Origin of the sequence: Acinetobacter genomosp. 15BJ (assembly GCF_000400715.1) — a bacterium.
GTDB lineage: Bacteria > Pseudomonadota > Gammaproteobacteria > Pseudomonadales > Moraxellaceae > Acinetobacter.
Genome location: NZ_KE007347.1, coordinates 1,836,995 through 1,894,665, shown reverse-complemented (window position 1 = coordinate 1,894,665; position 57,671 = coordinate 1,836,995). Strand labels below are relative to the sequence as shown.

Here is a 57,671-nt window from a genome sequence, read left to right as displayed (position 1 = left end):
AGTGCCGAATAGTAGCCGCGAAATGGTACGGTTGATTGAGTTATTGAAAACGCCAGCTTTTGAAGACCCTGCGGGTTTGCTCTCTATGGCGATGGGTAAAGACATTTCAGGTAATCCTGTAATTACTGACCTTGGTAAAGCGCCACATATGTTGGTTGCGGGGACCACAGGTTCTGGTAAGTCGGTTGCAGTGAACTCGATGATTTTATCGATGTTGCTGAAATATACACCAGACCAGTTACGCTTGATTTTGATCGATCCAAAACAGCTTGAACTGGCTAACTATAATGATATTCCACACTTGTTAACGCCTGTTGTGACGGACATGAAAGATGCCGTCAGCGCGCTAAATTGGTGTGTTAATGAAATGGAACGCCGTTATAAGCTGATGTCATTCCTGAAAATTCGTAAACTCAGTGACTATAACCGTAAGGTCGAAGAGGCGATTGCCAATGGTGAAGATTTAATTGATCCAACGTGGAAAGCCAGCGATTCAGTTGTCGGTGAACGTGCACCGCGTTTGACGCCATTACCGTCGATTGTGATTGTTGCCGATGAGTTTGCTGACATGATCATGCAAGTCGGTAAAAAAGCCGAAGAAATGATTACTCGTCTGGCACAGAAATCGCGTGCAGCAGGAATTCATTTACTGCTTGCAACGCAACGCCCATCAGTCGACGTAATTACAGGTTTAATTAAAGCCAATATTCCAACCCGTGTTGCATTACGTGTAAACAGTAAAATTGACTCACGTACTATTTTGGATGCGGGTGGTGCAGAGGACTTACTGGGTCATGGTGATATGTTGTTCCTTGGTCCGGGTAAAATCGAGCCTGAGCGTGTGCATGGCGCCTTTATTAGTGACGATGAAGTGAACCGTATTTGTGATGCTTGGCGTGAACGTGGTGAACCTAATTACGTCGATGAAATCCTCACCCCATTTGATGAAGAGTCAAGCTCACGTGGTTTTGAAGATGGTGATGGTGATCCAAGTCGTGATGCGCTGTACGATCAATGTGTATCGTTCGTTTTAGAGACACGCAAAGCATCGACTTCATCGCTACAGCGTAAATTTAGCTTGGGTTATAACCGTGCCGCTCGTATTATTGATCAAATGGAAGAGAATGGCATCGTAAGTTCAATGGGTGCCAATGGTAAGCGAGATATTCTAGTTTAATCAGAATTATTTGCTAAAAAGCCTCTAGTCATAGAGGCTTTTTTATTTGTAGAAGAATTTGGATTTGATTAGACTCGAGTAAAAAGACCAATCAGGATTAATAGCCAACACAAAGAACCAATTGCAACGATAATGATATGTCCAGCCCCGAGTTTTTCTTGACGAATTGCATTGAGGTCTGTGGATTGGATTTTTGCATAATTAAATGCGACAAAAGCAGGGATTAAGAAAATGAAATCGAATAGGGTAATTAACCAATAAGGATCAGGCAGATAGTAGGCAAATGCCACTATTAGATAGCCAATGAACATCCATATGGATGAGAACGACCGCGTATAGCCATTTTCTTGGGCATAGTCCTGAATCTTGTTAAACAGCGAATATAAGAAGAAGATTGAAAAAATGGCACGTAAGGCAGGCATAATGTTTAAATTATCTTTGATTGCGAAGAATCGCCATGCTTTAAACATCCACCAAATTTGATATAAGCCAAAAGAAGTGATGGATAAAATGATAAATTGTTTCATGCTGATAATTCTCAGATCAGCAAGATGGTGTTTTGTTGGAGGCGATTCAATTAAATGATTGTTCGTGTTTGTCATTGTCTTTCTTGGAAAATAGAATTGTCTTGATCTTATTTTAATTTAATAAATTACAATTGGTTATATCGTGGTTCTTAGATAATGCCACATCATTAAGATCTGATAGCGATAGCTTAGATAAATCATATGGCATTATTGGAGGAAGTAATTAGGCAAATTTTGCCAAGACTTCCAAGAAACCATCTTTTTGGCGTGGGAACTGTGCAATCACATCATGAATGCGTTGACCTTCAGGATTGGTTGCATTGAGATCACGACCATCAGCCAAAAACTGGGTAATTAAGCGTTCATAGTCATTTGGACGCATATGTTTGAATGCATGATAGAGCACATGAAAGTCAGCATTTACGCCAGTTGGAGGAAGTTGGTTAAGGTAGGCAAACACACGCTCATCTGACCATTCTTCATTGAAAGTTGCTGGCTGTGATAATGCCATGACAATCTCCTCAGTCTTATAAAATAATAAAGGCAAAATACTTGTAGTGGCGAAAAGTCATACTTTCCAGATCCACCCGCGTATTCTGCCTTTATTTGCGAAAAATCGCTAATGAAAAAACTTCTATCGATCTTCAGGTAAATTGATATTCATTTCTAACATTTCGATATTTGCTTCTGAACGAACCTGCATTTGAATATGCTGTTCATCCACACCACGAACATAACGACTCACCACCTGCATGATTTCTTTTTTCATTTGGTCGATTTTGTCTTGGCCTAGGCGACGACCTAAACCTTGTTCAGAGGCAACAATTACCTTTAAACGATCTTTGGCAGTTTGTGCACTTGATGGCTTTTCATCACTGCTAAAAAGTTTACTCCAGAATCCTGCCATAATTACGCTCCAAATAGTCTAGCTAACCAACCTTTTGGCTGTACTGCAATGTGTCGATAAGGACGGTCTTCGCCAAGGAAGCGAGCCACTAAGTCATCATAAGCTTGTCCAGCTTTTTCTTCTGTATACAGAATCACTGGTTTACCTTCGTTTGATGCTTGAAGTACGCTCGGACACTCAGGGATGACACCCAAAGTTGGCACACGCAAAATATCTTTCGAAATATCATCGATTGTAAGCATTTCTTGTTTATCAGCACGCTCTGGGTTAAAACGTGTAATACATAAGTGCTTACGGATACGACCTTCGTTTTGTTCAACTTTTTTGGTCTTGCTGTCCAGCATACCAATAATACGATCTGAGTCACGTACGGATGAAATTTCAGGGTTGGTTACAATGATTGCTTCATCAGCATGATACATTGCTAAAATCGCACCACGTTCAATACCCGCAGGAGAGTCGCAGATAATGTAATCAAACTCTTGAGAGAGTTCATCAATGACACGCGCAACACCTTCATCGCTCAAGGCATCTTTATCACGTGTTTGTGATGCAGGGAGAATGTATAAGTTTTCAATCTCTTTATCACGGATAAGTGCTTGCTGTAAGCGTGCTTCATTATTAATCACATTAACGAAATCATAAACTACGCGGCGTTCGCAGCCCATGATCAAATCTAGATTACGTAAACCTACATCGAAATCAATCACAACAGTTTTATGACCACGTAGGGCTAAACCTGTTGCAAAAGATGCGCTTGTTGTAGTTTTACCTACACCACCTTTGCCTGACGTTACGACAACAATTTTGGCCACCGAATCCACTCCTATTTATGGTCATACGCCCCTAAAAGGGCTTATTTGGTGCTTTTAAAACTCAATTAAATAAATTAAAACTGCAAGGCTTCAAATTCAAGTTCTTGCTTGTTATTTAAATAAATATGTACAGGCTTTTTGATCATATCTTTTGGAATATCATCTGCTACACAATAAGTCCCTGCAATAGAGATTAATTCTGCTTCGAGCGAATGGCAGAAAATACGTGCCGCAGTTTGCCCACCTGCGCCTGCAATGACTCTACCACGAGCATTGCCATAAATGTGAATATTTCCAGATGCAATTACTTCTGATCCACTATTCATGCCAGCATTTAAGATAATATCGCCCTGATCTTGTACCAAACATTGGCCTGTACGCAAAATCTCATCATGATAAGAGGTGATATACGCATTCGATGTATTTTTTTGTGGTGTTTGTATTGCAGCATTATCCACTGTTTTTGCAGGGGCATGGTCAACCACCTGTTCTTTGGATGCCTTGATTCGCTGTAAGGGCTGATCGGCAGGGAGAACAGGAAATTGAATCGCACGAGCTTCATCACCCAAAATGCCGTCAATGACGGCCATCGGTTGTAACCCTAAATCAATTAAAAGCTGAATTAAAGCAATCAGCTCTTGTTCAACGGTACTATCAATAATGACGAGTGTTCCGATATAAGAACCTTCATTCAGTGTATCGCTAAGTTGCTGTCGGATTGCATTATGGTCATTTGTGTCGAAAGTCAGTCGACTAAAATTCACCATTCTGCCCGTAATCCGTATATCAGCCATAATTTATCCTTCAGGGCTTTTTAAGCGCTCTATTGTGTTGAAGCGTGTTGTAAATAAAAGCAAATGCTAGAACAAATTACACGAATTCTCTAGCTTGATTGGTAATTTTTCTTGTAATCATTCTGCTTTTTTATCCAATTGATCATATTCTTGCAAAGTTTGCTGCCATTGCTTTACTTTTACTTGTTTTCGAATCGCTTCAAGGCTTTCAAATACCACTGATTCGACCAATTCTTCTAAGTACTGATTATCAATATTTAGCTCGCTGACTTTTTCTGCAATGAATTGATAATTTTCATTCGGTCTTTGAGCTGAACCTGACGTAAAGGGTTCAATTAAGCCTGCACTAATATTTTCACCTAAGCGTTGTCCAATACTTTGTATTTGTTGTTCGATTCGGCCACCTACAATCGGAATCAAGCGTAATAATTGCGTCAGTTCAGGCGTATCTTCAATTGCTTGATTGACAATGACACCTACTTTTTGAGTAATCACGGGTTGTTGTTGCTGTAAAGCAGTTGCTAAAGATTCCTGCAACATTGATGAAAGCGTTACGGTAAACAATTGTCGATGATGATCAACCAGATCATGGATAATTTTTTTATGGCTTGAACTGGTTTCAAGTTCATGTCGGATACCATCAATGACTGTGATGACAACACGATCAGAAAGCTCCTCCATCACGACACGATAGTAAAACAGAGCTTTGACTCGAATCCCATCTGGTACGACCTTATAGCCTAGTTCATGCAGTCGGTAGGCGATAATTCCCGCACGAAATAGTCGTAGGAAACGGAAATGCGGAATAATCGCAATGATTTCGTACCAATGAATAAAGGGAAAGAACCACCAACGTGCATGATGTTTTTGTACGATTGAAAGAAACCAGCGAATAGATAGTTCCGCAATCAAAAAGATGATAAACCAAGCTTCAGTAGTAATCACCCAAGGGTGTAAATACGTTCGATAGAAATCAAGTACATTTGTGAGGTGAATGGTATTAAAAAACCATGCACCAATATTACTCATCAAGAAAAAGTTCATGCCTAAGCAGAACAAATTAAAAACAATAATAAACACCATGAAAATGTCATAGACAAGGAACAGCTTGAAGAACTTGCTGCTCGGATTGACATAGCTATATTTAGAGTTTTTTCCTGAGTCCTGCTGGGTCATGTTTCTACTCAATCCCTAATGAGATTATTGATGATACTTGGATTTCATTTGTGTAATTAACTGATCTTTTTCAGTCCAGATTTGATCGACCCATTTTTGGAAACGTTCACGATAGACAGGATCATCCTCATAATTACCGCCGAGTACCCAGTCTGGAATTTCTATTTTACGTAAATCGACGGCAATACGTGATACATCTCCCAACCAGAATTCGCCATAACCGGGTGCACCATCAGGATACACAATAGTCATATCGACTAATGCATCAATTTGATCACCAAGAATACTGAGCGCCAAGGCCAAACCACCCGCTTTGGGTTTGAGGAGATTTTGAAAAGGGGATTGTTGTGCAGCATGTTTTTCAGCAGTAAAGCGAGTACCTTCTAAATAATTTAATAATGTAAAAGGTTGACTAAGCAACTGTTCACAAGCTTTACGTGCTTCAAGCATATCTCGTGATTTTAGCTCTGGATTTTTGGCAATTTGTTCTTTGCTATGACGTTTCATCATCGGGAAACCCAATATTTTGAAGGCTTGCCCCACAAAAGGAATAAAAATAAGTTCCCACTTGGTAAAAAAACGGGTGAGTGGCATACGGGTTAAACCGAAATACTGATTTACTGTGGTATCGACCCAACTTTGATGATTACACATCATCAAGTATCGCCCCTGCAAATTAAGATCAAGTTGCTCATCAATACTGATGTCCCATTCTAAATTTGGCAGAACATGGTCAATTAACCAGTTATTTACCCCTAACCAACTGTTGGTAATTTGAATATTTGTTTCATCTACTTTTGCAGATTGTTTAAATAATTTGGTGAGACCTAGAGCAAGTACTGGCGGACCATGAAAGAAGGTGCTGCCTGTAATCACAGAACTAACGGTTAATCCTTTACTGACTTTTTGCAATAGGGATGCTTTTTTATTAGCGGTAGCCATAAATCGAACCTTGAGTGCATATGTTTGAAAAAAGAGATGTTCCAACTATAAACAACAGATGTTGAAATACAACTGTATATTTTGAGTTATTGACATTTTTTATATATTCAAAAAGGGACATCTGTTTTTTTATAGATAAAATGTGCAGACTATCTTGTCAAGGTTACTTATAAATTGCATGATTTAATTTTGTGATATGGGTCTCATTGTTGTTTTATTATGCGATGGATATAACAATGAAGAAATTGTGTTGCTTCGATCAAGTAAAATGCATCAAAATATTACAAAACTATAAATAAAGTGTTTATTATTAACAAAAAATCAATGGTCTAGCGCCATTTTCTCATTCATCATTTGTGCAGACAACAAAATACATAGACAGGAGCAACGCAATGCGTGCATTAGTAATTTCAACACTCGTAGGGGCTGGATTAGTACTTTCTGGTTGCCAAACAACAGGTAATAACATTGGCGGCGTTGAGTATGACAAATCTGCTTTAGGTGCATTAATTGGTGCAGCTGCGGGTTATGGTGTATCTAAGGGTAACGCAAACTCAAGTAAGCAAAATAACCGTGCTGCGGCAATTGGTGCAATTCTCGGTGGTGCTGGTGGTTTATACCTCGACAACAAAGAGAAAAAATTACGTGAGCAAATGGCGGGTACTGGTGTAGAAGTCGGCCGTAACCCAGATGGTTCTGTACAATTGATCATGCCTGGTAGCATTACGTTTGATACCAACAAATCAAACATCAAACCTAACTTCTACGGTACTTTGAATAAAGTAGCGCAAACTTTAGGTGAAGATAACAAGAGTGCGATCCTTGTAACAGGTTATACAGATAACACAGGTAATGACTCAATCAATATCCCATTGTCTCAAGCACGTGCTCAATCAGTTAAAAACTATTTAGCTGGTCAAGGTATTGCTGGTAGCCGTATTGATGCGCAAGGTTTAGGTTCAGCTAACCCAATCGCTTCAAACACAACTGCTTCTGGTAAAGAGCAAAACCGCCGTGTTGAAATCAGCATTTATGCAAAACAGTAATTCTTACTGATTTAAAGAAACCACCTTCGGGTGGTTTTTTTATTGCATATAAATATAGACGACAAGCTATGGCGTACTATTTGTGTAAGACATCATAATTTATACATATCCCTAGATTTACTATTGGGATTATAAAACAGAGATGTCTATAATTGTGCTCGAAAAATCAAGCTCGGAAACGAGAGAGGTATAACCGATGTCATCTGCCAGTCAACTTAATGACAAGCAACTTGAGGCCATGAAATATGTTCAGGGGCCATTGTTGGTACTTGCAGGTGCAGGTTCAGGTAAAACCTCTGTAATTACCCGAAAAGTTGCCTTTTTAGTGCAGCAATGTGGTATTCCTGCCTATCGTATTACTGCAATGACTTTTACCAATAAAGCGGCACGTGAAATGAAAGAGCGTGTTGGAAAGCTGCTGTCACGTGAAGAAGCGAAAGGGCTATCGGTTTCGACTTTCCATACTTTCGGTTTAAATTTACTCCGTTTAGAATTAAAACATTTACCGCTTAAAAACAATTTCTCGATTTTAGATGCCGATGACTGCAAACGAATCTTGATGGATTTGATGCAGCGTGACAATTTATCAGGTGCTGAGAGCAAAGAGCTGTTAGCCAAGGTGATGAAGAAAATTTCAGATTGGAAAAATGATCTGATCGTCCCTGAACAAGCACACTCAACTTGTGAAACCGTTGAAGATGTCCAGTTTGCACATCTGTATCAGCTCTACGAGCGTAACTTACGTGCCTATAACGCCGTAGACTTTGATGACTTGATCGTGATGCCAACACGTTTGCTTCAGGAAAATGCTGAAGTCCGTGACAAATGGCAGAACCGCGTTCGTTATTTATTGGTGGATGAATATCAAGACACCAACACTGCGCAATATACCCTTGTTAAGCTTTTAGTTGGGGTGATGGGGCAGTTTACCGCTGTAGGTGACGATGACCAATCCATTTACGCTTGGCGTGGTGCAAAGCCTGAAAACATGGCGTTGCTGAAAGATGATTTCCATAATCTCAAAGTGATTAAGCTGGAGCAGAACTATCGTTCAACCAGTCGTATCCTAAAAGCGGCCAATGCTGTGATTGAAAATAATCCGCATATTTTTGATAAGAAATTGTGGAGTGATAAGGGTCACGGCGAAACCATTCGTGTCATCACCTGTTTGAATGACGATGATGAAGCGGAACGTGTGGTGAAAGATCTGATCACACATAAGCTGATGAATGGTAAAAACTGGAAAGATTATGCGGTGCTGTATCGTGGTAACTTTCAAGCCCGTGTGATTGAAACCCAACTGCGTCAGATGCAAATTCCGTATAAGTTGTCAGGCGGACAGTCTTTCTTCGCGCGTGCCGAAATTAAGGATGTGATGAGCTATTTACGTCTCATCATTAACCCTGAAGATGACAGTGCCTTCTTACGTATTATCAATACGCCAAAGCGTGCCATTGGGCCTGTTACTTTAGAAAAATTGGGTTTATTTGCACAAGAAAATACCTTGTCTTTGCTTACTGCGTCATCAGACCAACGTTTAAGCATGGTGTTACCGAAAAAAGCTGCGACTCAATTACATGAGTTTGCTGATTTTATTGCGACATTTACGCGAGAGCTCTTAGATGATGATGCACCAATGCCGAAAGTGCGTCAGATGATCAATGAAGCAGGTTATATCGATTATATTCGAGAACAGGCTGCGACCCCTGCACAAGAGAAGACCAAACTCGACAGTATTGAAAGCTTGTATAGCAGTATTCAAAATCTATTGAATCGTACTGATGATGTGGATGAGAAAAATATCGAAAGCGTGATTCGTAAACTAGTGCTGTTGGATATGCTCGAACAGCAACAGGAAGAAGAAGATACCGATAAAGTGAATTTATTAACCTTGCATGCGGCAAAAGGTTTGGAGTTCCCTTATGTGTATATGATTGGCTTGGAAGAAGAGCTATTACCACATAAGAACTCGATTGCATCGGAAACGGTCGAAGAAGAACGCCGTTTAATGTATGTAGGTATTACTCGCGCCCGTCAAGGTTTAACACTGACCCTTGCTGAGCAGCGTAAAAATGGTGGACAAATGCGTCAAATGACGCCAAGCCGTTTCTTGGACGAGATGCCACAAGATGATTTGGAATGGCATGGTCGTAAAAAGAAACTGGCGCCAAATGTTGATCCAAAAGAACAGGCTCAGCAGTACCTTGCGAATTTGAAAGCATTGTTGAAAAGATAGTTTTGTGAAGCAATATATTTTTATCGCTTTTCTATCATTGCTGTTTTTTAGTCAAACTGTAGCAGCAGAAGAAACATATTTTACTGCAAAAGGTTTTGAAGATGGAAAGGATTTAGTATTTCGTGGTAAATATGCAGAAGGTGTTGTTAAGTCGGATTATCCATATTTATTAAGGATTTATTGGTCATATTTTGATGTAAATAATAGTGGAATGCCTGATGCTTCAACCATGGATTCACAATTTGAGTTCGAAGAAGATATTTCAAAATTAGATACCAATGGTTTAGGTCATCTAGTTTTAGTTGCAACTGGAAATTCTAGAAAAGAATGGGTTTTGTATGTAAAAAATCCGATTGTCTGGCAAAAGAAACTCAACCAAGTTTTAAAGGATAAGCAAACTTATCCACTAAAAATAGTTGAGACTTATCAACCAGATTGGGATTTATATTCAGATTTTATGAAAAATTTGAAAGATTAGCTGATTACATATCTTTTAGTCTTCAGAAGTCGTAATTTTATATTTGAAAGGTTAGGTTTATGAAAGTCCAAGTTAAAGTATTAGATGCACGTTTAGGTCAAGAGTGGGCTTTGCCTTCTTACGCAACGACTGGTTCAGCAGGTTTAGATTTACGCGCATGCTTAGATGAAGCGATTGATATCGCTGCGGGTGAAACAGTTTTAGTGAAAACAGGTTTGGCGATTTATATCGAAGATCCAAACTTTGCAGGTTTAATTCTACCGCGTTCAGGTTTAGGCCATAAACATGGTATTGTGTTAGGTAACTTAGTGGGTTTGATTGATTCTGATTACCAAGGCGAGCTCATGGTATCGGTTTGGAATCGTGGACAAAACAGCTTCCGTTTAGAACCAGGTGAGCGTTTAGCACAATATGTATTGGTTCCAGTGGTACAAGCAGAGTTCGAACAAGTGAGCGAATTCGTTGCGACTGAGCGTGGCGCAGGTGGTTTTGGTCATACTGGAAAACAATAAGCTTTTTCAGTAGTTATAACTTTAAATGCAATGTTTTGCTGAAAAACGTTGCATTTTTCATATTGATTGTTGCCTTGATATATATTACAAAGCAGCTGACTAATTATTTTAATTTTTCTGAATAAGGGTTAATTAATTTCTTAATAGTTTCTGCTTTTTTTATGGATCAAATGATTATAAAAATAGGGGCTTACAGTGAATATACAACATACATTTCCGCTGAATATTTTCCGTGCTTATGATATTCGTGGAAAGCTAAGTAATTTAACGCCAAATATTATTAGCCTAATTGCTTATGCTTTAGTTTCGCAATATAAAAATGCTGAACAGACACACGTGGTGATTGGTTATGATGCACGTTTAACCAGTCCGACTTATGCCAATATCATCCAAAATATATTCGAAAAACAAGGTTTACAAGTCACTAATATTGGTTGTTGTTCATCACCGATGATGTATTACATTGCCCGTGATTTTGGCGGCAATGGTATTATGGTGACAGCAAGCCATAATCCGAAATCGGATAATGGGATTAAATGGATTTTAAAAGGTGAGCCACCGACACCAGAAACCATTCAACAGGTGGGGCAGTATGCACAGACTTCTTTGAGCAATATTGAGGATTTCTTGCATTCAGAAAATACTGCACACCAAATTGTTGCTCAGTATTGTTTGCAGTATCAGCATTCATTGATTAGTGACATACAGTTAGCGCGACCATTAAAAATCGTTCTAGATGGACTACATGGTTCTGCAGGGCGTTGTGCAAAACTGGTTTTAGAAAAACTAGGCTGCGATGTGATTGCTTTACGCTGTGAAGCCAATGGACATTTTCCTGATCATGCGCCAGATCCATCTCATGCTGAGCATTTGAAGCAATTACAAGTCGCTATTGTTGCCGAGAAAGCCGATCTCGGTATTGCGCTGGATGGTGATGGGGATCGTGTCGTTTTACTCGACGAGAATGCACATATTATTAGTCCTGATCGCTTATTGTCTTTATTTGCGCAGATGTGCTTACAGCAGCATCCACATAAAGAAATCGTCTTTGATGTGAAGTGCTCACGTATGGTAGCGGACACCGTGCAGGGGCTGGAAGGTCAAGCGAAAATGATTCGTACGGGTAGTAGCTTCTTACGTGCTTATTTATCGCAATCAAAAGGCACGGCTGTTTTTGGCGGTGAATATGCGGGTCACTATGTCTTTAATGATGGACGTGGTTTTGGCTATGACGATGGTTTATACGCAGCTTTGCGTGTGATGGAATATTTAACCCAATCCAATGCAACAAGTCTGTCTGAGTTATTGGCAGCTTACCCTGAACGTTATTGCACAGAAGACACATATATCAGTACCCATGATGCCAATCCTAAGCAAGTTTTAAATGATATTGAAATTTTAAGTCATCGTTTAGGCGCCCGTTTAAGCAAAATTGATGGTGTAAGACTTGATTTTGACGATGGATTTGGCATTATTCGAGCATCAAATACTGGTGAATATTTTACCGTCCGTTTTGATGCTGATAATCAGAACCGATTAATTGAAATTCGTCAAAAGTTTGTTTCTATGTTGCAAAACCAATATCCAAAGATTGCACAAGAACTCGCACAGGCCTAAAAGGAGAGACGCATGCCACACGAGCATATCGGCATTGATAAAGCAAAAATTTTGATCGAAGCTTTGCCGTATATCCAACGTTTTGCAGGAAAAACGTTGGTTGTAAAATATGGTGGTAATGCGATGACTGATCCTGAATTGGAAAGTTCATTTGCCCGTGACATTGTGTTGTTAAAGACCGTTGGTTTAAACCCGATTGTGGTACATGGCGGTGGTCCACAAGTAGATTCATTATTAAAACGTCTTGGACAAGAGTCTGATCGTATTGATGGCATGCGCGTAACCGATCAAGCAACCATGGAAGTGGTTGAAATGGTGTTGGGGGGAAGTGTCAATAAATCGATCGTGAATCTAATCAATAAGCATGGCGGTCGTGCCATTGGTTTAACTGGTAAAGATGGTAATTTACTGCGTGCACGTAAATTATTGATGGAAAAGCAGGAAGCTGACGGCTCTATTTCGCAAATTGATTTGGGCATGGTCGGTGAAGTGACTGGTGTCAAAACCGATGTACTGGAAATGTTTACCCAAAGTGATTTCATTCCAGTAATTGCACCATTGGGTGTGGATGAAGAAGGCAATACCTATAACATCAATGCGGATCTTGTGGCGGGTAAAGTTGCAGAAGCACTTGGTGCTGAAAAGCTGATTTTACTGACCAATATCACAGGTGTATTGGACGAAAATAAAAACCTATTGACTGGTCTAAGCACACAAGAAGTTGATCGCTTGATCGAAACAGGCGTGATTTATGGCGGTATGATTCCGAAGGTCGGTTGTGCGCTTGATGCGGTTAAAGGTGGTGTTGTAAGTGCGCATATTGTTGATGGTCGTGTACCGCATGCAAGTTTATTAGAGATCTTCACCGATCATGGTGTCGGTACACTCATTACCAATCGTGCCAAACATTAATTCATCCTATTGATTTAAAAAGAGACCTCAAGCAGGTCTCTTTTTTGTCATGACCTGTTCATGTTTTAGTCATCGCAATGTCATTTAAGCAATTTAAGGTAGATCTAGTCATAAGGAGCTTTCATTATGCTAGAAAAATTAAATCAATATCGCCAGACATTGACTTTACCCTTACGCCACAAGCCAGCTCAAAATCAATTCCGTTTTGAATGGGTGGATAATTTAAAAGAATTACAAGAAGTACAACGCTTTAGAGCAACGCAATTTAGCCATCAGTTTGGTATGCGTTTTGAAGATGGTTTAGATCAAGATCTCTATGATTTTGGTTGTGAACATGCAGTGTTACGTGAAAAATGGACAGGTGAAATTGTCGCTTATACCCGTCTTAAATTATTCCAAGGTTATGAAATCGGGCAAAGTTATAGTGCTCAAGAGTTTGAAGTTGTCCCGCATTTATCTCATTTACCAAGTATCTTAGAAATTGGACGTACTTGTGTGCATCCTAAATTTCGCTCGGGTAAAGCACTATCAATGTTATGGTTGAACTTGACCCCTAAAGTACTGTGGTCAATGCGTGCTAAGTACTTAATGGGCTGTGTCAGTATCCATTTGGATGATAACTTAGCACGTGCCTATTATACGCACCGTCAGATCCAACAGTTGGGTGATCATCAAACTATCGATATCCGCTCAAAACGTAGCTTTGAACCAGAACGTCCTGACTATAGTTTTCCACAAGATGAACGTATGCCAAAACTGTTTCAGACCTATTTGGGAATGCAATCGAAACTATCAAAACAAGCATTTTATGATGAAGATTTTAAATGCTTGGATTATTTCGTTTTCCTTGAAGTGAATAAGATTGCGACCTCTTTCGTGATGAACAAAATGGTGCAACGGTAGTAAGGTTTTGTTGATACTACAACCATGCATTACGTTATCGGCTAAAACAACATAATCAATGCATGAAATACCTACTATGATGGCTCTTATCAAGTTTCATACTGACTGTTTAGGGTTGTTTTAGTCATAACCCTATGGGACAGGGAAATTTTTTGCCGCTACGTCGTTATGTCTTGTTCATTTAGAGTCACTAAATTTTACAAGCCCTGCCTCGTATCAGCTAAAAATATCCTCTGTCGCAAGCATCTGTGTAATATCAACAGAACCTCTTATCATTCTTAATCTAATAGTGAGCACATATTGAGATTTACAAGGCATCTCTCCCTCATGCACAATAGGCGTAGATGTTAGATAGTTAAAAGATATGTGCCAGCTATTAGGAATGAATTGCGCCACCCCGACAGATATTACTTTTTCTTTTCGTGGGTTTTCACAACGCGCAGGGGTGACCTCTGATCATTGTGATGGTTTTGGGATCGCTTTTTTTGAAGATAAAGCTTGCCGCTTATTTGTGGATAATCAATCTGCGGTTGAATCTCCTATTGCTGATTTAATCCGTAATTATCCAATCAAGTCTCGCAACGTCATTGCACATATCCGTAAAGCGACACAAGGTAAAATCAACCTCGAAAATTCACATCCCTTTTTGCGTGAGCTATGGGGGAGACATTGGATTTTTGCGCACAATGGCGATTTACATGATTTCAAACCTGAGTTAAGTGGCCGTTTCGAGCCGGTAGGTAATACCGATAGTGAACTTGCATTTTGTTATTTATTAGATCAATTCGTTGAAGCCTTTGGCTATATCGAACCTAGCCTAGAAGAAATCTTTGCACTGTTACAGCAGATTGCCCCGCAGATTGCAGAGCATGGTACATTTAATTTCTGTCTTTCTAATGGTAAAGCCTTATTTAGCTATGCGACCACTAAGTTGCATTGGCTCGTGCGTGAATATCCATTTCAGCCTGCACATTTAATTGATCTTGATGTAGAAGTCGATTTTAGTCAGGTCACCACACCAGAAGATCGCGTTGCAGTGATCACGACAGAGCCGTTAACACATAATGAAGCATGGACAGCATATCAAGCAGGGGAAATGATTTTATTTCAGCACGGTAAACCGATTCTGCATGCCTTAACACGAGTTGAGCGCTTAATCCGCGAAGCAGAAAATCCAGCTTTAAAACGCGTGACCAAAGCAGACCAGTATTGAAGTTGTTAAATGGATAAAAATGAATTCACCATTAGAGCTGTTTTTTGAAACTTATTTAAATGTGAGCTGTGGCGATAGTCAGGAGTTTTCAAACGTTATTGGCAAGTTCTAAGCTGATTGCTGGAATACATTTATCTACACTCGCTGAATTTAAACGAAATTATGGGCGGAATAAGGATTTATCTGATTTAAATTTAATAGCAAAATCTCAAAACAATAAATAAGACTATTTTGCTTGGATTTTTTTAATTTTAAAATTATTTTCTATAAAAATTAGATAGATATTTTTTCTTTTTGGTTAAAAAATACTTGAGTGTTTTGATCGGTTAAAATATTTAAATAAATATAAAACAAGGGTTTAATTTGTTTTCTTTATCAATAGTTAAAATCTGACAAAAATGCTGTGTTTTTATTTGATTGCTTTGCCGATATTATATCCTTATTCAATAAATCAAATATGGTTTGGGGTTCGATATGGGTATGAAATGGTCTGTCGAATATAATACAGGAATCGAGGTGATCGATGATCAGCATCGTCGTATTCTAGATTATATTAATGAAATTGATGAATTAAATGAGGGTGATGATCGGGAAAAATTAAAAGGTATTTTGGATAATATCATTGATTATACTCAATCCCATTTTACCTTTGAAGAAAGCCTACAAGAAGAAGCAAACTATAAATATCGTGTACCACATAAACGTGTACATGACTTATTTATCAAAAAGATAGAGACTTATCGTCAGCGTTTTGAGTTGGGGCAAGAAATTGATAGTGAACTGCATGAAGCGCTATCAAAATGGTTGATCAACCATATCCGTCATGATGATGCGGATTATGTGGGTGCTGTAAAAGAAAATATGATTGGAATCATTAAAGAAAATGAAAAGAAAAAAGGGAAAAACTGGTTCTCTCGTTTCTTCTCATAATAATAAGACAATAATAAAAGACCCCTTATGATAAAAAATAATAAGGTGTGGTATGAGTGAACATAAGGGGTCTACTTAATAATATAATAATTCGTGCGCAGCAAATCATCGTAAGGTGATTTGCTTCTTTCTTTCGATATCTTTTGTTTTGATTTTCAGGCGTGAGAAAGGCAAAATAGATTGAATATTTCATTGCAAACTCCATAAAGTGCAATGAGTTCAAAGATTTTTCAAGGAATGCATTATGCAGGACACAACTCTGTCACGCTGGCTTGCACCAGTGATGGCGTTTTGCCTATCTTTTGTCATGATTACCACATTGGCACCTACTGTTGGAATCCAGATTGATCGTCAATTCGATTTCTGGCTACTGTGGTTAGGTACCATGATCTTATTGGCATTACCTATCGGCTATCTTGAAATCGCTTTAGCTAAACGTTCACAAACGACGGCATTACAAGCGCTTTCCAGCTTAACGCGTGATGCAGATGCGTCACCAAGATGGCGTATCGTAGGATGGTTGGCGGTTGTTTTTGTCCCATTCTTTGCTGGCAGTATGTTGATGACAGCGACACATGTGACGAGTCAACAACTTGGATTAGACCTTTCTAGCCAAATCGTTTTCGCGATTTTTGCGGTTGTGGCCTTGGCACTGTCTTTTATTCCTCGTCAGTTTTTAATCGCTTTAACTATGCTTGGCGTACTCGCTGCATTTGTACTTGCCAATGTGATGGGAACCCATTTACAAGCATGGCATTGGACAGGTGTCGAGTTTAAGGAGTGGGGCAATGCGACGGTACTTGCTTTAGTCGCAAGTGGTTTAGGTCTGGGTCTATACTGGCAGAGCAGTTTAGCGGCAGTGAAGCAACAAGATACTGCGACAACTGCGGTATTGCCGATTTGGGTGGCGCAACTGCTTGCGGTGATCGCATTTGGCTTTTTCTCAGTTCAAACACAGTTTCCTGCCTTGGCATGGGTTTTTGCTGCAACAATGTCTGCTGCCTTATTAATTCAATTTGCCAAAGAGCAATTGGCACAGCGTCAGCTTGCGATCGTGATTCAATGGGCGATTTTGCTTGCTGCTATTGCTGTTTGGGCTGTACCACAAGTGGAACAAATCTTTAATAGCCTGCTCATGCTTTGGGGATTACTGATTTGCTTGATTTACGCAGTATTTGCTGGCTGGATTATGAAGATTAGTCATCTGCGTAAAGCCATGGGCTTTAGCAATGAGCTGTTTTATAACCTCTGGCGTATTGCCATCCGTATTGTGCTACCACTTTCAATTGTCGTGGCAATCATTGCTGTGATTGGACAAGTGCTCTAATGGAGCAGGTGAAACAAGTTTGGGTTGCTTTCTCAAGCCCTGAACAGCAATTCCATATTGCTGTCAGCTTTAGCGAGGGAATGACGGCTCAGCAGGCCATTGATGCTAGTGGCTTAGCAGCGCAGGTGGTACTACCAGAAGTTTTACAGTTGGGTGTATTTGGTAGCCGAATTGACGTGGATACAGTCCTGCATGCAGGTGACCGTGTTGAAATCTATCGCGCTCTTACCATTAACCCGAATGATATTCGGCGTAAGCGGGCAGCAAAGAATCCAGTCGGGCGGTTTATCAAAGGTAATCGTTTTAGACCATCAAGCTGATAAATAAAACCCCTCACGATTGAATCGATGAGGGGTTTCTTTTTACTGGAAAGCCGTTATAGTGGTGGCGCAGTCAAAATCGCTTCTTTTGATGCCGGTAAACCAGGTTGTGATTCTGGAATCGTATCTAAGCCTTCTAGACGTTCGACATTACCATTCGCATCAAAATAAACTTTTAAATGTTGACCGTGTGCCGCAGGTATTTTTGCTTTTTTCGCATAAGTACCTGGGATATAGTTGTAGATGTAGTCCCAACGTTGTGGGTTCAGTGGATCTGTCACTGTTGGACTACCAAGCAAGAAACGGACTTGCTGAAAGCTCATGCCCACTTGTACTTGAGAAGCTTGTGCTTTGGTTAATGGTGTTCCTTGTGGAATATCAACTTTATAAACACCAAAGACTGAACAACCGCTAAGTACTGTAGTGACGAACAACGCCAGCATGATTTTTTGCATTTTGCTACACTATCCTGATAAATGATGATGCATTTGAGTCAAGGATAGATCATACTGCATCTAAACTCTATTGCCTATTCCAACTTAAGATTTGTTGAGAGACCTTTTTTTATGCCGATTTCTAATCAAGACTTACGCAAAGCTGGACTTAAAGTTACCCTTCCTCGTATTAAGATTTTGGAATTATTAGAAAATTCAAAACAACATCATTTAAGTGCTGAAGATATTTATAAAACCTTGCTTGAACAAGGTGAAGATGTTGGCTTAGCGACAGTTTACCGTGTGTTAACACAATTCGAAGCTGCGGGTATTATTCAGCGTCACCATTTTGAAAACAATCACTCCGTTTTTGAAATCATGCAGGAAGATCATCATGATCACCTTGTTTGCTTAAACTGTAATAAAGTTATTGAATTTACAAATGATATTATCGAGAAAGAGCAACATTCGGTTGCAGACCAACATGGTTTTGCCTTAACTGGACACTCCTTAAACCTATACGGTTACTGTAGTGATGCAGAATGCCAAGAGGCTTATCGTAAAAAATAAGCTGTGTTGAGTAAAAATCTAAGTGTTCACGAAAATTGAACAAATAAAAAAGGGAAGGTTACAAAAACCTTCCCTTTTTTAATGGCTTAATTTGAATTACTGGCCATCAAAGGTGATGTTGCGGCTGGCACTCAATAACTGGTCTGCGCCTTCTTCTGACAGTTTGATGGTTAGGCGTAGGTCGTTTGGTGAATCCGCATGCTTTAAGGCATCTTTGTAGGTGATCTGACCTGCCTTATAAAGGTCGAATAGGGCTTGGTCAAAGGTTTGCATACCCAACTCACGTGAACGTTTCATCAGATCTTTAATCTCATGAATTTCACCTTTACGGATATAGTCAGCCAAAAGTGGTGTATTGATCAAAATCTCAATCGCAGCACGACGTGAATTACCATCTGGGGTTGGAATCAATTGCTGTGCGACGAGTGCTTTTAAGTTCAACGACAAGTCCATATACAATTGACTATGACGGTCTGCTTCAAAGAAGTGAATGATACGATCAAGGGCTTGGTTGGCGTTGTTGGCATGCAGGGTAGCAAGTACCAAGTGACCTGTTTCGGCGAAAGCGATGGCATAGTCCATGGTTTCACGTGAACGGATCTCACCAATCAAGATCACATCTGGTGCCTGACGTAGTGTATTCTTCAGTGCAATCTCAAATGAATCGGTATCAATCCCGACTTCACGCTGCGTCACGATACAGCCTGCATGTTGATGCACAAATTCGATTGGGTCTTCAATGGTGATGATATGACCCTTAGAATTATGGTTACGGAAACCAATCATTGACGCCAAAGAAGTCGATTTACCTGTACCTGTCGCACCAACAAAAATGATGATGCCACGTTTGGTCATGGCCAGCTCTTTAAGTACTTCTGGCAGTTTGAGATCATCCATGCTTGGAATATGCGTTTCGATCTTACGCAGTACCATGCCTGGCATATCACGTTGTTGAAACGCACTGACACGGAAACGTGCTGTCTTTTCACGGTTCATGATCGCGAAGTTACATTCACGCGTCTCTGCAAACTCTTTACGCTGTTTGTCGGTCATGATGGATTGAACCAGTTGACCCACAATTTCCCCTGAAAGTTTCGATTTAGAGACAGGCACGATCTGCCCGTTAATTTTCATTGAAGGTTCAACATCCGCAGTGACAAATAAGTCCGATGCATTTTGTTGAATCATCAAATTGAGTAAATCATTAAAGTCCATGATATTTCTCTAATCCATTTATTCTTATAGGAATGATTCGGGTTGTTTGGCCACAGTACGTGCAGTTTGTGGGCTAATTAAGCCTTTAGACACCAATGTTTTCAAGCTTTGATCCAAAGTGGTCATACCGTAGTTGGCACCTGTTTGGATTGCAGAATACATTTGTGCAACTTTGTTTTCACGTACAAGGTTACGAATCGCAGGAATACCGATCATGATTTCATGTGCAGCTACACGACCACCGCCATTCTTTTTCAATAGTGTTTGAGAAATCACGGCTTGCAGTGATTCAGAAAGCATGGCACGCACCATATCTTTTTCTTCTGCAGGGAATACGTCGATGACACGGTCAATGGTTTTCGCCGCAGAGGTGGTATGCAGTGTACCAAACACCAAGTGACCTGTTTCCGCAGCAGTCAGTGCCAAGCGAATCGTTTCAAGGTCACGCATCTCACCGACCAGAATAATGTCTGGGTCTTCACGCAGTGCTGAACGAAGTGCAGCATTAAAGCCGTGTGTATCACGATGTACTTCACGTTGGTTAATCAAACATTTTTTCGATTGATGTACAAATTCGATTGGATCTTCGACGGTTAAAATATGGTCATAACGGTTTTCGTTAATATAGTCGATCATCGCTGCAAGGGTGGTCGATTTACCCGAACCCGTTGGGCCTGTCACAAGCACAATCCCGCGTGGATAATCACAGATTTCTTTGAAAATTGAACCTAAGCCCAAATCTTCCATGGTCAACACTTTAGATGGAATGGTACGGAACACCGCACCGGCACCACGGTTCTGGTTAAATGCGTTGACACGGAAGCGGGCAATATTCGGTACTTCAAATGAGAAGTCGGTTTCTAAATCTTCTTCAAAGTCACGACGTTGTTTATCATTCATAATGTCGTACACCAAGCGATGTACATCTTTATGTTCAAGTGCTGGTAAGTTAATACGGCGAACTTCACCATCCACACGAATCATAGGAGGCATACCCGCTGAAAGGTGTAAATCTGAAGCACCGTTTTTGACCGAAAAGGCGAGTAGTTCTGTAATATCCATAATTTCCCCGAAACAAACTAAAATGTCTCATTATTTTGTAGAATAATATAAGGCTTTCATTCGGGCTTACCAACACCTTAAAGAATGGAAAGCAAAAAAAGATTTCGTAAATGAGAACTGTGTCAATGAATCAATCGCAACAATCCCGCCAATCTGTTTTAAATCAAATAGAACAGGCCTGTCAGCACGTGCAACGTGATCCTGCAACGGTACAATTGTTGGCGGTTTCCAAGACACATCCAAGTTCTAGCCTTCGCGAAATGTATGCAGTCGGGCAGCGCTGTTTTGGTGAAAACTATTTACAGGAAGCACTAGAAAAAATTGAGGAATTAAAAGAACTAGAGGTCGAATGGCATTTTATTGGTCATGTACAGCGTAATAAAACCAAACCTCTGGCTGAAAAATTTGATTGGGTACATGGGGTTGATCGTTTAATTATCGCTGAACGATTGTCCAGTCAGCGTTTAGATGCTCTACAACCATTGAATATTTGTCTGCAAGTGAATATTGATGGGCAAGATTCTAAAGATGGTTGCCAACCTGCCGAGGTTGCTGAACTTGTTCAGCAAATTAGCCAGCTTCCAAATCTTCGTTTACGTGGTTTGATGGTGATTCCTGCACCTGAAAATCATGCTGCCTTTGCTGAAGCTAAAGTGCTATTCGAGCAAGTGAAAGCTCAACATGCACAGCCGCAAGATTGGGATACTTTAAGTATGGGCATGTCTGCTGATTTGGACGCTGCGATTGCGGCGGGTTCAACCATGGTGAGGGTAGGAACTGCATTATTCGGAGCACGGGATTATTCAGAAAAAAATTAAGAGATTCGACTTTAAAACTGACAAGAAGCCCATTTTTAGTTCTATTTATTGAATTAGATGCTGCTCACTATAGTCGTTAGTTTTTCATAGTGATGAAAGTTGGCATCCGCTATTGCTGAGGAAATCGCTGGATTGGGATGAAAGAAAATGGTTTTCATCCCGACAGCCTTTGCACCTTGTATGTCTGCCTGTTCATTATCACCGACAAAAACACAATCTTGTGGGTGAACACTAAGCTGCTGACAAGATAATAGAAAAATTGCGGGATCTGGTTTTCTAAGTCCGACTGCTTCGGAAACAATGATGCTAGAAAAGAATTCAGTCAGACCTAGAGCATAAAAATTATGTTCTTGAAAGGGTGTTCTGCCATTAGAGATTAATCCAATTAAATAGTCTTGCTGTTTTAGTTGGATGATGGTGTTTTCTACATGTTCAAAGCAGCATGAGAATTTATTAAAATCATGAATATAACTTGCTAAAAGTATTTCTTTTGAATAGCCTTGAATTGAAAATTCCTGAATCAGATTTTCATAAACACGATCTTTCCAAACTTTACCATTATCATCTAATTCAAGAAACCGTTGGATAAATGGCTCTCTATCATTGGCTGAAATTAATTGAAAAAAATTAACCTGCCAAGTGAGGAATCTTATTAACGACGTCGTTCGATCAAGTAAGGTTTGATCGAGGTCAAAAATAACAGCCTTATTCTGATTCATGTGATTTAAGCATTATGATTATTTAATCATCATAATGCTTTAGCCAACAATTTCAATCCGACTCGAACCTGATCCAATCGGCTGTACTTGAATTTGTACAGGAATTCGTTCATGCATTTCTTGAATGTGCGAGATCAACACCACTTTACGCCCTTGGCTTTGTAATTGATCCAGCGCATTCATCACCATATGCAATGAAGAAGCGTCCAAAGTACCAAAGCCTTCATCAATAAATAGCGATTCGATTTTCATGGAACCAGAAGCCATATTGGCAATTGCCAAGGAAATCGCAAGGGCAGTGAGGAAGGACTCACCACCTGACAGAGAAGCCACTGAACGAGTTTCTCCATCCATATCATGGTCAATGATGGCTAGGCTGAGGGAGTTATCCAAACGTTTTAAAGTATAACGCTGTGACAACATGCTGAGTTGTTGATTAGCATATTCAAGCAGAATATCCAGATTATATTGCTGGGCTAAATCACGGAAATCCTTGCCTTTAGAATCACCAATCAAACTGGAGATTTTATTCCAGCGATGTTCCTGCTGCTGAATTTGTTGGATCTGGTCTGCAAACTGCTTTTGCTTGGCTACATTTTGTTGATGTAGTTCTAATTTCAGTTTGAACTGATCACGTTGTTCGGCTTGCTGCTGTAAGTTCTCATGATTGAGATGGATGTGCTCAAGCAACTGGGTGTATTCGATGGGTGGCTGTTGTTGCTGATGCATCTGTAATTGCTGTTGCAGCGTTTTTAGTGCAGAGCCGGCCTCATTGAGTAAACGTTCTGCATTTTGTAGCGATGTTCGAATGTGCTGCTCTTGTTCAGCACGAATAGCAAGTAAATCAGCTAATAAATGTTCTTCTAATTCAGGATGCTGGCTTAACCACCTTCGAATTTCAGTTTTAGATTGAGCAAGGGTAGATAGTTGTTGTTGCTGTTGGGCTTTGAGCTGTTCCAGTTCATTTTTCTGCTGTTCAAAACTTTGACGAGCCTGTTCAAAACGCTGCTTGATTTGCTGATATTGATTTTGGAGTTGCTGACGCTGTTGGTCGTGCTGGTTTAACCATTCATTGGCTTTAAGCTCAGTTAAACCTGTCATTGCCACAATCAGTTGATGTGCTGACTCTGTATTTTGTTTGCCTTTAATCTCGACATCTTTGAGTTGCTGACTAAACTCTGCATGTTGAGTGATCATGCTTGTTAAATTGGACTTTAATAGATTCAGTTGCTGTTCAAGCTGCTGCTGTTGTTTGCTTAGGCTCTCAGCTTGTTCAAGGTATTGAACACGTTGCTGTAAACGTTGTGCTAGCTGTTGAGCAGAGCTCAGCGTTTGCTGTTGCCATAAGTTTTGTTCATCGCTGCTCAGGCAATCTATAACATGTTGAATCTGTTGCTGTGACTGCTGTACGCTTTCCAGTTGGTGGCGGATATTTTGAATCGTTTGAGTCAGGTTATAGTGGTCTTTATTGGCCTGATGCAGTTGCTGTAACTCAATTTCAATCTGCTGTTTGAATTGGGTTGTCTCACTGATGTATTGCTGTTGAGCTCTAGTCGTTTCCACATACGGTTGACTTAAATCTAACTGAATCTCGAACTGTGCTGTATGTTTGATTAATTCCTGATGTTGTAGCTTGAATTTGTCATCCGCTTGTTGCATGGCAGATTGCAATTGCGTCAGTTCGGTACGAATCTGGGTAAATTGCTGTTGTGTATTTTGCCAAAGCTGGAAAAATTGTTGTTCCTGTTGAATAGCCTGTTGCTCTTGCTGTTGTTGTAGCTCATACAAGGCTTTGGAGAGCTGACTGGCATCATCACGATAGGGGTGTTCGGTGCTGCCACAGACCAGACAAGCTTCGCCGTGTTTGAGTTCAGCACGCAGATGTTCAATATTTTCAGCATGCAATAAACGTTGCTGTTGCAATATCTGCTGTAATTTTTCCCGTTCATTTTTGGCAGACTGGAACTCGACTTGACTGGTTTGTAGTTGTTGTTCAAGCTGTTGGTGTTGTAGCTGAGTGCTACTGAGCTTATGGTTTAGCTCATCACGTTCTTTTTTAAGTTCAAAATAATGCTGTAACTTTTGCTGAATCAGATCCAGTTGATTCAGTCGGGCTTGTTGCTGTTCTCTGAGTTTTTGTTTCTGTTCAAGCTGGCTTTCAATCTGTTGTGGTGTACCAAATTTTTGAATGAGCTCATTCAATACGATCTGATCTTGTTTAAGCTTGGACTGTGCGTGTTGAATCGAACCTAAATTCTGTTCGACTTTTTGGTATTGCTGAATAAATTGCTTTAGTTGCTGCAGATGTGCATTCAAGCCTTTATCTAAAGCGGAGAATTGTGCGCTTTGTAGCAATTGTTCAGAACAGTGCTGTTGTTGTATGGATAGGCTGTGGCGACTTTGTTCAAACTGCTGTTGTTGCTCAAGCAATGGTTGTTGTTGCGCTTCGTTTTGGTTTAAACGGACTTTAGTTTTCTTATATTCATCGGCAATATATTCCCGTTCCTGTACATATTTACGCACTTGGCTGAGTTCGTGCTGATGGTTTTGTTCAAAACTCTGGAATTGCTGTAAGGCCGTTTCAGCCTGAGTATAAGCCGCTTTTTGTTGCTCAAATTGGGTGCTTAAAGCGGTAAATTGCTGCTGTTTGTGTTGAATCTGTGGTTCAAGCTGTTGCAGTACTTTTTCCAGTTGTTGCTGTTGGAAAACAATCGGACGAATGCCTGAAAAGATTTCGAGTTGGCTGAGTCGATTGCGATCTGCGGCTAAAGCCTGATGCGCTTGAATTTGAATGTCATGCTGTTGCTGTTTCAGTGTGATTTCAGTTTCGAGTTTCTGTCGGTGTTCAAACCATTGTTGCTGTTGATTAAGCTGAACTTTGTCGGCTTCCAACTGTTGAACCTGTTGTTGTATCTGCTGGAATTGAGCCTGTAATTCGGCAACTTCTTCATCTGAGCGAATTTCAATATGACCGAGCACATTTTCCAGTTGCTTGCGTTGGTTGCTAATTTCACGAGTCTTTTCAAAAGCCAGTTGTCCAATTTTGGCAAAAATACTGGAGTTGGTTAGATATTCGAGTAATTCACCACGCTCATTATCGCGTGCCTTTAAAAATGCCGTGACTTCGGACTGCGCCAACAGTACTGCACGGGTGAATTGCTCAAAACTCAGTTGAGTAATCTGTTGAATATGGGCTTCAACCGCTTTGGTTTTATCTGCAATCACTACACCATCTGTTAGGCATTTGAGTGAGCGTTGCACACTTTGCAGTTTACCACTGGCATTTTCACGGGCACGTTTAATTTCCCAACGTGCGAGGTAATGTTTCTGGTCTTGTGCTACAAAACACAGTTCGGCAAAACCATGGCCTGTGCCGCGACGTAGAACCGTTAAAGGGGAGTTGGTCAGCAGTTCAGAACCATCGACATCTAACAGCTTGCCGTCACTTTCTTTGAGGCGGGGAATTTTATTAAATAAGGCCAGACACATGGCATCTAAAATCGTAGATTTACCCGCACCTGTTTTTCCGACAATGGCGATCAGTCCCGCACTGGCCAAAGGCTCAGTTTCAAAATCAATAAAATGCTCATCTGCCAGAGATGCCAAATTTTTCAGTCGAATTGATAAAATTTTCATGGCAAGTCCTTAAACAGTCTGATCATCTTCAAGTTGCTTTTGCGCTTCTGCGACCAAACTCATAAAGTCTTGAGTGACTTCATCATCGGTGTGATAGCCCTTTTTCTCCCAAATTTGCTGAAATAGTTTTTCGGGTGTCGGTGGTTCTAAGCTAATAGTTTGCTTGCTCTCTGCATTGCTTTCATTGGATAGATATTGTCTGGAAATCCGCACCAGCCGATAGCGATCTTTCGGCAAGGCATCTTCAAATTGTTGTCGTAGATTAGGCTGTGGTGGCGTCGCAGTATGATATTCGATATCGACATATTCACGATGCTCGAGATTTTCTATCGGTTCATTTGGCAGATTACGAAGGCGCTGCATGACTACAGTGAGTTCATCTTTAATTTTATGCAGTTGAATACTTCTGGGGATCGGCAAAGCTTCAAAGTTAAACGAATCTTCACTTTTTTTAGGATCAAGCGTGACTTCAACTACTTGATGTTTATAGTTGATTTCACTAAATGACAGTGGAATCGGTGAACCGCTATAACGAATATGTGGATGCTGCACTTTTTGTGGTTTATGCAAATGACCCAGTGCCACATAATCAATGCTGTCGTCGAACAGAGCCGTAGATAGGGCTTCTTCATTACCAATAATGATCGGCCGTTCTGAATCGGACGTTTCTCCACCTTGCATATGCGCATGGGACATCAGAATCAGGGCCTGATCATCGGTTTTACGGCGTTTAGCTTCTTCGATTAACTGTTGGTGTAGATAAGCAATCGCATTTTGGCTGTTGGTGGTGTGCTCATTAAAGCCTGTGATTTCAGCTGAACGTAGGAATGGCAGGGCAATACACCACGCTACAATCTGCTTTTCTTCATCATAAATCGGTAAAATTAAACGTTCTAAATCGAGGCTTTTATCTTGATTCCAACGAATCACACCGACCGTTTTAGCATTGTATTTTTCTAATAAGGGTTCAACTTGTTCAATGCGATAACCTGAGTCATGATTGCCTGCAATCATTAAAGTTTGCATATGCGGGGCAAGTTCATGCGCATCGGCAAGGAATTGATAGAGTTGTTTTTGTGCCTGTGAGCTGGGATTAATCACATCAAAAATATCGCCCGCAATCAATAAGGCATGCGGTTGTTTGGCTTTGATCTGCTCAAGTAACCATGCCAGAAATTGTTCATGTTCGTAGTGGCGGGAATGATTATAAAAAAACTGCCCCAAATGCCAGTCAGACGTATGAAAAAAACGCACGGTCATAAATGAATCTAAAAATAAAATAAACCTGAATAAGGTAGCACGTATTCAGGGGGAAGGGAGAGTCTTACTGAGCAGAAAAGCACTACAAGATCTGCCTTGATCATTTTTCAACGATGCTCTAGTTTGATCTCCAGACCATTATTTTAACAATGAGGAAGATAAAATGAGCTTAGGTAAAGTAAGCCGTGAAATTGTTGATCACATTATGCTGATCGGTCTGGATCGGGTGGAAAAACGTAATGCTTTTGATAGCCATATGATTCATGACCTATCTCAAGCTTTGACTGAATATGAAAATAACCCTGAACTGCGCTGTGCCGTGATTTTTGCGCATGGTGATCACTTTACTGCGGGCTTAGATCTGGTGGAATTACAGTCCAAAATTTCACAAGGTATTTTTAATTTTGAGGCTGATCAGATTAATCCGTGGGGAACGGGTGGGCGACATCGAACTAAGCCTGTGGTGGTGGCTGTACAAGGGATTTGTTACACCGCTGGGGTGGAGTTAATGCTGAATGCTGATGTGGTGATTGCCAGTGAAAATACAGTATTTGGTCAGCTTGAAGTTCAACGTGGGATTATGCCTTTTGGTGGGGCAACGGTGCGCTTTGTACAAGCTGCCGGTTGGCAAAAAGCGATGCCTTATTTATTGACGGGTAAAACCTTTAATAGCAAAACGGCATATGAACTGAATCTCCTCTCTGAAGTGGTGGAATCAGGGCAACAACTTGAACGCGCCTTGGAAATTGCCAAAGAGATTTGTAGTGCTGCACCATTGGCAGTACAAGCGTTATTGGCTTCTGCAACTGATGCCGTGACACAGGGGCAAACTGTTGCATTTGAAAAAATGAACAGTTATTTGATGCCGTTGTTTGTATCGGAAGATGCACAAGAAGGGGTTCGCGCTATGTTAGAAAAACGCCCACCGCAGTTTAAGGGTCGATAATCATTTTAATTTAACTTGAGTTTAGCAAGTTATTGCGCCTGTTCATCGATTTCGCAAATCCCAAAGGTATTATGATCGAGGTCGATGAAATAGCCTTGCCAGCAGCGATTGGGGATTGCGAATTTATCCATGGCGGTAATCCCACCTAAACTTAAAATTTTAGCTGCAGTTTCATCGAAATTTGCCACTTCTATACTACAGGTAAAGGCATTGGTTCCACATCCTGTTGCTGGTGTTGCTACAGGACGTTGTAATAAACCGCCATGAATTCCTGTTGTTGCGATACGATAATATTCAATGGGTAGGCCTGCTACTTTTTCAAATTGCCAGCCAAATACGGATTGATAAAAGTGAATATCACGTTGTGGATCTGATGACTGAATTTCAAAATAAATAATGTTGTTCATTCAATCTGTCCTTAATTTTTATAATCGTAGAATTATTCTAAAGAGATATGGAATTGGAAAATGAGAGATTTATGTAAGCAGCTGCGCATTTTTGTGTTTGATCATAAAATCGCATTGAATACATTTGAGAAAGATATAAGAGGTTAATCCTGCATTGATGAAAATTATTAAATTAGCGAATCATCCTGAATTGCGAGAACAGGCTGCAATGTGGTTTTCGGACAAATGGGGGATTCCTGTCGAGGTCTATCGAGACAGCATACAAAGCTCGATTGAACAGCCAGAAGGAATTCCACAATGGTATGTGATGCTGAATGAACATCAGCACATCATTGCTGGCACTGGGGTGATCGACAATGATTTCCATAATCGAAAAGATCTCAGCCCAAACCTATGCGCTTTATTCGTTGAAACTTCTTATCGAAAGCAAAATATCGCCAAACAACTGCTGGATTTTGCTCGAACAGAGATGAAAAGTTTAGGATATGAAAAGCTCTATTTGGTGACAGACCTAGATGATTTCTACGAAAAGTGCGGCTGGACATTTTTAACTACGGTGACAGAAGATGAGGGTGGACTGATTAAAATGTATGTAGCCAATACCTGATCAAACCCCAATTGCGGGCAAATAAAAACCGACGATTCGAGTGATGATAAATCGTCGGTCAAAATCTTTTCCAATGGTTCTGGCTGCTAACACAACCATTGTTAAAGATGGAGAGTCATAATGAAAGGTCACCGAAAACATTGCGGATGCCGTGCAATGTACAATCGGTTGCTGCGACCTTATACCTTATATAACGACACTGGTTGAGGATTGGTTGACATAAAAATGAAAAAAAAGTGAAAAAAATTTATAATTATTTTCTAAAGCCAGTCTAATTAGGTTTATCTTTATGATTTCATTACGTTTGTACTATCTCTGGTTTTTTATAATTTGTTTTACTGCGACATTGTTGGCAGGTGTACTAGCAGCTATTTTACCCAATAGTATTGGTGGTGTGTTGACTGCGGTTCCTTATTTAATTGCGATCATTGTTATTTTATTCAAATTTCTCAAGCAACAACGCCGTGCACCGACGCCACAGGAACGGAAACGCTTAAGCATCGGCTTTAGTCTGATCTTTTGGGGCTATAACGCATGTGGCTTACTCCTCGGTCTGTTTATTTTTGCACGTAAAGATCCCGAAGTTTGGCAGAACTTTTTACTCTATCTGAAACAGCCACAATTTTTGCTGACGGTATTGGCGATGTGGTTTGTGATTGCCGTGCCGCTATTTTTAATTACCTATTGGTTTTATGGACCGCAAGCACAGAGAATGGCCAATAAAATGTTCAACTAGTTGAACAAAGTTCACTTGTAATTCACTTTCATTCTGCTAAGACTTAAATATCGAGCTGATCAATATCATGCAGGATGAGAGTGCAATGCAGAAGCAGACGGTTTTAATCACAGGCGCAAGTGGCTTTATTGGCTCTCATTTGTTGCCTTTTTTATTGCAACGACAATATCAAATCATCGCACTGACCCGACAGTCCAATCGAGTTTCTCAGCATTCAGCGCTACGTTGGGTGAATGATCTTGATCAAATAGAAACGCAACAGATTGATTATGTAATTAATCTGGCTGGTGAAAATATTGGTGCAAAACGCTGGACTGAACAGCGTAAGCAACAATTAATACACAGCCGTGTTGCGGTGACAGAACAACTGTATCAATGGCTGGAACAACGGCAAATTTTTCCGAAATGCATTATTTCTGGTTCTGCGATTGGTTATTACGGTATTGATCCACAAGAACAGTGGAAGCTTGTTTGTGATGAAAATACACCACCGCAAGCGATTTTTATGTCTGAACTTTGCCAGAAGTGGGAGCAAACCGCCTTAAAATTTAGCCAACAAAATACCAAGATCATTCGTTTAGCTGTGGTTTTTGGACAGGGTGGGATTTTGCCGCAAATGCTGTTACCGATTCGGCTGAACGCTGTTGCAAAAATTGGTTCAGGGCAGCAACCAGTGGTGTGGATTCATATCCAAGATGTACTGAATGCCATGATTTTTCTATTGCAATCCAATCACAGTCAAAAGGTGTATAACCTTGTCGCACCTGAACAAATCAATCAACAACAATTCGCTGAAACGGCTGCTCATATTTTAAAGCGAAAACCTTTTATGATGGCTCCAAAATGTATCTTTAAATTGATGTTGGGAGAGCAATCGCAATTGATTTTAAATGGTCAAAATGTGGCGCCCAAGGCTTTGCTGGAACAGGGCTTTCAATTTCAATATCCAGATTTGAATACAGCTTTAACTGAAATTCTAGCAAGAAATTAAATCCTGTTGTTTTAAGCGTAGAGGTGAATAAGCATTCGGATCGACCAGCGTATCTTGTCCTAAAACGAGCTGGCGTAGCAGACGCGCCGAACCAGAGCCCATGCATAGGCCATTGCGGAAATGTCCAAAATTGGCCCAAAGATTTTCCAGTTCAGGCATTGCGCCGATATAGGGAATGCCTTGTGGAGAACTTGGGCGTAAACCTGCCCAACGTTTTACAATCGGGAATTGTTTAAGCTCGGGCACCATTTCCAAGCAGGCAGTGAGAATATTCTGTTGGGTGTCTGCATCCACCGCAGTGCTAAAGCCAGTCTCTGCCATGCTTGAACCACAGACGATATGACCATCTTGACGTGGGATCAAATACATCACTCGATTCATACACATGGTCGGCAGCCAGTTTTCAGGGGTTTTAAATAACAGCATTTGCCCTTGCACGGGATGTACAGGGATATGGCGTTGAATCTGTTGCTGCCATTGTTGACTCCATGCCCCAGAGGTAATCACAACATGATCTGCGCTAAATTTCTGACCATCCTCAGTTTCAATCCCTTGAACTTTTTTATTTTGAATCATCAATTTTTCAACAGGACACTGTTCAAAAAAACGTACCGCAGGATGTTGTTTTAAGTAGCAAATTAACGATTGTAATAGGCGTGGATTACGAACATTGGACAGGTGTGGGAAATAGATGGCTTGTTGGAATTGTTGGGAAATATAGGGATTAATCTTTTCGAGTTTGGGGCGGTTGAGCAGTTCACAGTGTTGCATCGGCTCTTGATGTCGCGTGGCATAATTCAAGCCAATCTCGAAATCTTCCTGATCAAAGATCAGCATGCCTGTATCGTGGATTTGAAAATCAATGCCAGTGATGGGCAGCAATTTTTCATTCCATATTTGATAGAGCGGTTTGCCGTATTGGGCTAGCTGATTGACTTCGGGTGCATAACGCCAAGGATACATGGGTGAGAGGATACCTCCACCCGCCCATGAGGCAGCTTGACCTGCAAGCTGTTGGTCAAAAATATCGACAGAGCAGCCTTGTTCAGCAAGTTCCAATGCTGACATTAAGCCACTAATACCCGCACCAATGATGGCAATATGCATGTTAAACCAGTTTTATTTGCTTAATTTGGATGAGAATCCAAATTTGATCTAAATTACTCAGAATAAATACGCGGCGGAGTCTTGCTGAGTTCTCAATCTATTTTAGGATTAGCTTTCAGCTGGACTTACTTTGGTTTTGCCCAAAGTAAGCAAAGGCATTGTCATCTGCAAAACCTGTTCAATTTTTTCAGCTTTATGCATTCAGCTATAAGTCCAATATCTTATATCTTTTTAGCACTGCGCAGGTTGCAGATGACGTTTCCGCGTATCAAATTTTAGAACATTCTAAATAAAAGGAAATTATTTCATCTCTTTTAATTTACGTGCTGCATCTTCCGCAAAATAGGTCCAGATTCCATCTGCACCCGCACGACGGCAACACATCAATGATTCTAGAATCACGCTGTCAGAGAGCCAACCATTTTGAATCGCACCCGCAAGCATGGTGTATTCACCACTGACTTGATAAATAAATGTCGGAACACCAAAGGTATCTTTGACTTCACGCACCACATCCAGATAAGGCATACCCGGTTTGACAATCACCATATCCGCGCCTTCTTGCAGATCCAGCGCAATTTCATGCAAGGCTTCGGCACGGTTGCCAATATCCATCTGGTAATTGTATTTATTGCCACCTTTCAAGTTACTGGCAGAACCAACGGCATCACGGAATGGGCCATAGAAGCTCGACGCATATTTCGCTGAATAGGCCATGATGTTGGTATAAATAAAATCGTTTTGTTCTAATGCTTGACGAATTGCACCGATACGACCATCCATCATGTCACTCGGTGCAATCACATCTGCACCTGCCGCAGCATGACTGAGTGCTTGTTTTACTAAGCATTCCACAGTTTCGTCATTGAGTACATAACCCGTGTCATCAATAATACCGTCTTGACCATGTGTGGTATAAGGATCAAGTGCACCATCAGTAATCAGGACCATTTCTGGTAATTCTTTTTTGAGTAAACGGCAGGTTGTCTGAACTAGGCCATTTTCATCCCAAGCGGCTTCAGCTGTTAAGCTTTTATCTTGTTGTGGTGTGACAGGGAATAATGCAAGTTTTGAAACCCCAAGTTCAAGTAAGGTTTCTGCTTTTTTTAGTAATAAATCAGCCGACAAGCGTTGCACATTTGGCATGCTTGGAATGTCTTGGGTTTGTTGCTGTCCTGGTAATACAAACACTGGATAAATCAAATGATTCGCAGTTAAATGAGTTTCGCTGACCATGGCACGTAGTTGGTCATTTTTACGGATACGGCGCATGCGAGTCGCAGGAAAAGCTGGACGATTGAACGTATAAGTCATAACAATCTCGATGTTCAGTATTACACTATAGGAATAATTGAGTGATTCAGCCACGCTAGGGGAGAGTTCAGCGACATCACTCAATTACAAACCCCGCTATTGTAGCCCCATATTTTTAGATTTGTGCAAAAGAATGGAGAGTTATTCTTTCCGTTGAGTGTAGGCCGCGTATGAATGATGTAAAGAGAAACTGGACTGGAAATATTCAGTTAGGTGCAAAAGCAGATCACCAAGTCGTCTCAAAGCAATTATGTAAAGCATTTAATGCTTGTCCATTTTTTAAATACAGTGGCATGGTCATGCGTGTTGTTGATGGACAAATTGAAGCCTATGTTGAAATGCAGCCGGAACTGGTCGGTAATGTTGCATTTCAGATTTTACATGGTGGTGTCGCTGCAACGATTCTGGACAGTATCGGCGGTGTGGCGGCGATGGAGCAGCTTTATCTCCGTGCGACACCAGAAGATTTACCCGATACCATCAAGAAAGTATCCCGTTTAGCCACCGTGGATATGCGGGTGGATTATCTGGCTCCGGGACGTGGTAAATACTTTATTGCCCGTGCGGAAACCTTACGCCTAGGCCGTAAGGGTTGCACCATGCGTATGACCATGGTCAATGATGAAGGCAAAGCGATTGCAACTGCGATTGCCTCATATGCATATTAAGCTTTTTAAATAAAACATTTTAAAGCCTCTTATGCCAAGCTTGAGAGGCTGATTTCATTTCAGAACCATTTTATTCGCCACTCCCATTGTTTTATAGCAGGCTTAAATCCTGCTTTTTTTGTGCCTGAATATTCGCATCGCGAGCTGAGTCAAAATGATTCACAAACTGGATAGAGATCTGGAAAAAGTGGATAGAGCCAAGAACTAAATCACGCTTCAATCAAGAAAAGGTTTTTATTGATTGGAGGACATAAAAATGACAACACGTAATATTGCCGAATGGCAGGATTTTATTACAGGATGTCTCGACTTTCGCCCGAACGATGGCGTATTCCGTATCGCACGCGAGATGTTCACTGAAGCTGAACTTTTCGATTTGGAAATGGAATTAATCTTTGAAAAAGTCTGGATCTACGCATGTCACGAAAGTGAAATTCCCAACAATCATGATTTTTTAACTGTTCAGATCGGACGTCAACCACTGATTATTAGCCGTGATGGCCAAGGTCAACTGCATGCCATGGTCAATGCCTGTGAACATCGTGGTGCGACCTTAACCCGTGTGGCCAAAGGTAATCAATCCACCTTTACCTGTCCGTTCCATGCGTGGTGCTATAAATCAGATGGTCGTCTGGTCAAGGTCAAAGCACCTGCTGAATATTGTGAAGATTTTGATAAGTCTAGCCGTGGCCTCAAACAAGGACGTATTGCCAGCTACCGTGGCTTTGTCTTTGTCAGTCTGGACACGCAAGCCAACGATCGCCTTGAAGACTTTTTGGGTGATGCCAAAGTATTCCTCGATTTAATGGTGGAGCAGTCACCAACAGGTGAATTGGAAGTCCTGCAAGGCAAGTCTGCTTATACCTTTGCAGGAAACTGGAAGCTGCAAAATGAAAATGGTCTGGATGGCTATCACGTCAGTACCGTGCACTATAACTATGTCTCAACCGTACAACATCGCCAACAGGTCAATGCATCCAAAGGTGATGATCTGGATACCTTGGATTACAGCAAATTAGGTGCAGGCGATAACCAGACTGATGATGGCTGGTTCAGTTTTAAAAATGGTCACAGTGTCCTATTCAGTGACATGCCAAATCCAGCCGTGCGTCCTGGCTATGACACAGTGATGCCTTATCTGCTGGAAAAATATGGTGCCAAGCGTGCGGAATGGGCGATGCATCGGTTAAGAAACTTAAACCTCTATCCAAGCTTATTCTTTATGGATCAGATCAGTTCTCAATTGCGGATAGTCCGTCCTGTGGCGTGGAATAAAACCGAAGTGATTAGTCAATGTCTGGCGGTAAAAGGCGAGTCGGCTGAGGCACGTCGTAACCGCATTCGCCAGTTTGAAGACTTTTTCAATGTCTCTGGCTTAGGTACGCCTGATGATCTGGTGGAATTCCGCGAACAGCAAAAAGGCTTCCAAGCACGTTTAGAGCGTTGGAGTGATATTTCCCGTGGACAGCATAAATGGTGTTATGAGCTGACGCAGAATGCACAGGATTTGGGGATTCAACCTGTGATCACGGGCCGTGAACTGACGCATGAAGGTCTATATGTCAATCAGCACGGTCAATGGCAGCGCTTAATGCTAGATGGCTTAAATCGCAAGGCCTTAAAAATGCAGGATATTACCTATCAGCTAGATACTGTGACAGAGGAGGTCTAAGCCATGACTGCTGAATTACACTTTGCTGTTTCACAATTTTTATATCAGAAGTCTGAACTGTGTGATCGCTATGATTGGGATGCCTATCTGGAATTGTATGATGAAGATAGTGAATACCATATCCCGCAATGGATTGATGATCATCGTTATGTCGAAGATCCGAATCAGGGCTTGTCTTATATCTATTATGCTGATCGCTCAGGTCTGGAAGACCGTGTATTTCGTATCCGTACCGGCAAAGCGGCATCAGCCACGCCATTACCCCGCACGCAGCACAGTATTCAAAATGTACAGGTTAAAAGTCTGCAAGATGGTTTGATTGAAGCCAAAGTCGGATGGAGCACTTTATATAACCGTCAAGGTCTGGAAGGTTGTTTCTATGGACATGCGACTTATCTGTTAAGACCAACAGCGGAAGGATTCCGTATTCGCCGTCAGCACACGATTTTGCTGAATGACAAAATTGATTCGGTCTTAGATTTTTATCATGTTTAAGGGAGCATCATGATGGGACATTCAGTTGCACTTAATTTTGCCGATGGAAAAACCTTTTTTATTTCAGTCCAAGAGGATGAGTTGTTACTCAATGCTGCGATTCGTCAGGGCATTAATTTACCCTTAGATTGTCGTGAGGGCGTGTGCGGAACCTGTCAGGGTCAATGTGAAACAGGCATCTATGAGCAGGAATATGTGGATGAAGATGCCTTGAGCGAGCGTGATTTGGCTGAGCGTAAAATGCTGGCCTGTCAAACGCGGGTCAAATCCAATGCTGCCTTTTATTTTGATCATAGCTCCGAGATGTGCCATGCAGGTGAGACCTTAAAAATTGCCAGCAAAGTGACCAAGGTTGAACTGGTTTCAGAGACCACCGCCATCCTGCATGTCGATGCCAGTTCATATACCAAGCAACTTGAGTTTCTGCCGGGTCAATATGCGCGTTTGCAGATTCCTGAAACAGAGGATTGGCGTTCTTATTCCTTTGCCAATCGCCCTAATCCAGACAATCAACTGCAATTTTTAATTCGGTTATTGCCCGATGGAGTGATGAGCAATTATTTACGTGAACGCTGTCAAGTGGGTCAAACCATTATGATGGAGGCGCCTTTGGGCAGTTTCTATTTACGTGAAGTGCAACGACCGTTGGTGTTTATTGCAGGCGGCACAGGTTTATCGGCCTTTTTAGGCATGCTGGACAATATTGCCGAGCAAGCCGATGCGCCTGTGATTCAATTGTTTTACGGCGTTAATCAGGCAACCGATTTATGTGAACAGTCGCGTTTACAGGCCTATGCAGAACGGATGCCGCATTTTAACTATCAACCCATCGTCACCCAATCTTCAGAGACTTGGACAGGAAAAACAGGTTATATCCATCAGCACCTAAATCGTGATCAACTGGCGGAACAGGCTTTTGATATGTATTTATGCGGGCCACCGCCGATGATTGAAGCGGTCAAAAGCTGGCTGGATGAGCAAGCATTAAGTAATTACCGTCTCTATAGCGAGAAGTTTTTACAAAGCAACAGTGCACGTATTGCACTCGATGCTTAACAGAGAAAAGGGATGGAACATCGTAATGACCATCCCTTTTTTCTCATCCAATTAAAAATATCATTCTCAAAATTAAAATATGGGATGTGTGCAATCAAATGATTCTGAAGGAGAGATTGACTGCACATATTGAATTGATTCAACCAACAGAAGTTTTAACAGAATTTGCTTTTAAGGGAATAAAGATGAAGACAGTTGATGTTAATACAGTAATCAATCGTGACCGCTTATCACCACTGCAATGGTTGGTATTTACACTGGGTTTCTTGGTGTTTTTTTGTGATGGTTTAGATACTGGAATTATTGGTTTTATTGCGCCCGCCTTATTGGATGATTGGGGCATCAGTAAACCTGAATTGGCACCCGTACTCAGTGCAGCGCTGGTGGGGATGTCAATCGGTGCAATTATTTCAGGGCCATTGGCAGATCGGTTTGGACGTAAAGGGGTGATTGTATTCACCACCTTATTATTTTCAGTATTTACCATCTTGTGTGGTTTTGCTTCTTCCACGCAGGACTTGATGATTTACCGCTTTATTACTGGTGTGGGTTTGGGGGCGGCGATGCCAAACATCAGTACCATTGTTTCTGAATATATGCCTGCGAAACGCAAAGCTTTCCTGACTGGTTTGGCGGGTTGTGGATTTATGTTGGGGATTTCCTGTGGTGGTCTGCTGTCTGCCTATTTATTGGAAAATCTCGGTTGGGCCAAAGTGGTGATTTTAGGTGGCGTTATTCCACTATTTTTGGTGGTGGTGTTATTACTGAAATTGCCAGAATCAGTCCCTTATCTGATCAAACGAGAGCAGCAAGTCAAAGCGCAAAGTATTCTGGCAAAAATTCAAGGTCATGCATTTGCTGATACGGTCAAAATTGAGCTGCCACATATTGATGTGGATCACAGTGAAAGCCCAGTGAAAACAGTTTTGGGCAAATATCTGTGGGGTTCAGTGATGTTATGGCTGTGCTGCTTTATGAGCCTGTTGGTGTTCTATTTGCTAACCAGCTGGATGCCAACCATTTTAAAAACCGCAGGCTTTAGCACACAACAGTTTAGTTTAATTGCCGCGATTTTCCCTTTTGGTGGGGTGATTGGTGCCATCATCATGGGCTGGTATATGGATAAACTGAATCCAACTCAGGTGATTAAATATGCGTATTTGACTGCATTTATCATGTTTATCGTTGCAGGCTTCGTCAGTTCAAGCATCCTATTGCTTGGCATCAGTATTTTCCTGATAGGGGCATTGCTGACAGGGGCGCAATCGTCTCTATTACCTTTGGCGGCATTATTTTATCCATCGCAGTGTCGTGCGGTTGGGGTGTCTTGGATGCATGGTATTGGTCGAGTCGGTGCCATTTTCGGGGCGTTCTTTGGTTCTTATATCTTTACCTATGAGATCAGCCTTGGCGGAATTTTCTATTTGCTGGCCTTGCCGACCTTTATCGCTTTCATTGCCTTGAGTTTAAAAGCCATGCGTCAGAACAATAAAGTCAATCCCGTGTTAAGCACCAGTTAATGGAAAAAGCCCAGTATGTTGACTGGGCTTTTTTATTTAAGAATGTTCACTCATGTTTATTTCGGGTTTCGCTCGGCTTTTCCCCAAACTCATCTTTATATTCCTGAGCGAAACGGCTGAGGTGATTAAAGCCCCAGTCATAGGCAAGTTTGGAGATGGAAATCTTTTGATGCTTGGTGGCATTGCTTAATATTTTATAAATTTGTTGTAGGCGATATTTACGCAGATAGGCCATCGGACTCAGGCCATAATACTGCTGAAACTCGGCATAGAGTTTGGATTTAGACACACCTGCCAAGAGGTGCAGGCTTTCGGCATTGAAGGCTTCATGGGCATGCTGAATGATAAAGTTTTTTACTTTGCGCAGATAGGCTGGCTCAGCTCGGTTGCAGCGTTCATGCAGCGCCGCAGAATAATTATTTTCCTGAGACAGCAGCAGGGCCTTAATCACAAAATTTTCATAGTCTTCGGAAAACATGGGTAGGCCAGAAAAGTCGGCATAATGCGATTTCAACTGCAAGAAATTTTCAATATTGTGCCACCATGCCTGCATCAAGCCAGTCATCGACAAGGAGATTTCAGGGTTAAATACGATGGCTTCTTCAATCGGTTGATTCAATAGTTCAGACAGTACCAGTTGCAGGCTATTTTCAGGAATCACCACCTGAAATTTTTGACAGTCCTGATTGATGACCAAATCCTGTAAGTCCTGATTGGAGACAATCAAACCAGTTTGTGCATCGGATTGGTATTTTGCGCCACGGATACTGAGTGTTTGTTTGCCATGAAAGGGCAGGCTGATGCTATAGGCTTTTAGGTTGGCAATATTGATGGCGACATTGGCGCCATAGCTAATGGTTCCGATCGCCATTTTTTTATGCGGTAAACGAATCCCGTCATAATGAAAATCGAGTGTTTCTCGACATAGGGTATCCAAGCGGTGTTCACCACAGATCATTGACATCAGATCTTGAGCAAAATCGGCCTGATGAGAATGATGGATAAGATCCATATTTTGGCTGAGTGATGTCATCGTCCTTTCACCTAGCTAAGTGTTTGTTGTTTTAGCAGCAAGAAAAATGCCATTCTGATCCATAAATGACCGTGCTTTTCTCGTGAGGAAAAATAAATTGCCACGCAAAAATATTCTTTCAGCTAAGTTCATTAGAACAAATTCAGCCAAATACACAAGCTTATTCCACATATATCTTCATGCTTTATAGGTATGTTAAGCATCGTTGTATTAGAGGGGATTACGAAGATCACTCGCTTAGAATGCAAACTTTAAGTTGCTTATCAGCATTAAAATATCAATTTATAAGAATTGAACGCATCAGTTATTTTTTTTATTCTCGCGATATGATTTTTTGCCGTTAAAATGCGAAATGGTTTTTTTCTTATTTTTCATTTTTTGGTTTTTTAACATTCAGTTAAGTTTTCAAAATTAAACTGATCGGCTGATTAAACCAAAAGTTAAAAATCTCTTTAATTTTCAGGAATAACTTATGACTGACGCTCAAGCCAACCTACAGGATGCTGCTTCAGATTCGGCATCAGATGATGCAATGAAAGCAAAACGTAAAAAATTCCTTGGATTTTTCGCACTCATTCTGATTCTCGCTGCAATTCTGTATGGCATTTGGGCGTTATTCTTTAATCATTCGGTCAGTACAGACAATGCTTATGTCGGCGCAGAAACTGCACAAATTACCTCAATGGTCAGTGGGCAAGTGGCTGAAGTATTGGTCAAAGAGACCCAACAGGTCAAACAAGGCGATGTATTGGTACGTATTGATGAACGTGATGCCAAGATTCAACTGGCACAGGCACAGGCAGAACTTGCTAAAGCGCAACGTCAATACAAGCAAAGCCAAGCCAATAGCAGCTCTTTAAATTCTCAGGTTGTCGTTCGTAATGATGAAATCACCAGTGCACAGGCACAAGTGACCAAAGCTCAAGCCGATTATGATCGTGCTGCATTGGAATTGAATCGTCGTAATGAACTGGCTGCATCGGGTGCAATTTCCAAAGAGGAATTAAGCAAGGCACAAAGTGCGGTTTCGACGGCAAAAGCAAGTCTGGATTTGGCTCAAGCAGGATTGGCACAAGCGACCTCAAGCCGTAAAGCGGCTGAAAGTACCTATGCTGCTAACGAAGCCTTGATTCAAGGCGTCAATGAAGCATCTACTCCTGACGTTTTAGTTGCAAAAGCGCATGTGGAACAAGCGGCATTGGATTTAGAACGTACAGTGATTCGTGCGCCTGTTGATGGTGTCATCGTGCGCCGTAATATTCAGATTGGGCAACGGGTTGCGCCTGGCACAGTGATGATGTCGGTGGTGCCTGTCTCTGCACTGTATGTCGATGCCAACTACAAAGAAAGCCAATTGGCGAAAGTCAAAGCAGGGCAGAAAGTGACTTTACGCTCTGACTTATATGGTGATGACGTGGTTTATCACGGTACAGTACAAGGTTTCTCAGGCGGTACAGGTGCAGCATTTGCCTTGATTCCTGCGCAAAATGCCACAGGGAACTGGATTAAAGTGGTACAGCGTTTACCTGTGCGTATCAGCCTTGATCCGAAAGAACTTGCAGAACATCCATTGCGTGTTGGGTTGTCGATGCAAGCGGATATTGATCTCGCATCGAAGTAATCAGCCATGAAAACGCAAAATCCATTTGCAGAACTTAGTGGCGGGCGCTTACTACTTGCCGCGTTTGTGATCGCCCTTTCAAATTTTATGGTGGTACTGGATACCACCATTGCCAACGTGTCTGTGCCTCATATTACAGGGAACCTTGCTGTTTCTAGTTCTCAAGGCACATGGGTCATTACTTCTTATGCCGTTGCAGAAGCGATTTGCGTACCTTTAACAGGGTGGCTCGCAGGACGCTTTGGCACAGTCCGCGTGTTTGTTTTTGGTCTGATTGGCTTTACCATCTTTTCTTTCCTGTGTGGTCTAGCGACTTCCTTGGAAATGCTGGTGTTTTTCCGTATTGGACAAGGTCTTTGTGGCGGGCCATTGATGCCACTGAGCCAAACGCTATTGATGCGGATTTTCCCACCTGAAAAGCATGCACAAGCGATGGGGCTCTGGGCGATGACCACGGTGATTGGACCAATTCTTGGACCGATCCTTGGTGGACTCATCAGTGACAATCTATCTTGGCACTGGATTTTCTTTATCAATATTCCTGTGGGTATTTTCTGTGTTTTAGCCGCGATACGGTTGTTGTCTGTGGCTGAAACCAAAACGGAAAAACTGCGGATTGATGCAATTGGTCTAGGCCTGTTAGTACTTTGGATTGGCGCACTACAATTGATGCTCGATCTGGGACACGAACGCGACTGGTTTAATAGCAGCAGTATTATCATGCTGGCTTTGATTGCTGTAGTTGGCTTTATTGTATTTATGATCTGGGAGCTGACCGAAAAGCATCCCGTGGTCAATTTGTATGTGTTCCGACATCGGGGCTTCGCCGTGTCAGTATTGGCGCTGGCCTTTGGTTTTGGTTCCTTCTTTGGCAGTATTGTACTGATTCCACAGTGGCTGCAGATCAATTTGGGCTATACCGCTACATGGGCAGGTTATCTCACCGCGACTATGGGCTTCGGTAGCCTGACCATGTCGCCAATTGTGGCGAAGCTGTCGACCAAATACGACCCGCGTGCACTGGCTAGTTTTGGTTTGGCGTTGTTGGGTGTTGTGACTTTAATGCGTGCCTTCTGGGTCACCGATGCAGACTTTATGTCTTTAGCTTGGCCACAAATCTTGCAAGGTTTTGCGGTGCCATTCTTCTTTATACCATTGTCAAATATTGCAATGGGCTCTGTTTTGCCACAGGAAATGGCATCGGCTGCAGGCTTGATGAACTTCTTGAGAACCATGGCAGGGGCGATTGGCGCTTCAATTGCCGTGACGATCTGGGATGATCATGCCAAAGTGGCACGCAGTGAAATGGTGAATAACTTACATCCACAAGAAGTACAAAATACCTTATTACAGAATGGATTCTCTTCTGATGCGACTTTAGCAACGATTGCTAATCTGGTGGATAAAGAGGCGATTACCATGTCTGCCAATCATGTATTTATGTTGTTGGCGATAGTGTTTGTGTTTGCCAGTGCTTTGATTTGGATGAGTCCAAAGCCGAAACCTGTGGCTGGTGGGCCTGCACCACATTAACCTGAATGCGGGACTTGAAAATGCAAGTTTCGCAACAATATAGGCTTATAAGCGCATATTTTGCTCGATGCTTAGAAATTAACATTTAAATTCTAGTCATTTATGCTATGATTGTGCAGTACTTTGGGGATGTTCCTGGCTTCGACGCTGGTGATGAAACTCATAGATGCATGCCGAGAGCGCATTTCCTCTCGTAAATCAAATTTGCATTTTTTAGTCGCAAACGACGAATCATACGCTCTAGCTGCCTAAGGGCAGCTTGTCCGCCTCTCTGAATACTTGTGGTTAGAGAGTCCGACTGAAGCGCACGCACACAAGTCCGTATAAAGCCAAGCCTCGGGGCTTTGTACTAAACTTAGAGGATCGCGATTTGTACCCTGTTCGTCGGGTCACAAAGAGTTAAAACAGTAGACGATATCTAAGCATGTAGTATTCTCGAGCGTAGTGCTGGCGGACGCGGGTTCGACTCCCGCCATCTCCACCAAAATATTATTCGGGATTGTTCGATCCGATGTGAAAAAGCCTTTAAGTTCAATACTTAAAGGCTTTTTTATTTGCTTGTTTGTCCGATATCATCCGACTTGATTTGACCTTATTTTTGCCTTTTAAGGGTCAAAATTGGGACAATTTGACCCACAAGATTCAAAATGAGTGGGGCAGGAAAAATGGCGCTAACTGATGTGGAATGCAAAAAGGCATTACCTAAAGAAAAGCAATATCGATTATCAGATTCTAATGGGTTGTCACTCATCATTGATCCCAAAGGGGGTAAATATTGGGCGCTTCGACTTACGGTTGATGGGCAAAGAAAATCTAAAGCATTAGGGCAGTATCCTGAACTAAGTTTGAAAAAAGCTCGTGAAATTGCTTTAGATATAAAATATAAATTTTCTCGTGTAGAGGCGGTTGATGAGTTAAAACCACTTTTTAAAGAGGTGGCTGAAGACTGGTTTGAGAACCAAAGAGAGACTTGGTCATCCAAACATATCAGTAATGTGCGAGCATCTTTAGATGAGCTTTATATTGCTCTGGCCAATAAACGTATTAATCAAATTCAAGCACCTGATATATTGCAGATAATCAAAAAGATCGAAGCTAGAGGCTCATTAGAGGTGGCTAAGCGTACTTTGTCACGTTGTGGTATGGTTATGAAATATGCCATAGCTCATGGCTATAGATACGATAATCCAGCAAGTGATTTGGTCTATGCACTCAAGAATAAAAAAGTGAAGAACTTAGCTTCATTATCAGAAAGCGAAATGCCTGAATTCCTTAGACGCATCAAAACCTATCCAGCAGATGCTCAAACCCATCATGCAATTATTCTGATCATGCTTACTGGCGTTCGAGTAAGTGAATTACTGCAAGCGCATTGGGATGAATTTGATCTAGATGAGCGTAAATGGGACATCCCTGCTGAGCGTATGAAGAACGGTTTACCCCATCGTGTACCCTTAACAGACATGATGATCGATGAGCTTCAGGCATTGCGTCTGACACATAATCAAGATCTGTTATTTCCACACCGACTAAATAACAATCAAGCTATGCGCAGCGAGTCAATCTTGGCTGTAATTAAACGTTCAGGCTATGCTGGACGAATGACTACACATGGATTTAGATCTTTATTTAGTACCGTGGTGAATGAATCTAATTTATTCAATCCTGATGCGATTGAACGTCAGCTTGCACATGTACCTCAAAATCGTATTCGTGCTGCTTATAACCGAGCACAGTATTGGGAAGAGCGAGTGAAGATAATGGAGTGGTATGGAGAGCAGGTAAAAAAATGGCTAGCTTAAAACTATGTGAATAATGCAATAATATTTTAAAAATATAGCCTAAGCAAAAAATCTTCTCTGATTTTTGTTTAGGCTTTTTTTCTGCCTAAAATTTCTCGGCCTTAGTTTTTTAAACTTTTATCATTTATTAATGATTATCATTATCTTGTTTTATACCGTGCTTTATCCTCAAAATCACCTTTTTTATTTTATAATTTTGACTAAGTGAAAATAGGTGTGTTTTTTATAAACAAGATTTATGTAGTATATAGCTTATAGAATAAAAATGGCTGATTTATGGGTATGGAACTTACTAAAATTGACGTGGATAGAAGAATCAGAGACATTGCTGAGGTTTTGAGAATCTTCCTTCAGCTACATGGGAGGGAGGTCAACTCTGAAGTTATTTTTGCATTGGATGCATTTTATGAACTTGCCTTACGCCGACAGTTTGGTGAGGAAATACCAGATAAAAGACAAAAACATTTAATAGATTTTATTAAAAAATTATTTGATCCAGAACGTAATGATGTTGCTCAATTGGATTATATCAAGCAACATTACCAACAAATACTTTCAACAAATCCGTCTAGAGCAGATGATTCAATCTTCGGATTTCATCCATTCAGTACACGCTATCCCCAAGTTAATGCGCTTATTCTTTTACCTAAAAATTGGCGGATTTTTTTCAATGTTCTTGCACAAAACTTATCAAGGTTTTGGATGCATAGATACGCTTTTGATGGGAGTGAGGAGATATTAATTAGGCAATGGCTCAATAATTTTCCAGTGATGCTGGATGACACTTGGCTAGAAATGTATCGGAATCTTGAGTACTTCAAGGAAAGATTTGATCAATCCTATAACGAATCGAATAAAGTAAAGGTTTTATGTTTAAAACTTGGCTATTGTTTAGAATCCCCAATAGATCCAATAAGAATAAATGGTACGCAACTAGAATGGGCTAACGAGAGGAGCCTTCATCATCTAAACTTTTTTAGAAATGAGATTAAAAGTAATGAACGAATACTTACGAGCTTTTTAAAACTTGATTTTGGTTCACACTATGATTTTTCTGTATTTGGCATATTTGTCTTCAAAAACCAAAAAACAGAATCTATGGATAGTATAAAGAATGAGGTAGAAAAAATATGGGAAAAGACATACCTCAATCTCCGACCTTATGAGCAAAACACTCGCTTTTACGATGGGAAAGAGTATTCAACTCAAGAAATTCAAAGAAATAAATATCGAGAGTTGGTGTATAAGCCTTATTGTGAACGTATCATACATAACGTCAGGTCTGGTGTCATAGCTAAAGATACCGAGAAATATAATTTTTTCATCAGGACAACTTTAAATTATGTCATTAACTCTTCATCACTGTTTGAGTTGTGGATTGCAGGCAAAGAATGTAAGAAGTTTTTTTATTCTGAAAATGAGGGGCTTATATATAAACCACAGACCATAAAGCAAAACACCAAGCCCCCAAAAAAACCAAGAAATCGACCTGAACCTATCGTAGAAAAATTTGAATTTGGTTTGTGGAAATATTTTAAGTACATCAAGCTTAGAACGATAGAAGAAAAATCTATAAAGAATATTGAGTTTATTTATGGGAACTTACTAGATCGATATCCGCAGATAGATCCGCAGGTATGGCAGTATTTAATGGAATTGGAAGCATTTGTATATTTATTAGGAAAGTGGAAACAACTGCCTATAAATCCTGATAACACCTCTGCTAAGTCAAAGAAATATGATCGAGGTACTGACTTACAAAAGTTGTATATGATACTTTTTCAAAAGGTTGATGGGTCAAAACGGTTGCTAGAACGATTGCTCAGCTGTTATGGTTTGGTTTTTAGTCCATCTGTTTTAATTGCGTCTATCGCTTTATGTAAGATTCAAGTTGAGCTTAATTATCAGGAATTTTCTAAATCCTCAGACCCACAATTGATACGACTTTGTGCTGATATTCGGCAACTGCTTGATCAGCCCTTAAGCAATTTTACAAACGATTTAAGACACTATTTGGGACAGAACCGAATTGCTGAATTTAAAAATCATGTTCTCCCTAGTTTGAATCAGTATATCGAAACGCTACACCAAAGTGGTAAGAAAGCAAAAACCTTAAGCGCATTGATAAAATCAAATCAGGAACAGGCAAGTCGGGCCAAGAGTCAGTACGAAACTTATTGGACACAAAAAAAGGCATTTGCTGGGGAAAATATTTTTATTTCCTGTAAAGTGCAATGTGCCCATCTTGCATCAAATTTTAAGACCATTGATCATATTTTTAAAACGGCCATTGATAAACTGAATAAGGATACGTCGATACAACTTCTAGCATATTTGGGGTGTTGGGACATATTGGGTCATGCTGCTCAAATCAACTCGGCTAACATTACTTTTCTATTTTCGGTCTCTAAACGTGATATTGCTATGAAGATGGATTTCATTCAGCACTTTATGCAAAAGTTAGAATTTGTATGCAAAAAATATAACGACACCCAAACTGAAAGTGATGATCAAGTCTCAATAACACAAACGGAAGATCGTTTTTCAACTTTAGTTATCAGAAAACTTAAAGCAGGGCTTATGCAAGGGGAAGAAAAAGCCACGATTGATGCATGGTTCCATTATGTTAGTCAAAAGCCGTTATACCTGAAGATATTACTTGATGGTGAAATCAAGCGCGCAATCAAGGGATCATCAAACTACAAGGGACGAGTGAAAGCAAAAAATCTCAGCTAAAAAATTTAAACTCAAATCATGGTTTTTCATCATAATATAAGCGCGATGCCGTATATTTTTACGGCTTTGGGTTCATTGCATATGGTGTATATATTTATGATATATAAGTAATCTACATAGATAATCTAATTATTATAAGAGCTTAGTATTGTTAGAGACGAACCTACTGATCCTGATACAGCTATTACCAGATGACAGAGATCGTCACTCGGCCTAGCACTATGACCCCATTCGTAATGTAAAAAATTAGAGAAGTTCTCCTCCTATGACTTCAACATGTCATAGGAGAGTGAAGTGTTTAATCAAGATTATTCTGAATCAGATATTTCTTTTTGGTTCGATTACTTGTTATGTCGTTTCGAGAAGGACTTAGCTCGGCATGGTGCTAAGCGCTGGAATCATAAAGACTTGGTACGATTTCTTTCTAATACATCGTGGATTGAAGAAATTATTGGACAGCGAAATGAATGGTTATGGTTACTGAATTTGCCTGATCGAGAGTATTGCCCACGTATTACAATGTTTGCCAATTGCGTAGCCGACTACTTTGAACAGTACCCTGAACAGGATCGAAATATCGTACTACTTTCTCGTCCATTAAGTGCGATGCAGGAGATAATCTTTAACTTTGCCACTAAGTTATTTTCCTCTTCATACAGTCGCATTAAGTCTGACCGTGTTTATCAAGCAAAGCAAAGAAGGAAGGTCATTGTTGAGAAGCTACGAGAACTTTCAGCGCGTAAGTCCAGATTATTACCGTTTCGTTTTGAGTTGTACTATCTTAAAGCTTATGAAGATTCAGTGAGCAGTCTTGATCTCAGGACTCATCTTGAGCAATTTGTCAAAGAGATACATAAACCTGAACACTATGTACTGACTGAGCAAGATCGAGATAAAGTTGATTTAGAGATTTTGTTCTATGCAAGAGTGGTTGAGCAAGGCAAAGAATGCGGACATTTCCATATTCATTTTATGGTGATCCTTGATGGGAAACATTTACAAACCCCTTATCGATTCCATCAAGGGGCTGCAAATATTTGGCATCGGGTTACTGAGGGTAAGGGTTATTTATCCGTCCAACGCAAAGAGAACATTCGTTATCCTATTCAGCAGCACATCAATGGTCAGGTCATTGATCGGGCAGATACAGGGCGTATGAATATATTGTTCAATTATGTGGCTCCATACCTCACCAAAATAGGGATCGACAGTGAGCATCAATATTTGCGTATTAAGCCACGTGGTTTTGAAGCCTATGCCTGTAGCCACTTTAGGTATAACAAGGTGAAGTAAGTCGCTTCTAGTCACTAGGCTGAGTGATGGTCAGAATCAAGAAAAATTAAAAAATACGCCAAACACCTTCCTATGCAATTAAATCGCATAGGAGTTTTTGCAATGAGCTTTTACGAAGTCGAACATCAACATGCCACTCGTTTAGAACAAAATCTACAAGAGTTCTATCAACAAGCGCGTTTTGAGAAGTCAGCGTTAGATATGCAATATTGGCATGAGGTTTTTTTAGCTACATTGCCTGATTGGAAACCATTGATGCACTACAAAGAATTGGAATTCGATCTGTGGATTTCAATTCTAGCCTATTGTTATCACGCAACGTTGTGTGATCTCAAACTTGTGTACCTACCTAGTGAAGATGTTGAGCAGATCAAAGTTTTCATTGCATTATTGCTGGAAAAGTTACGGGTGGTATATACCAGTGTCCAATTCTTAGAAACGATAAATAAAGATAACGAAGAGCACGCAAAACGTATTCGTAAATGTGTTGAGCAGTATGAAGCAATTACCATACATCAACATCATCTCAATACGCTGAAATGCTATTTCACCTATCAGGCGGATCAAATCCCTTTAGTCTCGATTTGCGACGTTGCTCAGCATGTAAGTCTTTTTGAAAAAAGGATTCAGAATAGTGCTTTGATTCAAAATGGTTGTTTATTTCTTTATCGCAAAGTATTACGCATCCCTGAAACGAATCAGTATGTGTGTGCTTACTTTCTGACGTTTAACGGTAACGTGCTAAAACAAACAGAAATGCTTTGTCAGCAACTCAATCAGGAATGGCTGACAGTAACCCATGGCAATGGTTTGGTGCTCGATTCAAATTCGGATTTACCATGGGAAGAACGAGATGATAGCTTCCTTACCTTATTTGAGGGAATGGATGATATTCGTGATGATCTAGAAGGAATGAGACGAAATGAGTTTTACAGTGTAGATGATAAGGCGACACGGTTAAGAGTACGCCCTCGAAAATTTCAACAATTCTTAGCTAAGCCAGTCAAAGGCTTTAATTTTTAAAAGTATCTTTTAATCAATGGATACACTGCTTATCAAATCAACATCAATCAATTCGCTCAGCTTTGTCTGCTTGACGGCAGACAGAGTGGGGGCTATCCTTTCGATGCTGACCTACATCGTCAGCGGGTTTTGACAGACTCGAAATAACAAAGACAGTAGATAAAAGTTCTCTTTTATGTGCTGTGAACCCGTTCGTCCCCCTTTCTCTTTATGGTAGGACGTTAGGGGGACGCGCTTGCGCGTGCTGGTTTCTTTGTTTACCAGTCTGTCAACCCTCTTTCGTTCTACCACCATAATCAATTGACAGTGATTAGGTAGAACTTCTTTAATAAACAAAGGAGTCGCCCATGCGTCTACAATTCTTAATTTCCCGTTCCTCTACATACCTCAGTGCTGTGTGTCATTGTCATCGCTAGACTAATAACAGCATACGCAAAACAATAATTTTATCTGGGGTAAACAAATAAAGGATGAGCATCCTCTGTTTGACTGTGTGCTTGGATCATTTTACTGATCAGCCGTGGAAAGTTCATTTCCCTATGAATATTCACGCCTGAATAAAACACAGCACTCCAATAAAGAATCAAACAAGGATTGGCGCGATAGCCTTAAAGATGGCGAGCGTTCATTCAAAATAAAAGAGAATGATTCACCATGACAACGAAACTAAAGTATCTATCTCTATGTATCTTATTGGTCAGCTTGGCAGCATGTTCAAGTAAAGATAAGCACGAGAACAATCAAGCGGTAGAAAGCCAAACTCAAGAAAATACTGTGAGCCTTAATGCGATCAATGAAAAATCAGCCATTATTGTTGCCAAAGACAAATTGAGTCCAGACCAAAGTTGGCAGCAAGCAGAATCCAAAGTACTTTTTCCTGATCCTAAAATCTTTTATCCAAAGCAGTGGGAGTCTCTGGACTTCTCAGAAACTCCGAATGTGGTCAATGATTTTTCATTTCTGAAAGACTACGAACGAGTCAAAAGCTTACTTAATCTAAATCGAGATCAGATTTTTGTGATTGGAGACAAGGATCGAGATACAGAGGAAAATAATGTATTACTCGATTTGAGTACCGATGAATACTTTAAATATGCCAATAATCTAGCTATCAACTATGTACGCTATTTAAAGTCACCGAACATTCAGCCTAAGCAGGAATTTGAAAAAACGCAGGACTATGACAATCGAGTCAAACAGGCTCAACGAGACGCTGAAAATAACGCAATTGATTATGACGTGGAGCTTTTACAGAAAGCACTGAACCGAAGTGTAGAAGATATTAGCCTTGCGCTATCTAATCGTGCTTATCACTATGATCCTGATACAGAGCAATTATCTCTAGATTTAGAACAAGAAGATAAAAATGGTAGTTCAATCGTGGTCTCCAAAATCCTGATTAAAGCCCAGCCTGAATTAGCCAAATTGATTGTTGAAAACCTCACATTACTCAAGATGGGCTATGTTTTTAACTTCCATGACAATAAGTTAAATTTTGAAGGCGTATTTTTCTACTTCAATCAAATTAGCAAAGCCAACAGAAGCGGTGACCCCGTAGAAATGAGGGCGAATATTACCCCTGTATTTAAACCACTTGAGTTTAAGCAAAAAAGTGTCATGCATGCACTGCCAGCCAGTCCTGAAATCACTGAAAAGTTAGAGGCTACACCGTTTAAGGATTTACTTAAGTCTCCACTTTGGAATTTCAAATTTGGATTAGAAAACTACCTCTCACCTGAAGAGTTGATCAAGAAATATCAGAAGCAACAGGAACAAGAACAAGTTGTATCTGAGCCTGAGCAGGAAAGTAGTGCCTTATAAAGGGAATGGTCTGCTCAAGCAAAAATTGGAATGAGAATTTTATCAAAATAAAGAAATTTCAAATACATATTACCTCTATGAAGCATGAGCACGAAGCCACAACACCAAAATGTTTGGTGCTGCTCAATATCAAATCAAGGTAAATCCAATAAAGGAAATATTGTTGTGAATATACTTAAAAAATTAATGCTCTCTGCTGCTATCACACTACCGTTGACCTTATTAGGCTGTGGTACGTCAGGCTTCAATCCCGATCGCATGGAAGTCAATCTCAATACTGAATATAGCGAAGGAGGTTTATATAACCGAACCTATGTGATTTTAACCCTCCGTTCACTGGACTCTGAACCGATTACCTTAAATAAGGTTGATGTGAATAACGGACATTGTAGTTATACAGGTCGATACAATGATCCGATCAAGCTGCCTGCCTATTTCCAGATTGGACAGTCTCTACAGCTTTACCTCAGATGTTCTTACGATGCTGTGGTGAAGGTCGATATTGAGACTGATCAAGGTGCAGCAAGTTATAGCTTTAAGTAAGACACCGAGAGCATATACATCAACCATGCCCCAAGAGGCATGGTTTTTTTATGCCTGAATCAAAAGTTTCAAACATTCATATCTACTTACAGGACTTTCGTGATGAGCACCGTACATTGTCCTTATTGCCATTCTGAACAGGTGATTCTTAGAGAATCCCAACCGAATGGCCCACAGTATTTTGAAAAGATCCTCGATGCATTTTCACCATCCGCAATGGCCGCACTCGGTATCAAACTGGCAAAAGAAGCAGGTATTCCCCCTTATATCGGTGGGCTGATTGGAGTGGTGGTCGGTGGAACACTAGTCATGGTCAGTCAGCATTATTTCTATCGGTATTATAAATCTGCTCAACATTACTACTGTCTGCAATGCGGACAAGATTTTGCTGTAGCTGCTTAAGCTTCATTCAATTTTATTTTTAAACAACTTCACTTTTATAGAGGAATTATTCCTATGGCACATTTAGTTGAAAGCATGGCATTTGTAGGACAAACCCCTTGGCATGGCTTGGGCAATCAACTCACTCCAAACCAACCGATTGAGGTGTGGGCAAAGCAGGCTGGTATGGACTGGAGGATTGAATCCTCCGATGTCAGTTATATGGCCGAAAACCACAAACAACAAAATCTGATCTTGCCATATCAAGAACAACGGGTCTTATATCGTTCAGACACACATGAGCCTTTATCTGTGGTCAGCCAACGCTTTCAGGAAGTACAACCCATGGAAATCCTACACTTCTACAAAGACTTGACTGAACAATCTGGCTTCGAACTGGAAACAGCAGGAGTACTCAAAGGCGGTAAGAAATTCTGGGCATTGGCTAAGACAGGACAAAGCTCTGCTTTAAAAGGAAAAGATGTCAGCAATGGCTATATTCTATTAGCTACTGCTTGTGATGGTACACTTGCCACCACGGCTCAATTTACTTCTATCCGCGTGGTGTGTAACAACACTTTGGCGATTGCTCTACGTGGTCAACAGGGCAATTCAGGTGTGGTTAAAGTGCCGCATAGTACCAAGTTCGATGCCGAGAAAGTCAAACAGCAACTCGGTATTTCGGTTCGTGCATGGGATGAACACATGTATGAAATGAAACAACTGAGTCAGCGTAAGGTGACTCAACAGGAAGCGGCAGCCTACTTCGATGCGGTATTTAACAACACTAACTTGAGTGCGGTGGAACAGGATGAAAGTATTATTCAGTTCTATCAAAATGCTGCTATGCCAAATCAAGGCATCACCTCAGTAAGTAAAGCAGACAATAAAACTGAACCAAATGGACGAGCTATGTCTAAAGTTATGACCATGTTTAACGGACATGGACGTGGAGCAGAACTAAGTTCAGCCAAAGATACGGCCTATGGTTTACTTTGCGCCATTACTGAATTCACAGACCATGAACGCCGAGCGATGAGTACGGATCATCGACTTGATTCGGCTTGGTTTGGGGCAGGGGCAGCAATCAAGCAACGAGGTTTGGAACAGGCCCTCCGAATGGTGGCTTAGATCAGACATTCTAAAACTTCGAATCTATTAAGTTTGATTTAAGTCACCTCCATTAGCCTAAGCAAACTGTAACACCGTACAAGCAAAGCAACACCTTTAGCCGCACCCTCAGATGCGGCTTTTTTATGTTCAAAATTCAGTTTTTACGATTTTACTCTTACAGGAATAATTGCAATGAATAGCAATACTCAGATTCTGAACACGATAAGTCATCCACCCTTACAACCTTATGTACCAAACTTAAATCAACCCACTCAACAGGTTGAGTTGGGAACTCGCCCCAAACGTGACCGACCAAACAAACAGCCACGAAAGACCAAAGCTCTGACAGCGAAAAGACTCGCCAACACCAAGCAAATGAATTATCAGGAATGGCTAGAGGTCAGAAAACAAGGTATTGGCAGTAGTGATGCAGCAACGGCCTGTGGACTGAATCCTTATATGTCGATGCTGGAACTGTGGATGATCAAGACTGGTCGGATGCAGCAAAATATTGAGGATGAAAGTGCAGGATATGCTCCGTTGTACTGGGGTAAACAGCTAGAACCGTTGGTGGCTGAATACTACAGCATGCACACTAACAACAAGGTACGTCGGGTCAATGCAGTGCTACAACATCCCGATGAAGACAAACACTTTATGTTGGCGAACTTGGATTATGCCGTGGTGGGCAATGGCGAAGTTCAAATATTAGAGTGTAAAACTGTAGGGGAATATGGATCAAAACTATGGCGAGATGGTGTACCACTGTATGTCCTTTGCCAAGTTCAGCATCAACTGGCAGTGACAGGCAAACAGGCTGCACATATCTGTGCCTTGATCTGTGGGCATGAAACCAAAATCTATAAGGTGACGCGTAATGAAACGGTGATTCAGCACATCATTAATGCCGAACGCCATTTTTGGCAATGTGTAGAATCAGGAATTCCACCAAGTGTAGATGCCTCTGCCTCAGCAGCCAAGGCCTTGCAACAGCTCTACCCAGAGCAGACTCCATTAACAGTAGAAGACCTGACCCAGAATGAACAAGCCAACTACTTATTTAATCAACTGTTAGAGGAGCGACACAAAGTTGAACAACATCAACAATATTTTGATGAACTCAAACATCAACTACAAATGATGATGAAAGAAGCTGAGCGAGCGATATTTACAGGTGGTTCAGTAACTTGGAAAAAGTCACAGGACTCGATCAGCCTAGACAGCAAATCTCTACTTAAACAGCATCCTGAATATCTACAGCAGTTTCCACAAACCAAAGCAGGAACACGAAGATTTCAGATTTATCCAAACGGTGGATAAATCATCATCTATCCACAACCGGAAATCCCATGATCAAAAATCATGGGATTTTTTTATGTTCAATTTTTATTTAAAGGAAATCACAATGATTAAAGGCCTTGCAATTACACCGCCGATATTGGGTCGTATTAGTATTGGGAAAATTGTAGAAAAGAATGGCAAACGACTGCCTGAAAAAGATGATCAATTTACCATTACCAGTCAAATTCAAGGAAAAGATGGGTGGATTAAGCATCCCTTGGATGAACAACTACGTGCCAATGCACAAAACCAGAAACTCAGAACCATACCAGTCCGCATGATTTTTAATGATCCTGAACTGAATCTACGGGCAGAGTACAGCCTATTTGACCGACAAACAGGACGCTTAATCTGTTCAGGTAATGGAGACACTTGCCATCGACTCGGACAGAATGGCATTGAGCAACACACATGTCCATCCCCTGATCTCTGCCCACTGGCTCAAGGAGGACAGTGTAAGCCTTACGGCAGACTCTATGTAAATTTAGATGAATCCGATGAATTGGGTTCATTTATCTTTAGAACTACTGGTTTTAACAGTATCCGCACGTTAGCGGCACGGTTACGTTATTACAGTGCTGCATCAGGTGACCTGCTTTCATGTTTGCCATTGCAACTCACTCTGAGGGGGAAAAGTACCACTCAAAGCTACCGAACTCCCATTTACTACGTGGATTTAACTTTGAGGGATGATGTGAGTTTAAATGATGCTATCACTTCAGCTAAGGAGATCGATGAACAAAGTAAGGCAGCAGGATTTTATCAGGAAGCTTTAGATCATGTAGCACGTCAAGGCTATAGTAATACGATTTTTGAGGTGGGTGGTGAAGAGGGGCTGGATATTGTTGAGGAGTTTTACAATGAAGCATCTAAACCAGAGCAGCATCAGCAAACACAGAGCCTGGACCATGTGCAGGATATCCAGAAAGGTTTGCAGCAGTCGGTTCAAGCATTGAACTAGAAGAGCTTGGACAACATTGGACTGCGTAAAATTTTACTGGACTGGCCTATCATCTGAGCGATTACGCGCTCGCATCAATGATTAGGAGAAAACATCATGAATGCGTCGATCACAGGTCAAACTTTTCAGATGAATCAAATAATTAATATACATCAAGTTGTATTATTTGTTGGTGTTAGCCGTTCAACAATATATGAAATGATGGATGAAAATTCCCCTTATTTTGATCCAACGTTTCCAAAGAAAGTCTCGATCTCTCAAAAACGTATAGGGTGGTCTGCTTGGGAAATTAATGAATGGATTGAAGCTAAGTTAGCTAGTCGTGAATAAGGGAGCTGTGGCTCCCTATTTCTTTCAATTAAATTAATTTTTTTGATAAAAATATAATTTAGAGTTCTATCACAGATATAGGAAAATCAAAGTACAGCAATGGTAGATCTCATCCACTTATCATGCATTAATAAACAACAACTCCTAAATCATCTATGCGATGAGCAACGGAATAAACCACATCTTAAAAGTTTATTTCAGTTTTTAAATCATCTACACGATGACGAACTTTCACAACGACGAACCTTGCGTTCCAGTGTTTTTCTAAATCATCTACACGATGACGAACAGAGCTGAATACGACCCTTCCCCTGCATTAAATTTCTAAATCATCTATACGATGACGAACCGGGTAATGTTGAGCTTGATGCAATAGATGTATTTCTAAATCATCTATACGATGACGAACAAAGTGTGACTTTCTAATTGATTCTGCACTAGTTTCTAAATCATCTATACGATGACGAACCAATTAATCAGACTTGTAAACTCCTAGAGATTTTTCTAAATCATCTATACGATGACGAACGATTTAGATCCATTTTACCTAGCAAGTTTGCATTTCTAAATCATCTATACGATGACGAACGGTACTGATAGGTCTGCCATTCGCCTTTTCTTTTTCTAAATCATCTATACGATGACGAACTTAAGATACCATTGAAATCATTACGCTCTGGATTTCTAAATCATCTATACGATGACGAACCTATGACTCAACTGGCGTGGGTGCTGGTGTTGTTTCTAAATCATCTATACGATGACAAACTTCGATATTGATACGACCCGCATAATGTTCAGTTTCTAAATCATCTATACGATGACAAACCTTGCAATTGAGCCAAGCCAGCGGCCATAGATTTTCTAAATCATCTATACGATGACAAACAAAGCACCCTCACTGTGTTCTGCTAAAGTTTCTTTCTAAATCATCTATACGATGACAAACTCAAAGACCCTGAATTATATCGTCATGGTGATTTTCTAAATCATCTATACGATGACAAACGGAGGACGTTTGCAGTAAGTTGCACCGTTACATTTCTAAATCATCTATACGATGACAAACATAGAG

The 57,671-nt window shown here is 40.8% G+C and carries 53 protein-coding genes, 1 other RNA gene and 1 CRISPR repeat array (1 of these 55 cut by a window edge); of the genes, 37 read left to right on the top strand and 17 right to left on the bottom strand.

Translation table 11 applies throughout. The annotated features are described in order from the left end of the window. A protein-coding gene (locus tag F896_RS05460) for a DNA translocase FtsK (RefSeq protein WP_016164494.1) crosses the window boundary here: on the top strand, positions 1-1,177 show its end. 1,895 nt of this gene lie to the left of the window's left edge; only the last 1,177 of its 3,072 coding nucleotides appear in the window; its start codon lies off the left edge, out of view; its stop codon occupies positions 1,175-1,177. Positions 1,178-1,245: 68 nt separating this feature from the next. On the opposite strand, the gene F896_RS05465 is transcribed toward F896_RS05460, so the two are convergent. The 7 genes from F896_RS05465 to F896_RS05495 all read right to left on the bottom strand — a co-directional run bounded on the left by F896_RS05465 (position 1,246) and on the right by F896_RS05495 (position 6,338). Beyond that, positions 1,246-1,779 carry a hypothetical protein gene (locus tag F896_RS05465; RefSeq protein ID WP_032882304.1) on the bottom strand — a complete coding sequence of 178 codons (534 nt, stop codon included), beginning with the start codon at positions 1,777-1,779 and terminating at the stop codon, positions 1,246-1,248. Positions 1,780-1,927: 148 nt separating this feature from the next. After that, on the bottom strand, positions 1,928-2,215 hold the full coding sequence (locus F896_RS05470) for a PA4642 family protein (RefSeq protein WP_005150979.1): 288 nt from the start codon (positions 2,213-2,215) through the stop codon (positions 1,928-1,930). 123 nt (positions 2,216-2,338) lie between these two features. Then, positions 2,339-2,611, bottom strand: coding sequence for a cell division topological specificity factor MinE (minE, locus tag F896_RS05475; RefSeq protein ID WP_004655180.1), 273 nt, complete (start codon positions 2,609-2,611; stop codon positions 2,339-2,341). Positions 2,612-2,613: 2 nt separating this feature from the next. Next, positions 2,614-3,426 (bottom strand): septum site-determining protein MinD, encoded by an 813-nt coding sequence (minD, locus tag F896_RS05480; protein ID WP_004805162.1) that lies wholly within the window; start codon positions 3,424-3,426, stop codon positions 2,614-2,616. Between the two features lie 74 nt (positions 3,427-3,500). Continuing rightward, a complete protein-coding gene (gene minC / locus F896_RS05485; RefSeq protein WP_016164492.1) occupies positions 3,501-4,220 on the bottom strand; it encodes a septum site-determining protein MinC in 720 nt (239 codons plus the stop codon). A 117-nt stretch (positions 4,221-4,337) separates the two neighbouring features. Then, on the bottom strand, positions 4,338-5,396 hold the full coding sequence (locus F896_RS05490; protein WP_016164491.1) for a hypothetical protein: 1,059 nt from the start codon (positions 5,394-5,396) through the stop codon (positions 4,338-4,340). A 24-nt stretch (positions 5,397-5,420) separates the two neighbouring features. Then, positions 5,421-6,338: an acyltransferase gene (locus F896_RS05495; protein ID WP_016164490.1), complete on the bottom strand. Its 918-nt coding sequence runs from the start codon at positions 6,336-6,338 to the stop codon at positions 5,421-5,423. 392 nt (positions 6,339-6,730) lie between these two features. Here F896_RS05495 and F896_RS05500 point away from each other — a divergent pair, with 392 nt between their 5' ends. From F896_RS05500 to F896_RS05550, 11 genes are all read left to right on the top strand, one after another. Then, positions 6,731-7,384 carry a YiaD family glycine zipper/OmpA-like lipoprotein gene (locus F896_RS05500; RefSeq protein ID WP_005150975.1) on the top strand — a complete coding sequence of 218 codons (654 nt, stop codon included), beginning with the start codon at positions 6,731-6,733 and terminating at the stop codon, positions 7,382-7,384. A gap of 196 nt (positions 7,385-7,580) precedes the next feature. Beyond that, entirely contained in the window at positions 7,581-9,620 is a 2,040-nt protein-coding gene (locus F896_RS05505; protein ID WP_016164489.1) for a UvrD-helicase domain-containing protein, read from the top strand. A gap of 4 nt (positions 9,621-9,624) precedes the next feature. Then, a complete protein-coding gene (locus F896_RS05510) occupies positions 9,625-10,098 on the top strand; it encodes a DUF695 domain-containing protein (RefSeq protein ID WP_016164488.1) in 474 nt (157 codons plus the stop codon). Positions 10,099-10,157: 59 nt separating this feature from the next. Next, entirely contained in the window at positions 10,158-10,610 is a 453-nt protein-coding gene (gene dut / locus F896_RS05515; RefSeq protein WP_016164487.1) for a dUTP diphosphatase, read from the top strand. Positions 10,611-10,805: 195 nt separating this feature from the next. After that, on the top strand, positions 10,806-12,227 hold the full coding sequence (locus F896_RS05520; RefSeq protein ID WP_016164486.1) for a phosphomannomutase/phosphoglucomutase: 1,422 nt from the start codon (positions 10,806-10,808) through the stop codon (positions 12,225-12,227). A 12-nt stretch (positions 12,228-12,239) separates the two neighbouring features. Continuing rightward, positions 12,240-13,139, top strand: a complete 900-nt coding sequence (gene argB / locus F896_RS05525) for an acetylglutamate kinase (protein ID WP_004655163.1) — start codon at positions 12,240-12,242, stop codon at positions 13,137-13,139. A 126-nt stretch (positions 13,140-13,265) separates the two neighbouring features. Then, positions 13,266-14,042: a GNAT family N-acetyltransferase gene (locus tag F896_RS05530; protein ID WP_016164485.1), complete on the top strand. Its 777-nt coding sequence runs from the start codon at positions 13,266-13,268 to the stop codon at positions 14,040-14,042. A gap of 364 nt (positions 14,043-14,406) precedes the next feature. Beyond that, complete coding sequence (locus F896_RS05535) at positions 14,407-15,255, top strand: class II glutamine amidotransferase (RefSeq protein ID WP_032882301.1); 849 nt, start codon at positions 14,407-14,409, stop codon at positions 15,253-15,255. A gap of 474 nt (positions 15,256-15,729) precedes the next feature. After that, positions 15,730-16,185 carry a bacteriohemerythrin gene (locus F896_RS05540; protein ID WP_016164483.1) on the top strand — a complete coding sequence of 152 codons (456 nt, stop codon included), beginning with the start codon at positions 15,730-15,732 and terminating at the stop codon, positions 16,183-16,185. A 244-nt stretch (positions 16,186-16,429) separates the two neighbouring features. Beyond that, entirely contained in the window at positions 16,430-17,512 is a 1,083-nt protein-coding gene (locus F896_RS05545; RefSeq protein WP_016164482.1) for an SLC5/6 family protein, read from the top strand. After that, on the top strand, positions 17,512-17,832 hold the full coding sequence (locus F896_RS05550; RefSeq protein WP_016164481.1) for an RnfH family protein: 321 nt from the start codon (positions 17,512-17,514) through the stop codon (positions 17,830-17,832). The genes F896_RS05545 and F896_RS05550 overlap by 1 nt, the downstream gene beginning before the upstream one ends. Positions 17,833-17,888: 56 nt before the next feature. On the opposite strand, the gene F896_RS05555 is transcribed toward F896_RS05550, so the two are convergent. Beyond that, positions 17,889-18,287 (bottom strand): outer membrane protein assembly factor BamE, encoded by a 399-nt coding sequence (locus tag F896_RS05555; RefSeq protein WP_004805189.1) that lies wholly within the window; start codon positions 18,285-18,287, stop codon positions 17,889-17,891. Between the two features lie 111 nt (positions 18,288-18,398). On the opposite strand from F896_RS05555, the gene fur reads away from it, so the two are divergent. Then, entirely contained in the window at positions 18,399-18,836 is a 438-nt protein-coding gene (gene fur / locus F896_RS05560) for a ferric iron uptake transcriptional regulator (RefSeq protein ID WP_004655147.1), read from the top strand. A gap of 96 nt (positions 18,837-18,932) precedes the next feature. Here the strand turns inward: fur and F896_RS05565 are convergent, their stop codons facing one another. After that, positions 18,933-20,051, bottom strand: a complete 1,119-nt coding sequence (locus F896_RS05565; protein WP_016164480.1) for a PilT/PilU family type 4a pilus ATPase — start codon at positions 20,049-20,051, stop codon at positions 18,933-18,935. A gap of 24 nt (positions 20,052-20,075) precedes the next feature. Next, entirely contained in the window at positions 20,076-21,113 is a 1,038-nt protein-coding gene (locus F896_RS05570; RefSeq protein WP_004655144.1) for a type IV pilus twitching motility protein PilT, read from the bottom strand. Between the two features lie 125 nt (positions 21,114-21,238). On the opposite strand from F896_RS05570, the gene F896_RS05575 reads away from it, so the two are divergent. Beyond that, positions 21,239-21,931 (top strand): YggS family pyridoxal phosphate-dependent enzyme, encoded by a 693-nt coding sequence (locus F896_RS05575; RefSeq protein WP_016164479.1) that lies wholly within the window; start codon positions 21,239-21,241, stop codon positions 21,929-21,931. Positions 21,932-21,984: 53 nt separating this feature from the next. Here the strand turns inward: F896_RS05575 and F896_RS05580 are convergent, their stop codons facing one another. From F896_RS05580 to F896_RS05590, 3 genes are read right to left on the bottom strand one after another with little or no spacing between them, the layout of a single operon-like run. Further along, complete coding sequence (locus F896_RS05580) at positions 21,985-22,650, bottom strand: HAD family hydrolase (RefSeq protein WP_016164478.1); 666 nt, start codon at positions 22,648-22,650, stop codon at positions 21,985-21,987. A gap of 39 nt (positions 22,651-22,689) precedes the next feature. Further along, positions 22,690-26,286 carry an AAA family ATPase gene (locus tag F896_RS05585; RefSeq protein WP_016164477.1) on the bottom strand — a complete coding sequence of 1,199 codons (3,597 nt, stop codon included), beginning with the start codon at positions 26,284-26,286 and terminating at the stop codon, positions 22,690-22,692. 9 nt (positions 26,287-26,295) lie between these two features. Continuing rightward, entirely contained in the window at positions 26,296-27,546 is a 1,251-nt protein-coding gene (locus F896_RS05590; protein ID WP_016164476.1) for an exonuclease SbcCD subunit D, read from the bottom strand. 163 nt (positions 27,547-27,709) lie between these two features. On the opposite strand from F896_RS05590, the gene F896_RS05595 reads away from it, so the two are divergent. Then, on the top strand, positions 27,710-28,492 hold the full coding sequence (locus F896_RS05595; protein WP_016164475.1) for a crotonase/enoyl-CoA hydratase family protein: 783 nt from the start codon (positions 27,710-27,712) through the stop codon (positions 28,490-28,492). Positions 28,493-28,521: 29 nt separating this feature from the next. Here the strand turns inward: F896_RS05595 and F896_RS05600 are convergent, their stop codons facing one another. Beyond that, positions 28,522-28,899, bottom strand: a complete 378-nt coding sequence (locus F896_RS05600; protein ID WP_016164474.1) for a VOC family protein — start codon at positions 28,897-28,899, stop codon at positions 28,522-28,524. 157 nt (positions 28,900-29,056) lie between these two features. Here F896_RS05600 and F896_RS05605 point away from each other — a divergent pair, with 157 nt between their 5' ends. The 3 genes from F896_RS05605 (at position 29,057) to F896_RS05615 (ending at position 31,233) form a co-directional block, all read left to right on the top strand. Further along, the gene (locus F896_RS05605) at positions 29,057-29,506 is read left to right on the top strand and encodes a GNAT family N-acetyltransferase (RefSeq protein WP_016164473.1); all 450 of its coding nucleotides are present in this window, start codon (positions 29,057-29,059) and stop codon (positions 29,504-29,506) included. Positions 29,507-29,795: 289 nt separating this feature from the next. Continuing rightward, entirely contained in the window at positions 29,796-30,242 is a 447-nt protein-coding gene (locus F896_RS05610) for an ABZJ_00895 family protein (RefSeq protein ID WP_016164472.1), read from the top strand. A gap of 85 nt (positions 30,243-30,327) precedes the next feature. Continuing rightward, positions 30,328-31,233, top strand: coding sequence for a TIGR01777 family oxidoreductase (locus tag F896_RS05615; RefSeq protein WP_016164471.1), 906 nt, complete (start codon positions 30,328-30,330; stop codon positions 31,231-31,233). Here the strand turns inward: F896_RS05615 and thiO are convergent. Further along, entirely contained in the window at positions 31,219-32,340 is a 1,122-nt protein-coding gene (thiO, locus tag F896_RS05620; protein WP_016164470.1) for a glycine oxidase ThiO, read from the bottom strand. The genes F896_RS05615 and thiO overlap by 15 nt on opposite strands. A gap of 300 nt (positions 32,341-32,640) precedes the next feature. Continuing rightward, positions 32,641-33,654 (bottom strand): porphobilinogen synthase, encoded by a 1,014-nt coding sequence (gene hemB / locus F896_RS05625; protein WP_016164468.1) that lies wholly within the window; start codon positions 33,652-33,654, stop codon positions 32,641-32,643. A gap of 170 nt (positions 33,655-33,824) precedes the next feature. Here hemB and F896_RS05630 point away from each other — a divergent pair, with 170 nt between their 5' ends. The 5 genes from F896_RS05630 to F896_RS05650 all read left to right on the top strand — a co-directional run bounded on the left by F896_RS05630 (position 33,825) and on the right by F896_RS05650 (position 39,065). Continuing rightward, positions 33,825-34,322, top strand: a complete 498-nt coding sequence (locus F896_RS05630) for a thioesterase family protein (protein ID WP_016164467.1) — start codon at positions 33,825-33,827, stop codon at positions 34,320-34,322. 256 nt (positions 34,323-34,578) lie between these two features. After that, positions 34,579-35,994: an anthranilate 1,2-dioxygenase large subunit gene (gene antA / locus F896_RS05635; RefSeq protein WP_016164466.1), complete on the top strand. Its 1,416-nt coding sequence runs from the start codon at positions 34,579-34,581 to the stop codon at positions 35,992-35,994. Between the two features lie 3 nt (positions 35,995-35,997). After that, positions 35,998-36,489: an anthranilate 1,2-dioxygenase small subunit gene (gene antB, locus F896_RS05640; protein ID WP_016164465.1), complete on the top strand. Its 492-nt coding sequence runs from the start codon at positions 35,998-36,000 to the stop codon at positions 36,487-36,489. Between the two features lie 6 nt (positions 36,490-36,495). Next, entirely contained in the window at positions 36,496-37,545 is a 1,050-nt protein-coding gene (gene antC, locus F896_RS05645; RefSeq protein WP_171069706.1) for an anthranilate 1,2-dioxygenase electron transfer component AntC, read from the top strand. 185 nt (positions 37,546-37,730) lie between these two features. Further along, on the top strand, positions 37,731-39,065 hold the full coding sequence (locus F896_RS05650) for an MFS transporter (RefSeq protein ID WP_032882426.1): 1,335 nt from the start codon (positions 37,731-37,733) through the stop codon (positions 39,063-39,065). Positions 39,066-39,111: 46 nt separating this feature from the next. On the opposite strand, the gene F896_RS05655 is transcribed toward F896_RS05650, so the two are convergent. Next, on the bottom strand, positions 39,112-40,098 hold the full coding sequence (locus F896_RS05655) for an AraC family transcriptional regulator (protein ID WP_016164462.1): 987 nt from the start codon (positions 40,096-40,098) through the stop codon (positions 39,112-39,114). A gap of 472 nt (positions 40,099-40,570) precedes the next feature. On the opposite strand from F896_RS05655, the gene F896_RS05660 reads away from it, so the two are divergent. From F896_RS05660 to F896_RS05720, 14 genes are all read left to right on the top strand, one after another. Then, positions 40,571-41,719: an HlyD family efflux transporter periplasmic adaptor subunit gene (locus tag F896_RS05660; protein WP_016164461.1), complete on the top strand. Its 1,149-nt coding sequence runs from the start codon at positions 40,571-40,573 to the stop codon at positions 41,717-41,719. 6 nt (positions 41,720-41,725) lie between these two features. Continuing rightward, positions 41,726-43,252: a DHA2 family efflux MFS transporter permease subunit gene (locus F896_RS05665; RefSeq protein ID WP_005190871.1), complete on the top strand. Its 1,527-nt coding sequence runs from the start codon at positions 41,726-41,728 to the stop codon at positions 43,250-43,252. 125 nt (positions 43,253-43,377) lie between these two features. Next, positions 43,378-43,736, top strand: a transfer-messenger RNA (tmRNA) gene (gene ssrA, locus F896_RS20510). Between the two features lie 181 nt (positions 43,737-43,917). Next, a complete protein-coding gene (locus F896_RS05670) occupies positions 43,918-45,054 on the top strand; it encodes a tyrosine-type recombinase/integrase (protein WP_032882425.1) in 1,137 nt (378 codons plus the stop codon). Between the two features lie 276 nt (positions 45,055-45,330). Beyond that, complete coding sequence (locus F896_RS05675; protein ID WP_016164459.1) at positions 45,331-47,790, top strand: hypothetical protein; 2,460 nt, start codon at positions 45,331-45,333, stop codon at positions 47,788-47,790. A gap of 294 nt (positions 47,791-48,084) precedes the next feature. Further along, positions 48,085-49,083, top strand: coding sequence for a hypothetical protein (locus tag F896_RS05680; protein ID WP_016164458.1), 999 nt, complete (start codon positions 48,085-48,087; stop codon positions 49,081-49,083). Positions 49,084-49,185: 102 nt separating this feature from the next. Next, positions 49,186-50,106, top strand: a complete 921-nt coding sequence (locus tag F896_RS05685; RefSeq protein ID WP_016164457.1) for a hypothetical protein — start codon at positions 49,186-49,188, stop codon at positions 50,104-50,106. A gap of 654 nt (positions 50,107-50,760) precedes the next feature. Continuing rightward, positions 50,761-51,927, top strand: coding sequence for a hypothetical protein (locus F896_RS05690; protein ID WP_016164456.1), 1,167 nt, complete (start codon positions 50,761-50,763; stop codon positions 51,925-51,927). Positions 51,928-52,092: 165 nt separating this feature from the next. After that, positions 52,093-52,470, top strand: coding sequence for a hypothetical protein (locus F896_RS05695; RefSeq protein WP_016164455.1), 378 nt, complete (start codon positions 52,093-52,095; stop codon positions 52,468-52,470). A gap of 102 nt (positions 52,471-52,572) precedes the next feature. Beyond that, on the top strand, positions 52,573-52,872 hold the full coding sequence (locus F896_RS05700; RefSeq protein WP_016164454.1) for a hypothetical protein: 300 nt from the start codon (positions 52,573-52,575) through the stop codon (positions 52,870-52,872). A gap of 54 nt (positions 52,873-52,926) precedes the next feature. Next, entirely contained in the window at positions 52,927-53,982 is a 1,056-nt protein-coding gene (locus F896_RS05705; protein ID WP_016164453.1) for a DUF932 domain-containing protein, read from the top strand. Between the two features lie 174 nt (positions 53,983-54,156). Beyond that, positions 54,157-55,284 carry a YqaJ viral recombinase family nuclease gene (locus F896_RS05710; RefSeq protein WP_016164452.1) on the top strand — a complete coding sequence of 376 codons (1,128 nt, stop codon included), beginning with the start codon at positions 54,157-54,159 and terminating at the stop codon, positions 55,282-55,284. An 85-nt stretch (positions 55,285-55,369) separates the two neighbouring features. Next, on the top strand, positions 55,370-56,266 hold the full coding sequence (locus tag F896_RS05715) for a recombination directionality factor (RefSeq protein WP_016164451.1): 897 nt from the start codon (positions 55,370-55,372) through the stop codon (positions 56,264-56,266). A 96-nt stretch (positions 56,267-56,362) separates the two neighbouring features. Then, positions 56,363-56,596 (top strand): helix-turn-helix transcriptional regulator, encoded by a 234-nt coding sequence (locus tag F896_RS05720; RefSeq protein WP_016164450.1) that lies wholly within the window; start codon positions 56,363-56,365, stop codon positions 56,594-56,596. A 141-nt stretch (positions 56,597-56,737) separates the two neighbouring features. Beyond that, a CRISPR array of direct repeats spans positions 56,738-57,665; the repeat unit is 28 nt; unit sequence TTTCTAAATCATCTATACGATGACGAAC. Between the last annotated feature and the right edge of the window lie 6 nt (positions 57,666-57,671).

Bases quoted from the DNA above. Each gene is read 5' to 3' on its own strand.
- F896_RS05660 (WP_016164461.1), top strand. From the start codon at position 40,571: ATGACTGACGCTCAAGCCAACCTACAGGATGCTGCTTCAGATTCGGCA.
- F896_RS05495 (WP_016164490.1), bottom strand. From the start codon at position 6,338: ATGGCTACCGCTAATAAAAAAGCATCCCTATTGCAAAAAGTCAGTAAA.
- argB (WP_004655163.1), top strand. From the start codon at position 12,240: ATGCCACACGAGCATATCGGCATTGATAAAGCAAAAATTTTGATCGAA.
- F896_RS05500 (WP_005150975.1), top strand. From the start codon at position 6,731: ATGCGTGCATTAGTAATTTCAACACTCGTAGGGGCTGGATTAGTACTT.
- F896_RS05530 (WP_016164485.1), top strand. From the start codon at position 13,266: ATGCTAGAAAAATTAAATCAATATCGCCAGACATTGACTTTACCCTTA.
- antA (WP_016164466.1), top strand. From the start codon at position 34,579: ATGACAACACGTAATATTGCCGAATGGCAGGATTTTATTACAGGATGT.
- F896_RS05575 (WP_016164479.1), top strand. From the start codon at position 21,239: ATGAATCAATCGCAACAATCCCGCCAATCTGTTTTAAATCAAATAGAA.
- F896_RS05600 (WP_016164474.1), bottom strand. From the start codon at position 28,899: ATGAACAACATTATTTATTTTGAAATTCAGTCATCAGATCCACAACGT.
- F896_RS05565 (WP_016164480.1), bottom strand. From the start codon at position 20,051: ATGGACTTTAATGATTTACTCAATTTGATGATTCAACAAAATGCATCG.
- F896_RS05590 (WP_016164476.1), bottom strand. From the start codon at position 27,546: ATGACCGTGCGTTTTTTTCATACGTCTGACTGGCATTTGGGGCAGTTT.
- thiO (WP_016164470.1), bottom strand. From the start codon at position 32,340: ATGCATATTGCCATCATTGGTGCGGGTATTAGTGGCTTAATGTCAGCA.
- F896_RS05710 (WP_016164452.1), top strand. From the start codon at position 54,157: ATGAATAGCAATACTCAGATTCTGAACACGATAAGTCATCCACCCTTA.
- F896_RS05465 (WP_032882304.1), bottom strand. From the start codon at position 1,779: ATGACAAACACGAACAATCATTTAATTGAATCGCCTCCAACAAAACAC.
- F896_RS05610 (WP_016164472.1), top strand. From the start codon at position 29,796: ATGATTTCATTACGTTTGTACTATCTCTGGTTTTTTATAATTTGTTTT.
- F896_RS05675 (WP_016164459.1), top strand. From the start codon at position 45,331: ATGGGTATGGAACTTACTAAAATTGACGTGGATAGAAGAATCAGAGAC.
- F896_RS05545 (WP_016164482.1), top strand. From the start codon at position 16,430: ATGCAGGACACAACTCTGTCACGCTGGCTTGCACCAGTGATGGCGTTT.
- F896_RS05615 (WP_016164471.1), top strand. From the start codon at position 30,328: ATGCAGAAGCAGACGGTTTTAATCACAGGCGCAAGTGGCTTTATTGGC.
- hemB (WP_016164468.1), bottom strand. From the start codon at position 33,654: ATGACTTATACGTTCAATCGTCCAGCTTTTCCTGCGACTCGCATGCGC.
- F896_RS05470 (WP_005150979.1), bottom strand. From the start codon at position 2,215: ATGGCATTATCACAGCCAGCAACTTTCAATGAAGAATGGTCAGATGAG.
- F896_RS05555 (WP_004805189.1), bottom strand. From the start codon at position 18,287: ATGCAAAAAATCATGCTGGCGTTGTTCGTCACTACAGTACTTAGCGGT.
- fur (WP_004655147.1), top strand. From the start codon at position 18,399: ATGCCGATTTCTAATCAAGACTTACGCAAAGCTGGACTTAAAGTTACC.
- F896_RS05700 (WP_016164454.1), top strand. From the start codon at position 52,573: ATGAGCACCGTACATTGTCCTTATTGCCATTCTGAACAGGTGATTCTT.
- F896_RS05540 (WP_016164483.1), top strand. From the start codon at position 15,730: ATGGGTATGAAATGGTCTGTCGAATATAATACAGGAATCGAGGTGATC.
- F896_RS05705 (WP_016164453.1), top strand. From the start codon at position 52,927: ATGGCACATTTAGTTGAAAGCATGGCATTTGTAGGACAAACCCCTTGG.
- F896_RS05580 (WP_016164478.1), bottom strand. From the start codon at position 22,650: ATGAATCAGAATAAGGCTGTTATTTTTGACCTCGATCAAACCTTACTT.
- F896_RS05595 (WP_016164475.1), top strand. From the start codon at position 27,710: ATGAGCTTAGGTAAAGTAAGCCGTGAAATTGTTGATCACATTATGCTG.
- F896_RS05715 (WP_016164451.1), top strand. From the start codon at position 55,370: ATGATTAAAGGCCTTGCAATTACACCGCCGATATTGGGTCGTATTAGT.
- F896_RS05605 (WP_016164473.1), top strand. From the start codon at position 29,057: ATGAAAATTATTAAATTAGCGAATCATCCTGAATTGCGAGAACAGGCT.
- F896_RS05690 (WP_016164456.1), top strand. From the start codon at position 50,761: ATGACAACGAAACTAAAGTATCTATCTCTATGTATCTTATTGGTCAGC.
- F896_RS05570 (WP_004655144.1), bottom strand. From the start codon at position 21,113: ATGGATATTACAGAACTACTCGCCTTTTCGGTCAAAAACGGTGCTTCA.
- F896_RS05505 (WP_016164489.1), top strand. From the start codon at position 7,581: ATGTCATCTGCCAGTCAACTTAATGACAAGCAACTTGAGGCCATGAAA.
- F896_RS05655 (WP_016164462.1), bottom strand. From the start codon at position 40,098: ATGACATCACTCAGCCAAAATATGGATCTTATCCATCATTCTCATCAG.
- F896_RS05535 (WP_032882301.1), top strand. From the start codon at position 14,407: ATGTGCCAGCTATTAGGAATGAATTGCGCCACCCCGACAGATATTACT.
- F896_RS05650 (WP_032882426.1), top strand. From the start codon at position 37,731: ATGAAGACAGTTGATGTTAATACAGTAATCAATCGTGACCGCTTATCA.
- F896_RS05490 (WP_016164491.1), bottom strand. From the start codon at position 5,396: ATGACCCAGCAGGACTCAGGAAAAAACTCTAAATATAGCTATGTCAAT.
- F896_RS05585 (WP_016164477.1), bottom strand. From the start codon at position 26,286: ATGAAAATTTTATCAATTCGACTGAAAAATTTGGCATCTCTGGCAGAT.
- minE (WP_004655180.1), bottom strand. From the start codon at position 2,611: ATGGCAGGATTCTGGAGTAAACTTTTTAGCAGTGATGAAAAGCCATCA.
- minC (WP_016164492.1), bottom strand. From the start codon at position 4,220: ATGGCTGATATACGGATTACGGGCAGAATGGTGAATTTTAGTCGACTG.
- dut (WP_016164487.1), top strand. From the start codon at position 10,158: ATGAAAGTCCAAGTTAAAGTATTAGATGCACGTTTAGGTCAAGAGTGG.
- F896_RS05630 (WP_016164467.1), top strand. From the start codon at position 33,825: ATGAATGATGTAAAGAGAAACTGGACTGGAAATATTCAGTTAGGTGCA.
- F896_RS05665 (WP_005190871.1), top strand. From the start codon at position 41,726: ATGAAAACGCAAAATCCATTTGCAGAACTTAGTGGCGGGCGCTTACTA.
- F896_RS05720 (WP_016164450.1), top strand. From the start codon at position 56,363: ATGAATGCGTCGATCACAGGTCAAACTTTTCAGATGAATCAAATAATT.
- F896_RS05550 (WP_016164481.1), top strand. From the start codon at position 17,512: ATGGAGCAGGTGAAACAAGTTTGGGTTGCTTTCTCAAGCCCTGAACAG.
- antB (WP_016164465.1), top strand. From the start codon at position 35,998: ATGACTGCTGAATTACACTTTGCTGTTTCACAATTTTTATATCAGAAG.
- F896_RS05670 (WP_032882425.1), top strand. From the start codon at position 43,918: ATGGCGCTAACTGATGTGGAATGCAAAAAGGCATTACCTAAAGAAAAG.
- F896_RS05685 (WP_016164457.1), top strand. From the start codon at position 49,186: ATGAGCTTTTACGAAGTCGAACATCAACATGCCACTCGTTTAGAACAA.